Raw genomic sequence first — 57671 nt, forward strand, 5'->3', positions numbered from 1 at the left:
TCAATTTCTATTTCACCTTTTTGAAATATTTTCACATTCTATTGCAATTAATACTCTAATATTTTTGATGATTTTATTGATACTTTGGCAAGAATTGTTGCTTAATTTTGCAATTTTAGAGGCTTTAATATCAAGGCTTCCCCAAAAATTGCAAGTGTAAGGATGCAAAAAATATCTCAAAATCTCTTTAAATTTAGCCTCTGAAATTCTAAAACGATTTATATACTTGTTTTTCACCTTGTAAATCATAACTTGAAGCTACTTTTTAGAGCTTAAGTTGTCTTGAGCCAAAATTTTGATGAGAATTTTGTCCTAAAATTTGCATTTTGATTTTATTTAAATGAAATATAAAAGATGAAACTTAACTGAATTTTCTAGTGTAAATTTGGCTAAATTTAACTTAAGCAGATTTTATCTTATCATTTTTAGCAAGATTTTATACAAATCTTGTCCTTGAATTTTTGTTTTAATTCTATTTCTTTTGGATGAAGCAAGAAATGTTTTAATTCCTTTAAATTTAGCTAAATCAAACTAGCAAGATCCCTAGAAATTCACAATTTCATTGATCTGATTTCGTGCCTTTGCAAACTAGCTTTTATTGTGTTTTACAAGATATTGTGCCTTTTTGTTCTTGCAGCGTGTAAGCTCATTTTTACTGCGTCTTATTTTGCAATGTACCTTTGTTTCTTCTTGAAAAGACACAGGCCAAGCGAGCTAAAAATTCACCAAGCCACAGTAAGTTCCCTAGCCATCCCATAAATCTATCATTCATTAAGTCTTGCAAAGTCCTTTATGGTAAGCAACCATTTTGACAAAACTATGAAAGTTGATAAGATAAAATTCAAGTTTAATTAAGCCAAAGCAAATTCAAAAATTCACTCAAAAACTTGCAAATTTTAAACTTCTTTGCCTAAAAAGGACTAAATAACAACACTTTTTTAAAAAGATCCAGCTAAACTACTAATCATACTCATTGAGCTTATACTTTGTGATTACACTGTGTAAAATTTTGACATACTTGCCCTTTATTTCTGAGTAATTAATTAATGTTTGTATGGAGTTTAGCCCTGTTAGTTTTTTGTTTTTAAGACGGTGTTCTAATCTTAGAGTTCTAAATTCCTCATAGGCTTGATTTCGGTTTAAATTTAGCAAGTAAGACTCAACGCTTTCTTGCAAACTATCAAAGATTCTCACCCTATGAGTCTTGCCCTTTGTTCTTTGCTTTGGGATTAAGCCCTTGGCTGTGTAGGTCCATTCACCAAATAAATTATTTGCCTCTTTTGTGAAACGGCTAGTTCCTGTGGCACTTTCTACCATGGCCTGGGCTATGCCCATTGATTTTGGGATAATGTCGATTTTTTTGCTATAAGCCTTGGCATCAAAAAGAAGCTTTATGCGGTATTTTTGCTGAATTTCAACAAGCCTTTCAAGCCTCTTAGGATCTAATTCTCTATATCCTTTTTTTGCCCCCTCCTCTAAGAAATTCAAGGCAAAATTCCTTTCTTGCAAGATCCTTTCAAAGGCTAGATCAAGCATCTCATCAAGCCTTTTAGCAAAAACCTTGCGTTTTTCATCCATTGAAAGTTCGTAATACTCCTCATCAAAGCCTCCCTCAATGCCTTTCATTAAAAGAGGCACAAAGAAACTAAGAAAAATTATAACTTGCTTCAAAAGAACACCTTACCTCTGCCTTAAAATAAAGCCTCTCGTTTTCATAGCGAAAAGACACCATTTCATCGCTTTTTGGCCACACCTTTGCCTTGCTTTGTAAAAGCTTATTTTTGTGTGCTAGATAAAAGCAAGCTGCCATTCCTGTGCCACAAGCAAGGGTTTCATTTTCCACACCTCGCTCGAAGGTTCTAACCCTCATATGAGTAGGATCTAAGATGAGGGCGTAATTAACATTTGCGTTGAATTTTTGCCTTAAAGTTTTGCAAAGTTTTAAATCAAATTTTTCAAACTCGTGCGAATTTTCGCAAAAATGAACGAGATGCGGCACTCCTGTATCACAACCTTGCCAAGTTTTGTTCTCAAATTCAAAGGGAGCTTTTTCATTTTTTACCCCACTTAAAAGCACCTCAACAGTATTTTTGCTAACCTCTGCTTGAATCACCCCGTCCTCTGTTAAAAAGCAAAGCTTTGAGGGCTTTTTGAGATAATGCACAGCAAAATGAGCAGCAGCCCTTGATCCATTTCCACACATTAAGGGTCTGCTTCCATCGCAGTTGTAAAAATCCCACTCAAAGTCGCACTCATCGCTTGGTAAGATGGCTATAAGCCCGTCAGCTCCTATGCCACTGTGTCTGTCGCAAAGTGCTTTTGCAAGCTCGCTTCTATCCTTTTTGCCCTCATCCTCATAGATAATAAAATCATTGCCATTGGCATTGTATTTATAAAATTTCACTGTTTTCCCCTAAAATTTAGCACTGTTAAGCTAATCATTTTAAACCTGGATAAATTAATTTAAGGACCTAAAAAACTCCTCGCATTTATCCTCAAATTCATCCCAAGAGCCTAAATTTTCAATGACTATATCGGCTAGTTTTCTTTTTTCCTCTATATCCATTTGAGCGTTTAGTCTTTGCAAGGCCTCAGCCTCGCTTAAATTATTTCTTTGCATTAAACGGCTCAAACATAGCTCTTTTGGAGCATAAATGACAATTACCTCGCCTAAATTCTCATAATCTTTTGTCTCAAAAAGCAGGGGCATTTCTACAAAGATGATCCCATTTGATTTTTGAATTTCTTCTACTATGCCAAGTTTTATCTTAGGATGCATAAATTTTTCAAGCTTTTTTCTTAAGGCATCATCATTAAAAACAAGCCTTCCTAGCCTTTTTCTATCTATGATGCCATCTTGTAAAAAGCTTGAATTGTCTAAAATTTTAGCTATTTCATTTGGATAAGAAGCTAGAATGCTATGGGCTATCTTGTCAGCATCAACGCATTTAAAGCCCAAAGTTCTAGCCCTTTGCATAAAGCTTGACTTCCCACTTGCAATAATTCCTGTTACAAAAAACACCCTTTTCATCTCAACCTTTTTTGAAAGAAATTAGGCTATAATAGCAAAAAATTTCTAAGGAAGGCAAATGATAAGCTACGAGGACGCAGGGGTCAGCATAGACACTGGAAACGCCTTTGTCAAGGCTATCTCGCCCATAGTCAGCACCACTTTTACGCCCGCCGTGCTAGGCGGCATAGGCTCGTTTTCAGGGGCGTTTGAGCTGCCTGCTGGCTACGAAAAGCCCGTGCTTTTGGCAGCCACAGACGGAGTAGGAACAAAGCTTCGCCTTGCCATAGACACCGCAAAGTTCGATACCATAGGGCAGGACTTAGTGGCTATGTGCGTAAATGATCTCATTTGCAACTTCGCAAAGCCCTTGTTTTTTTTGGATTACTACGCCACAGCAAAGCTTGATATAAATGTCGCAAAAGCCGTAGTAGAGGGCATTGCAAAGGCTTGCAAAGAGTGTAGCTGTGCTTTAATCGGCGGCGAAACAGCAGAAATGCCCTCAATGTATGCAGATAAAGACTTTGATTTGGCCGGCTTTGCAGTAGGCATAGCTGAAAAGGATGAGATTGACAGAAAAAAATTCGTTAAAAATGGAGATTTACTGCTTGGTTTGGCAAGCTCTGGGCTTCATTCAAATGGCTTTTCCCTTGCTAGAAAGGTGCTTTTTGATGAGATGAAGCTTAAATTTGACGATAAAATCGGACAAAGCTCACTCATCGAAACGCTTTTAACGCCCACTCGCCTTTATGTGAAGGAATTTTTACGGCTCAAACCCTACATAAACGCCCTAGCACACATTACAGGTGGGGGGCTGGTTGAGAATTTACCCCGCATTTTTCCTAGGGGGCTTGGGGCTGTAATAAGAAGGCATCATCTAAAAACCCCTGAAATCTTTTACCGCATAGGCGAATGCGTTAGCGAGGGCGAAATGTATCGTAGCTTTAATATGGGCGTAGGCTTGGTGCTTGTCGTTAGTGCTGAAAATGTGAGTGCGGTGCTTGAAAGCTCGGATGCTTTTATAATAGGAGAAGTGGTTTTAAATGAGGGGGTAAGCTTAGAATGAATTTAAGTTAATTGCTTAAATGTGTGAATTTTTGTATTGAATTTGGTGTGAATTTTTAGCTTTTCTTGTGAATTTTAGCTCTCTTTGTGGGCTTTTAAATTCGGCTTGGTTCGTCTTTCGGCGAAAAATCACTTCTACAAGGCTCGGCAGACCGCTACGCTTTTAGTCTAGCCCACGCCTTGCATAAGCGATTTCTCGCTCGAAATACTGCACCTTGATTTAAATTCACGGAAAATTTAGGTTTTTTTGCAAAACTCTGAATTTTCGCCTTAATTTTACCGTTTTCGGTGTTGAATCTTGTAATTTTTTAAAGCAAAATTCAGACAAAGCGTGAATTTTAGCTCTTGTTTTGGCGTTTTTGGTGTGGAATTTTTCGTTAATTATTTAGCATAAAATTCACGCAAACCTGAATTTTCGCCTTTGTTTAAACATTTTTTGGTGTAGAATTTTGTGAATTTTTTAGGGTAAAATTCACAAATTTTTATAACAAAGGAAAAACTTGGATCTTTCAAAAATCACCGTTTGCATACTTGTTAAAAACGCTCAAAGCACCTTGCAAGAATGCTTACAAAGTCTGTGCGAGTTTGGCGAAATAGTGCTTTTGGATAATGACAGCACCGATGACACCTTAAAAATCGCACAAGAATTCAACGCAACATATAAAAATTTGCGTGTAGAAACAAGCGAATTCATAGGCTTTGGAGCCTTGAAAAATTTAGCTGTAAGCTTTGCAAAAAATGAGTGGATTTTAAGCATTGATTCTGATGAGGTGCTTGAAAATGAGGCTTTGAGCGAAATCAAGGCTTTGAATTTAAGCGAAAATTGCATAGTAGCTTTGCCACGCAAAAACCTTTACGCAAATGAGTGGATCAAAGCTTGTGGCTGGCATCCTGACTTTGTGTGGCGTGTGTTTAATAAAAACTTCACGGGCTTTAATAAAAATTTTGTACACGAAAGTGTCATAATCCCACAAGATGCACAAAAAATTTATCTTAAAAACGCTCTTAGACATTATGCTTTTAATAATATTGAAAGTATTATCACTAAAATGAACCGCTACACGAGCTTTTCAGCACAAGAAAAGTTTGAAATAGGCAAAAAAACAAGCTTTTTTGGGGCTATTTTTCGCTTTTTTCTTACCTTTTTTAGAGATTATTTCTTGCGAAAGGGCATTTTTTACGGCTACAAGGGCTTTGTGGTGGCTTTGCTTAACGCTGAGGGGGCATTTTACCGCTACGCAAAACTTTACGAGCTTAACAAGGCTAGCAAAATCAGCCCCAAAGCCATAGCCTTTGATAGAAGGCTTGGAGTAGGCGACATTATATCAAGCATTCCAGCCTTTTATATGATTAAAAGGCTCTATCCGCAGGCGAAATTCACGCTAATTACAAATAAAATCGGAGCAAGTTTGTGTAAAAATTATGATTTTATCGATGAAATTTTGATTGAAAATGTGAATTTTGAGCTTAAAAATTTGCCAAAAATCCTTGATGAAAAAGGCGTTGAAGTGCTTATTTTAGGGCATAGGACGAGCAAAAACATAAAACTTTTTAAAAAAAGCAAGGTGTTAAAGCTCATCTCGTGGAGGCATTTGCACTCGCTTTTTTCATTTCGTTTTAAGCATCCAAAGCATATAAAAAGGCTGCAAAGGCTTGAGATTTTGCGTTGCTTGGATTTAATTAAAATGATAAATCCTAAAATTTACAGCCAAAACATAGATAAATTCACGCCAAACACTGCTATACTAAACGCCATTAGGCTTAAAACTTGCGAGAAAAATAAAATCTTTGTGGATAATTTTTTAAGGGATATTTTTAATGAAAATTACAAGAATGAAAGCACAAACATTCAAACAAAGCCCTATAAAATCATCGCTTTAAGCCCCTTTGGACTTTCATCAAAAAACTACAATTTAAAGATAAATGACTGGATAGAACTTGCCAAAAATTTAGCTAGCGAGTTTAAAGACAGGCTTTTTGTTTTTATGAATTTCAAGGGTAGTGGGTATGAGTTTGCCCCCTTTAATGAAAAAAACATCAGGGTTTTTGTAAATGATGAGGATTTGCTAAATTTAGTTGAGCTTACAAGCCGCCTAAGCCTTTGCATAAGCCTTTCCACAGGCAATATACACATAGCAGATAATCTTGGCGTTGATACCCTTGGCTTTTTTGCAAAAACAGACGAGATACTTTTTGCTTGCGGGCAGTATGGTGGGTGCTTTGAGGCACTTTTCTTGCCAAAAGAGTGGCAAAAAGATTACGAAATTTATAAAAATGCCTTTTTTGAAAAGGCTAGAAAATGTGTGGCAAGGTGCTGTAAAAAGGAAGCTGAATGAGTTTTGAAAACACAAAAATAAGTTGGGAAAACAAAATGAATGCAAAAAAGTTGGGATGAAAAATAAATTTATGTGTTGCAAAAAAGTGTAAAAATGAGTTTAAAAAAGGCGAAAAATGAATTTTGAAAGCCAAAAGTTGAAAGATAAAAACATAGGACTTATCTGTGGCGTAGGCTCTTTGGGCGATCATATAATCAACCTACAAGCCCTTTACACGCTCAAAACACTTTATCCTAAGTGTAAGCTACATTTTATCTGTATGAAAAAATTCGCACCCTTGTTTGAAAATTTAGACTTCATAGACAAAATTTGCCTTGTTGAAGCCCTAGAAAATGGGGGGGGGGTTAGTAGCCCTTGATATTTTGCTTTTGGGGCGTTCTTATAAACAGCTTCACATTATAAACGCTGCAAAAGTTGCTAAAATCAAGCTTATCATATCTCCCTTTTGGCTTAAAACCCTATTTGACAAGCAAATTCAATCATTTTTTTATTTACAAACGCATAAATGTCTTGAAAATTATAAAATTCTAAAAGCCGTTAGAAGCATTGATAAAAGGCATTTTGATGAAAATTTTAAAAAAATTGATTTTAGCAAGGCAAGGCTTCTTACAAAGGCTAAAAACAAGGCTTTTGTTGATGAGTTTTTAGCTAAATGTGGCTTAAAAAAGTGTTTGCAAGGGGGCGATTTTTCGCAAGAAAACGGCAAAAAGGGCTATCAAAAACTTGTAGGCATAAACGCCTTTGGCATTTCAAACCCAAATTTTAAGTTTGCATTAAAAGAATGGGTAGAATTAGCCAAAATGCTAGCAAATGCCTACCCACAAGTGCTTTTTGTGATGATGAATTTCAAGGGCAGTGGGTATGAATTTGCTCCATTTGAGGCAAAAAATATCAAGGTTTTTGTAAATGATGAGGATTTACTAAATTTAGTAGAATTTACAAGCCGCCTAGACTTGTTAATCATCGTAGATACAGGCAATGTGCATATAGCAGATGTTTTTCAAGTGCCTATTTTAGAGCTTATTAAGAGGGCAAAGGTGTCTTTTCAATGGTGTGGCGGGGCTTGGGGAAATGAATGCGAATGCGTTACCTTGCCAAAGGGCTTTAAAAAACGCTACGATTTTTATAAAAACCGCTTTTTTGATAGGGCAAATTACTTAGTGGCTAGTCTTTTAAGGTGATTTAAGCTCACAAAGAATGTATTTATCTTGTTGATATTTTAATGCTTAAAACGGTTGAATTTAATGTTGTTCTCTTATAGGCTTGATAATGCTTAATAAACCTTGTAGCTTGTATAAATATGCAAAAAATTCAAAGAAAGGGCTTTCTTAGCTTTGTTACAAAGGGTAATTTTGTGGATTTAAGCTATAAAAATTCACAAAATAACCAAGAATGTGCTTAAAAACTTGAATTTTCATAAGCTAAGTTCATATAAAACATAACTTGCAAATTTGGCTTTTGTGAATTTAAGCTATAAAAATTCACAAAAATTCAAGCTTTTTTTAAAAAGTCAAAATGAATTTAGCTGAAAACACAAAAATTTATGAAAAATTTAGCCTGTATTAACTAAATTGAAAATGCTCAAGACAACTTCAGAGGATTTTTCCTTATCAACTTTAATAAATTTTGATGAAAATTTTACCTTAAAATTTTCGTCTAAATTTCCTTTAAGTGAAGGATAAAATTTTCTTTTTTAGTCTTTAAATTTAACTAAACGAAACTTTGCAAACTTCTACTACGCAGTTGCTAGCGAAGCGTTGTAAAAATAACTCTCAGTTATTTCAATCTCGCCTTTTTGAAATTTTTGCACATTCTTTAAGGATTAAAATTCTCATATTTTTGATAATCTTATTGGTGTAAAAATTTTGCTTAATTTTGCAATTTTTATGGCTTTAAATTTAAGGCTTCTTGAAAAGAGATGAGCGTATAGCACGAAGTAAAAAGTGCTGTAAAATTCTTTAAATTTAGCCTCTGAAATTTTTGAACGAATTATATGCTTGTTTTTCACCTTGTAAATTATCACTTAAAACTCATTTATTTGAGTTTAAGTTATTTTGAGCCAATCTTTTTAAAACAGCCTTGCTTCGTTCTTACAATCCTTTTGTAGCAAAGAGGCTTAAAAATTCACGCAAATAAATGAAGTTTTATGATTTATCATTTTTTTAAAAAGATCTAGTTTTTGAAAAATAAATTGTGTCTAAGATCTATACTTTAAAAAAATTTATAAATTTAACTTAGAAGCTAAAATTCACAAAAACAGTTAAATTCTAAGGCTTTAAAAACCTTATCAAGCAAAGAAGCTAGATAAATTTAGCTATAATTTAAGAATTTTTTCAAGGCAGGTTTGGCTAGCATGCAAGGCTTTATCTTACACACTCAAAGGGTAAGGGATGAGGATCTCATAGTCTTTATACTAAGTTTAAAGGGCGTTCATAAGTGTTACCGCTTTTATGGACTTCGACACAGCCTCATTTTAAGCGGCTATAAGATAGACTTTGAGCTAGAATATAGCCTTTCTTTCTTGCCCCGCCTCAAAGATACTATGCATTTAAGCTTTCCTTGGCTACTTGATAGAGACAAGATGCTCATTTGGCAAGACTTCATAAGGCTTGTTTATGCGCATTTAAGGGATGTTGAGGAGTGCGAGAGCTTTTATTTTGAGCTTTTAAGCGAGTGTGTGCGCCGCTTTGAAAAGCAAAATCCCTTGCGTGTCATCGTTGATGCCTATGCTTGTTTGCTTGAATTTGAAGGAAGGCTTCATAAAGACTTTGTTTGCTTTGCTTGTGATGAGCTTATAAGAACTGAGGTAAGCCTTGCAAGAGCCTTTTTGCCAGCACATAGCCGCTGTTTGCCTAGCTTTTGCTTTGATCAAAAAAAATTAGCCCAATTTTATGAAAGCAAGAACTGCTCGGTGCTTGATGATGAGGAGATAAATAATTTATTTAGCCTTATCAAACAAGGGCTTTGAATTTGTGCTATAATGTCGCTTTTGAATTTTTTAAGCTTGATCTTTTTTGTTGCCATTCAAAAAGCACTAAGTTTATAAATGATATTTAAGGCTTTTGTTTAAAAGGTGTTGAGCTTATCACGCCAATTTGTCAAATTATCCTTTAAAAAGAAGATTTCAAGGCTTAGAAGGCTTAAAAAAGCTCTTTTGCAAAGATATGCCTCTTAGTATGAAAAATTGTCATTTTGAGTAGAAAAGTAAGAGGCTAATTTTATATTTTAAGCCTCTTTAATCGCCTAAGTCCCTCAAAAGGACAAAGAGAGCTTTGAGCTTCTTATTGCGACAAATATCAACACCTTTTTACAAAAATAGCTTGTAAAAAAATCATAAAGCCTTGAGGGCTTGAAAATTCATTAAATTTGTGTGAATTTAAAAATATAAAAAATTATGCTAGTTTAAAATTTTAAAGGATGAGTATGCAAAGAATAGTCATAAAGGTAGGATCAACTAGCATTAGCAACAAAGAAAGCTTGAATTTAGACCGCTTAAGAGGGCTTATTTCTTTGATAGTGGATTTAGAAGGTCTTTATGAGGTGATCTTAGTAAGCTCAGCTGCCATCAGCGCTGGCTTTAGCAAACTTCAACTTGATAGGAAAAATCCCCTTAACAGACAGGTGCTTTCAAGCCTAGGACAGCCTTATTTAATGAGGGCTTATAATGAGATTTTAGCTGAATTTAATAGATTTTCAGGGCAAATTCTACTAACTGCTTATGATTTTAGATCAAACATATCCATAAAACACATAAAATTAGTAATAGATGAGCTAATAAAAAAAGGCATTTTGCCCATCATAAATGAAAATGATGCAGTAGCTAGCGAGGAGCTAATCTTTGGGGACAACGACACGCTCTCAGCCAAGGCTACCTTGCACTTTGGGGCTGATTTTCTTGTGATTTTAAGCGATATAGATGGCTTTTATGATAAAAATCCTGCTGAATTTGCAAATGCTAGGAGAATTGAGCGGGTGTCTTTCATTGAAAAAGAGCTTTTAAAGGGAGAGGCAAAGGCTGGTAGCGAACACGGCACAGGAGGCATAGTAACAAAGCTTAGAGCAGCTGATCTGCTTTTAAAAGAAAACAAAAAGATGTTTTTGGCTAGTGGCTTTGATTTGACCGTTGCAAGAGCCTTTTTGCTTGAAAACAAACAGATCGGAGGAACCTTTTTTAGTAGGGATTAAAACTCAAAAATATAAAGTTAATCTTAGATCTTAATTAGCCTTGATGAAGCGAATAAGTAAAGCTGAATTTAGAATTTATGAGATAAAATTTTTCTCAAATCTCACACAAGATGATAAATTTGCAAAATACTACAAACTCCACAGTTAAAGAATGCTAAAAGCTTTTTAAAATGCTTAGGTAGTATTTCTAAATGTAAAATGAAACTCACCTAACTTGCAACTGTGTATTAAATCGTAACTGTGTAAAAGAATACGCAAAAAACAAGAAACAAGCTTGTAATAAAAAACATTTATGTTTTTACTTACTGTCTTTGTAAGCACGAACAAAAAGCACTTTGCGAAACTTAGCGACCTTACTGTCTAAAAGCAAATTTTTTCACTTAAAAAGAATTTAGTTCTAATACTAAAAAGATTTTGGCTCAAGATACTTTAATAGGATTTTCCCTTATCAATTTTAATAAATTTTGATGAGAATTTTGTCCCAAATTTTTTGTGTTATATCTAAATTCCGTTTCTTTTAAGTGAAGGATAAAATTTTCTTTTTTTATGCCACGAAATTTAGCAAGTGTCAACTTAGCAAAGCCCCAAAAGTTCTCTATGCCGTTTATGTGGTTGTGTCCCTTTGCAAACTCGTTTTTAGAGTGTTTTACCCTATAATGTGCCTTTGCTCCTTCTGCTTGCAGTTGCGAGTGAAACGAAACAAAAAATCCACCAAGCCATCGTAGGCTTTGAAGCTCTCCTGAAATTGTGGTATTTTCTACATCTGCAAAGTACCTTATAATCGGTAATAGCTCTTTCGCAGAGCAAGTGTTTTAGCGTATAAACTCGTGCGATTGCGTTTTAGCATTCCTTCTCGTAGAGTTACGAGTGCGTAGCACGAAGTAAAAACACAGGCGTTTTCTTGCCAGCCCCACGCCCACGCTTACCACGCACCCTTTTTGCCCCTTCTGCTTGCAGTTACGAGCCGTAAGGCGAAGTAAAAAATAATTCTCATCAACTTCAACCACTCATTTTGCTAATTTTTTCACATTATTTGGCTATTAAAATGTGAATTTCATGCAAAATTCTATTCACACAAGCACGAGTTATTTTGCAAATTTCAGCATTTTTTTCGCCTCTAAACCAAGGCTTCTTGCAAAGTTGCAAGTGAGTAGCACGAAGCAAAAAAATACTTCGTAATTTCTTAAATTTCTTTTGAGACAATTTGGAAGCAAATCATATACTTGTTTTTCATTTTGCTCTTTATACTTTAAAATGATATTGTATCAAATTCAAGTGTCTTGAGCCAAGATTTTTATCAAATTTTACTCAAAATGATAAGAGAAAAATTCGTTTAGGGTGGCTTAAACAAAAATATTTATAAATTTTTATTATAATTTATCTTTTGATTTTATGCAAAGGTTTGGGATGAGGTTTGCTTTTGTTGATTTGAAGGCACAGTATCAAGCTTACAAGGAAGAAATTGATAGCGAAATATCCAAGGTGCTAGAAAGTGCTTCCTTTATAGGTGGTGCAAAGCTTGATGAATTCGAGGAGAATTTGGCTCGTTATGTAGGCGTAAAGCACGCCATAGGCTGTTCTAGTGGAACCTCATCTTTGATCCTTGCTCTTATGGCACTTGGCATAGGAGAAGGAGATGAGGTTATAGTTCCAAGCTTTACCTTTATCGCCACTGCTGAGATGGTAAGCCTTTTAAAAGCCCGCCCTGTCTTTGCTGATATAAATTTAATTGATTATAATCTCGATCTAGCAAGCGTTGAAAGCCTAGTAACGCCTCGCACAAAGGCAATAATTGCTGTTTCTATATTTGGGCAAATGCCTGATTTATGGGCTTTGAACGAGTTTTGCAAGGGCAAAAATATAGCCCTTATTGAGGACGGCGCACAAAGTTTTGGGGCTACTCAGCTTATAAATGAGGCTTCAAATGGAGTTACCACACAAAAAGAAGGTAACTTTAAGAAATCCTGCTCTATTGCAAAGCTTTCTTGCACAAGTTTTTTCCCCTCAAAGCCCTTGGGAGCTTATGGGGACGCTGGTGCTGTCTTTACAAATGATGATGAGCTAGCAAAAAAGATAAGAATTTACCTAAATCACGGGCAAACAAGCCGTTACAAGCATCAATTCATCGGCATCAACGGACGGCTAGATAGCATTCAAGCGGCGATTTTAGATGTGAAATTAAGGCATTTGGATGACGAGTTGGCACAAAGGAAGCGTGTGGCGAAAATTTATGATGAGGGCTTGAAAAATGCGATTTTGCCTCAGGTTAAAAAGAATTTCACTAGCGTTTATGCACAGTATTCTGTGCGTGTTGAAAATAGAGACAAGCTTGTAAAAAGGCTATCCGCACAGGGCATTCCAAGTGCCATTCACTATCCTTTGGGACTTCACTTGCAAGCTGCCTTTTCAAGCCTTGGCTACAAGCTAGGGGATCTTCCAAATACCGAGCTAGTAAGCGAACAAATTTTATCCTTGCCCATGAGTGCCTTTTTAAGGCAAGAAGATCAAGCAGAGGTTATAAGGGCTTTTGAGTGAGATTTGGCATAGCTGGGGTTGGTAAAATGGGGCAAAATCATCTAAGAGAGCTACAAAAAAACAAAAATGTCGAGCTTGTAGCCCTTTATGATCTGCAAAAAAATGAGGATTTTAAGGAGCCATTTTACACAAGGATCTCTGATTTTTTAAAGCAAAAACTAGACATTGTCATCATAGCAAGTCCTACAAGCTCGCACTTAGAACTAGCAAATGCTATCTTACCAACAGTGCAAACAGTGTTAATCGAAAAGCCCTTGGCTATGAACTTAGAAGAAATAAAACAGATAAAAAAACTAGCCACAAAGCATAAAAACAAAGTAGCAGTAGGCTTTAGCGAGAGGTTTAATCCTGTTGTTTTGTCTCTTAAAAAAGCACTTCAAGGACAAAGAATTTTCTCAATAAACATAAGAAGATATTCTCCCTTTCCTATTCGCATTAGCGATGTGGGAATTTTAAGGGATTTAGGCATACATGATATTGATCTAGTAGGCTTTTTAACAGGGCTTAAATTTGCTAGAAAATCCCTTATAAATATAAAGCAAAATAATCAAGACATTGAAGCTATTATAACGCTTGAAAGCTTGATAGGTTTAGATCTAGCTAAATTTAAAAAAGCACAAGATGTAAGCCTTGATCTTAAAAGCAAACAAGGCTTGACAGAAAAGCAAAATTCAAAAGAACTTGACAGTTTGAAACACTCAAAGCCTTTAGAAACTAAGAATTTACAAGAGGCTGAATTTTCTAGCAAATGCTCTACAAATTCAAGCCACAAAATAATAGCAAGTTTGCATCAAAGCTGGAACTGCTCTCAGGTTTCAAGAAGAATTAGCGTAATAACTGAAAAATCCTTCTTTGAGGCTAATTTGAAGGATTTTAAGCTTTATAAGGACGGTGTGCTTAGCGAGCTAGAAAATAAAAGCCCACTTTCTGGCGAACACAAGGAGCTTTTAGAGCTTGCAAGAAGCGGCAAACAAGGAAGATTGGCTGGCATAGAGGATGCCATCAATGCGCAAGAGTGTTTGGAGTTAGGATGAGGCTTGTTTTGTTTTTGAATATGGGAGGGGCTACTAGCTATGCTGAGTGTGAGCTTTTTTTGAAAAATATGTTTAATGACAAATACATCTTAACCATAAAAAACAAATTTTTACGCTCCTTTTTAGCCTTTTTGATAACCAAGATGAGAGTTAAGGCTATGTGGGAAAATTATCAAAAAATAGGAGGTAAATCCCCCTTAAACGACATAACTGCAAGGCTTTGTGCGAATTTAAATAATGAAGTTAAGAGTAAGACTGTGAATTTACAAGATGATTTAAGCACAAATTCACAAAATTCAAGCAAAAAATTAAATACAAGCCAAGCCCTTAAAGAAGAGCAAAAAACAAACTCACAAATTTTAAACACAAAGAACACGGTAAATTCAAGCTTTAAAAAACCTCAGCATTTAGATCTTCAATTTGATTTCATAAATGTCTATGTCCCACCCTTTGCAAAAGATGTTTTGACTAAGTATGAGCTTAGTAAAGAAGATGAGCTGATCTTATTTCCCCTCTATCCTCACCACTCACAAACCACAGTGCTTTCAGCCCTTGACTGCGTAAAAGATGCTATTTCAAAGATGCAAATTCAAGCCAAGCTAAGAGAACTTGACATTTTTTACACAAATGAGCTTTATAATGAAATGGTGATTAAGGATGTATTAAAAGCAAATGAGGATTTTAAGACAGAGGGTAAAAAAACCCTAATCTTTTCGGCACATTCCTTGCCTGTTTCTACCATAAGGGCTGGGGATCTTTATCAAAGGCATGTTGAGGAACATGTTAGGATCTTAAAAAAGAGCTTGAAGCCTCATTTTGATGAGATCTTACTTGCCTATCAATCAAAGCTTGGTCCTATAAAATGGCTTGAACCTGCCATAGCTGAGGTCTTAGCAGGTCTAAAAAACGAGGCTTTGATCTATCCTCTGTCTTTTTGCATTGATTGTAGTGAAACTGTTTTTGAATTAGAGCTTGAATATAGAAAAATAGCCGCAAAGGATTATAAACTCATCTCTTGCCCCAATGATAGCAAGGACTTTGCAAATTTTATCAAGGCTTATGTAAATTAAGCTTTTTTGCCCTTAAATTTTTTACACACTTTAAATTTACAAAAAATTAGCAACTTTCTTACACAACTTGCAAGATATATACAAATTTTTGCTTATAACAGTTTGCAATCTTTTTCTTTTTTGCAAAAATCAAGCCACAGCTTAGCTTATGCAAAATTTAGCATTTTAAAAGCCTAGCAAAATTTGAAGTAAAATTTGAATTTAGACTTGAATTTTTTATAAAATGCGTTTATTTTTTGTATAAATTTGTTGTTTTAAACTGCCAAGCAAAATGCTTAACTCCTTTGCAAAAATGCCCTTAAAGAAAGCAAATTTATTAAATTTAAATTTTTCTTAAAAGATCATCAAAAAAGCTTTTATCAAAGCTTTCATAAGCAAAAATAAGCTTAAAAATTTGCTAAATTTAAAGATCTTAATGAAACAATAGCTATTTTTTGTTATAATTATGCGAAATTTCAAGGAGCATTTTTTTGGACCCTAGCCAGATACCCCCTGCTATAAATGCAGGATATTCTACACTTATGATCTTCGTTGCCTTTATTTTTGTCTTTTTGAATGGTTTTTTTGTTCTTTCTGAATTTAGCATTGTTAAGGTTCGCCGCTCTAAGCTAGAACAGCTTGTCAAGGAAAAAAAGCCAAATGCAAAGCAGGCTTTAAGGATTAGCTCTGAGCTTGATACCTATCTTAGTGCTTGTCAGCTTGGCATCACCCTAAGCTCACTAGCACTTGGGTGGATAGGAGAACCTGCCATTGCAAAGCTTTTGTCCTTTTGGCTTTCTGGTTTTAATCTTTCAAGCACCCTACTTCACACCCTTTCTTTCATCATAGCCTTTTCTTTGATCACCTTGCTACATGTGGTAATTGGTGAGCTTGTACCAAAAAGCGTTGCCATAGCAATGGCCGATAAGACAGCACTATGGGTGGCAAGACCCTTGCATATCTTTTGGATACTCTTTTTGCCCCTCATTAAAAGCTTTGATTTCTTAGCTAGAATTTCTTTGAAATTAATAGGCGTAAAACCAGCCAAGGAACACGATGAATTGGTGCTTTCTGAGGAAGAAATTAAGATCATAGCAAGTGAGAGTCAAAAGGGTGGAGTTTTAGACGAGTTTGAAACAGAGATCATAAGAAATGCTGTGGATTTTAGCGACATAGTGGCAAAAGAGGTGATGACTCCAAGAAAGGATATGATTTGCCTTAATAAAAACAAATCCTACAAGGAAAATATGAAGATAGTAAGCGAGAGCAAACACACGAGATTTCCTTATATAGACGAATCAAAGGACAATATCCTAGGAATCATTCACATTAGAGATCTAATGCAAAATGAGATCACACAGGGCAAAAAAGACTTAGAGGACTTTGTGCGCCCTATCTTTTTAGTGCCTGAAAATGTCAGCATCTCTCAGGTGTTAATTCGTATGAATAAAGAAAGAACACACACAGCCTTGGTGATGGATGAGTATGGAGGCACAGCAGGGCTTATCACTATGGAAGATATAATGGAAGAAATTGTGGGTGATATAAATGATGAGCACGATGATAAGGGGGAAAATTACAAAAAACTAGCCGAAAATGTCTATGAATTTAAGGGTCGCTGTGATATAGAAACTGTTGAGGATCTGCTTTTAATTAGTTTTGATGATAATTTAGAGCAAAATACCATAGGTGGCTATGTCTTTAATCTCTTGGGTCGTTTGCCTGTTGTTGGCGATAAGATAGAGGATGAGCTTTGCCTTTATGAGGTAAAAAAGATGGATCAAAACTCCATAGATACCATTAAGATCATCAAAAAAACTGAGTGAATTTAAAGCCACGCGAATTCAAAACTCCTTGCTAAATTTTATAATTCTTACTATCTTGTAATGCTTTATAATTGTTTCTTGAAAGCATTTGAAATTTAAACACTTAAACCGTGTTAAACTCTTGTAAGCTCTTTTGAGATCCTTTGTGTCAAAAAGCTTCGGCATAGCTATGGCTTAAATATGGCACTTTAGCCTACAAAACCTTTGCATATCTTTTTAACTCTTTTGCAAAAAAGTATTATCACGCAAACTTGTCATTTTCTTATATTTTGCACACATTTTCTAAGACAAAACGCTTTTTTAAAAACCTTGTTTTTAAAAATGGTAACTTTTAAAGGATTTTTAAAATTGTGTGAAAGATAATGTGCAAGGCTTAGGCAAAGTTAAACTGCTTTAAATCACTCTTTTAAAACCGTGAATTTTTTATAAAATTTAAAAAAACACATACAAAGCTATGCTAAAATACTACAACTTCATACAAAAGGATAAAAAATGAGTTCAGTAGTTCAGTTTAGAATGGACAGCACAGACAAGGCAAATTTTGAGCTAATACTTAAAAATATGGGACTTGACATAGGCACAGCCTTGCGAATGTTTGCCGCAAAGGTCATAAACACAGGTGCCATACCCTTTGAAGTAAGCTCAAATATAGATCCAAGCACCATTATGACGAAAGAAAATCTAAAAGCCTACAAGAGAGCGAAAAAGGATTTAGCGGAGGGCAAGACCATAAGTCTTGAAGAATTAAAGGCAAAGTATGGCGTATAGGCTACAAACGCATAAATCAGTGGATAAATTTCTAGCCAAACACAAGGATATGAGACAAAGAGTCCTTAACAAACTTGAACTTCTAGCCCAAAACCCCTACCAAAACGGCCTTGACATAGCTAGGCTTGAGGGCTATGAGAACCACTACAGATTAAGAATTGGCAAATACCGTTTGCTTTATGAAATCATAGAGTCGCAAATCCTAATCTATGCCTATGACATAGACAGCAGAGGGGGTATTTATAAATGAGTTTCACAAAACTGCTAAAAGCTAAGTGGCAATTCAAGATAAGTAAATTTTTACAAGCTCTTAAAAAATTGCAAACAAAGCCTTAAAAATTGCTAAAATAAAGTCAAAAATTCACATCTTTGTGTGAATTTTTGTGAATTTAAGGCATAAAATCCTTGCTTTGTTGTTTTTTGTTTTATATAAGGTGCTAAAATATTCTTTTTTAAAGAAAAATATCTTAAAATCATCAAGAGTTCTGGCTCTTAAAATAGCAATTAAAAAGGCAAAAAAGCTACAAAGACTCTTTAAGTAATAAGAGTTTAAGGGATAAAAGTTTAAAAGGACAAAAGGCAGATAATGCAAAAAGGGTGTATGAAAAAAGATAGTAGGATCTTTGTAGCAGGACACAGGGGGACGCTGGGTTCGGCACTGCTTGATGAGCTTAAAAAAGATGGCTACACGCAAATTCTCACAAGAACTCGCCAAGAGCTTGATTTGACAAATCAGCAAGCTGTTAGGGACTTTTTTGAAAAGCAAAGACCTGAGTTTGTGTTTTTTGCGGCAGTTCTTCCTTGTGGGGCTTCAAATTTTAGGCAAAGGGCAGATTTTATCTACGAAAACACCGCTATGCAAACAAATATCATTCATTCTTGCTTTAAATTTGGGGTAAAAAAGCTCATTTGCTACGGCTCTGGCTATATGTATCCCTATCTTGCACAAAATCCACTCAAAGAAGAAGTGATGCTAAAAGACGAGATGGAGTATAACGCCACTCCCTTTGGGCTTGCCAAGATAAATCAAGCTCTAATGTGCGAAAGCTTTAACTTGCAGTATAATACAAATTTCATCTGCCTTGCCATTAACAATCTCTACGGCACAAGGGCAAATTTTGATTTTAACAAAAGCAGGGTCTTACCTGCCTTGCTTCGCAAATTTCACCTTGCCAAGCTCTTAGAAAAAGGCGATGAAAAAGGGCTTTTACAGGATTTAAATACACATTTAGTTAGCAAAGAAAACAAATTTAACTCTCTTAAAGACTCAGAAACTTTCCTAAACTCTTGGGGCATTAGCAAGGATAAAGTGGAAATTTGGGGCACAGGCAAGGTTAGGCGGGAGTTTTTACATAGCATTGATGCTGCAAGGGCTAGTATTTTTGTAATGCAAAATGTGGATTTCAAAAACTTGCATAATAACGAAAAAGAGATAAAAAACACCCACATAAATGTAGGCACGGGGGTGGATTATAGCATTAAAGAAGTAGCTTTGATGATAAAAGAAGAGCTTGGCTTTAAGGGCGAGATTTATTTTAACGCAAGCCGCCCTGATAGCTCTATGGACCGCCTTATGGACATTTCAAGGCTAAACTCACTTGGCTTTAAGGCTGAAATTTCATTAAAAGAAGGGATTAAAAAGATGTATGCTTATTATCTAGCCTCTACTGCGGGGGGGGGGGGGTAACCCATCTACTCGCTCTTACAACTACCTTAAAAACTTTCTCTTATTTTCACATTTATCTTATCTTGCTCTTGCAAGTAATTTGCTTTAAAAGGTTGAACTATGAAAAAAGATAGTTTAATCTTCATTGCAGGTCATAAGGGACTTGTGGGATCAGCTCTTGTAAAATTACTTCAAAAAGAAGGCTTTGAAAATCTACTCTTAAAGACCCACGCCGAGCTTGATTTGTGTAATCAAGCAGCCACAGAAAGCTTTTTTGCCACTTATAAGCCTGAGTTTGTCTTTTTTTGTGCGGCAAAGGTTGGGGGTATGCTAGCCCAGCTTGATTTAAAGGCGGATTTTTTATATCAAAATTTACAAATGCAAAGCAATGTCTTGCATTTTGCCTATAAATATGGGGTTAAAAAGCTAGTATTTTTAGCATCCTTTTGCGTATATCCTGAATTTACCCAACTTCCCATCAAAGAACGGTCTATGTTAAGTGGGTATTTACAGCCAAATAACGAGCCTTACGGCATAGCTAAAATCGCAGGCATAAAATCTTGCGAATACTACAACACTCAGTATAAAACCCACTTCATAGCCCTTGCGCCTGTTAGCGTGTATGGGGCAAATGATAATTTTAATCTCAAAAGCTCTCACGTGCAAGCTGCCATTTTTAGAAAGATTTATCTTGCCAAGCTTTTGGCTGAAAATAAAAAAGAGCTTTTAATGGCTGATTTAGGCGCAAAAAGCTACGAAGAAGCCCTAAATTTTATGCAAAAACACAAACTTTTTAAGGATCACATACAAATGCTAGGCACAGGAGCTCCCAAAAGGGAGTTTTTGCACTGCGATGATCTAGCAAGGGCAGCCTTTTTTGTGATGCAAAGGGTTAGCTTTAAGGACGCTTGCGAGTTTGACGCAAGGGGCAAATGCCTATCATCTCATCTTAATGTAGGAAATGGGGTTTTAGTATCTATAAAAGAGCTAGCCTATGCTATAAAGGACATTGTAGGCTATAAGGGTGAGCTGATTTTTGAAAAAAGTTCAAAGCAAGATGGCACAGTAGAAAAGCTAGCTGATCTTAGTAAATTAAATGCACTTGGATTTAGGGCTGAAATTTCATTAAAAGCTGGCTTAAGGGCTATGTATGAAGATTATGCCTTGAAGAATCAAGCCCTTGCTTTAGCCCTTGCAAATGGGGGGGGGGGGGGGTAATACTTCCCTATCTTTATCTTGCCTTAAAATTCACGGCTTTTTGCCTTGCTTGTCGCTTTACTTCAAGCCAAATTCAAATTCTTGTTTTATCTTTTATTTTATCTTTAAAATTCACTCAAATTTACAAAGTTTCTTTGAATTTAAACAAATTCAAGCCTTTTTATATTTTGCTATTTTTACAAACTCAAATAAATTCACGCCTTTTGCACTTTCAAAAGATTTCAAAAGCTCTTGCAAATTTGCAGCTTAAAGGACTTGCAAATGAAAAAAGACGATAAAATTTACCTAGCAGGACACAGCGGAAATGTAGGCTCTTCTTTGCTTAAAGCCTTTAAACAAAAAGGCTTTAATAATTTAATTTTAAAGCCCCACAGTGAGCTTGATTTAAGCAAGCAAGAAGCTGTGAGTGAGTTTTTTGACGAGCAAAAACCCGACTTTGTCGTGCTTTGTGCGGCAAAATCAGCTGGTATGCAAGAAGCAAACGCAAAAAGGGCGGATTTTTTATACGAAAATTTGATGATACAAAACAATGTCATTCACAGTGCCTTTAAAACAGGGGTTAAAAAGCTAATCTTCCTAGCCTCAACCACCATTTATCCAAAGTCTTGCCCCCAGCCCATCAAGGAAAGCTATCTGCTTGATTCCAAGCTAGAATACAACTTCGAAGGCTACGCCATAGCCAAAATCGCAGGGCTAAAACTTTGCGAGGCTTATAATCTACAATATGACACAAATTTCATCACAGTTGCTCCCTCTTCACTCTATGGCACAAAGGACAAGTTTGATTTAAAAAGAGCTCAGGTCCTACCAGCGCTGATGCGAAAGATGCACCTTGCAAAATGCCTAGCAAATAAGGACGAAAAAAGGCTTTTAGCGGATATAAATAATTTTTTGGATGAAAAAATTCACAGTTTAAAAGAAGCAAGGGCTTATTTAAAGTACTTTAATATAAGCGAGAAAGGCGTTGGGGTCTGGGGAAGTGGGAAGGCTAGAAGGGAGTTTTTACACTGCGATGATCTAAGCCTTTCTTTGATAGCCTTGCTTGAAACTGTGAATTTTAAGGACTTAAAGGGGCTTTCTCATTTAAATTTAGGACCTGGCTTTGATATAAGCATAAAAGAGTTAGCCTTTTTAATCAAAGACACCGTGGGCTTTAAGGGCGATTTAATCTTTGATAGCACAAAGGATGAGGGCACTTTAAGAAAGCTAGTGGATATTAGCAAGATGAGTGAGCTTGGCTTAAAGGCAACAATCTCCCTTGAAGATGGGATAAAAAGCCTTTATAAGCATTATTTAAGCACTTATAATGGGGGGGGGGTAATACCCCTTGATCTTGTTTTAGAGTTTATATTTGCTTTAAAGCTCACGCAAATACAAATTCAAGCTTTTGAATTTGCACTTACATTAAAGCTCACGCAAATACAAATTCAAAGCCTATTTTTGAATTTAGCACTTGTTTTAAAACTATTTCAAAATTTAGATTTAGATTTTAAACTAGCCTTAAAACTCAGTTTAAAGCTAATTTTAGGATTCACACTCTATCTTTTCTTTACATTCATACAAAAACTTGTTTTAAAATGGCTTTTTATTAAAAAAGAGTTAGGTTTTCCACACAAGCTTATCAAATTACTCATTTTAAATAAAAGCAAAGAAAGCATTTTTGAGATATTTCGCTTCGCTCAATATGACAAAGATCTATACCTTGTTAAAAAAACGTGTTTATATTTTAAACCCTATCTTGCCTTAAAACCAAGTTTAAATTTTGTTTTAGCACTCACACTTAAATTCACACAAACTCAAGTCCTTGCCTTGCTTTTAAATTCATTCAAAAGCTGGCTTTTATTTTTAAGCACTGAAATAAACTCAGATTTTTCAAGGCTTAACTTCACTCAAAAATTGCTAATTTTATCTTTTTTTATGCACTTTTTCTTTACAAAACAGAGTTTTACAAACAAGCCAAATTACCATTTTTTCATACATTCACACGAAACACTCGCAGCACAAATTCAAAGGATACACAATGAAAGCCTTACAAAAACTCGCACTAAGACAGCACAAATTCACGCCAAAACAGCACAAGAAAGGATGAAATGATGAAAAATGGACAAGAAATTCAAGCCAAACTTAAATATGTCAAAATCCAAACCCTAAAACTTCACAAGATAGAACCCATAGTTCGTGTGGCTTCGTCCTTATCTTGCATTGAGCTTTTAACGACTCTGTATTATGGAGGTTTTATTAGGTTTAATCCAAAAAACCCACTTGATGAGACAAGGGATAGATTTATTATCTCCAAAGGACACGGCTCGATTTGCCTTTATCCTATCTTGGCGGATTTGGGCTTTTTTGACACAAAAGAATTAGAAAAGATAGGGCAAAATGGCTCCTTTCTTGGCACCATACCAGAGCCTACTATACCAGGCTATGAAACCATAAACGGCTCCTTAGGACACGGACTTGGCACTGCTTGTGGGCTTAGCCTTGGGCTAAAAAAGCAAGGCAAAACACAAAATGTGCTTTGTTTGATGGGCGATGGGGAGTTAAATGAGGGTAGCGTTTGGGAGGGCATAATGTTTGCAGCCCAGCACAAACTTGATAATTTAAGCATCATCTTAGACAAAAACGGTGCTTCTATGCTAGGCTTTACAAAGGATATTATTGATTTAGACCCTCTAGCACAAAAATTCAAAGCCTTTAATTTTGATGTTTTTGAGATAAAAGATGGACACAGTCCAAGTGAAATTTATGATGTTTTCAAAAAGGTTTTACCATTAAGGGGGGCTAAGCCAAAGATCATCATAGCTAATACCATCAAAGGCAAGGGGGTTGAGTTTTTAGAAAAGGATCCGCTTTGTCATATCTTGTCTATAAAGTCTGATGAGATTGACGAGCTTATAAAAAGGATAGAAAATGATTAAGACAATGAGAGATGCTTTTTTAGAAGAGCTATTTGAAAAAATGAAACAAAACGAGAAAATCATCATAATCAGCGTGGATTTTGGTGCTCCTGTTTTGGATAAAATTAGAAAGGAATGTCCCAAGCAGGTCATAAATATAGGCATAGCCGAGCAAAATGCCATAAATGTTGGCGTGGGGCTTGCTTTGGAGGGCTTTATAGTTTATATATATGCCATTGCACCCTTTATTTCTATGAGAGCCTTTGAGCAAATTCGCGTAAATATGGCTATTTTGAGTGAATTTAGAAAGATGAGAGTAAATATAATCGCTGTGGCAGTTGGGATGAGCTATTCTACAAGTGGGGCAACCCATCACTGTTTAGAAGATCTATCTATCATTAAAACCCTACCAAACATTGAAATTTTCTCTCCAAGTGATTATTTACTAGCAAGGGGCTATGTTGAAAGAAGTTTGAATAAAAACGGTGCAAAATATATTAGGCTTGACGGCTCAGCAGGTGAAGCCTTGCAAAATGATCTTAGCGAGTTTGACAAGGGCTTTAGGGTGCTACAAGATGGAAACAAGCTTTGCATTATTAGCACCTCATATATGAGTGCAAGCTTAACCAAGCTTGTGGCAAAATATCCAAGCATTAAGCTTATAGACTTATACCTTATAAACGCTTATGATTACAGCTCCTTGAAAAAAGAACTAGAAAATTTTAGCACAGTTATAACAGTAGAAGAAGGCTTTAAAAATGCAGGTGGGCTAGATGCTGAGATAAATTTTAATTTCAAGGATAAAAAAGTGCTAAATATAGGGCTTAAAAAGAAATACTGCCTTGATGTTGGAGGACGCGAGTTTTTACACGAAAAATGCGAAATTGACACAAAAAGTATAGAAAGGGTGATAAAAGAGTGCTTATAACCCACAGCAATCTAATAGTAGAGGTGATGGAGGCAGGTAAAATGCTAGATGCGACCGTTGCTACTATGCCCTTTATCAACTCGCAAGATAAAGATATTTTAGAATTGATTAAGGGCTATGAAGCTGTTTTTGTGATAGAAGAGCATTTTGCTTATGGGGGTTTGGGTGCTTTTTTGAAAGAGGGTTTTGATGAAGATCTAAGTTTAAATTCAAGGGCTGGTTTTGGCACACAAGAAAATGCGAATTTAAATTCAAAGGATGGCTTTAAAGCAGACACAAATTCAAAGTTAAATTCAAAGGACGGTTTTAACACACAAGAAAATTCAAGCTTGAATTTGAATTCACAAGATAATTTTAAAGCGAACTCGAATTTAAATTCAAAAGACGGTTTTAGCATACAAGCAAATTCAAACTTGAATTTAAATCAACAAAAAATTCACCAAATAGCCCTGCCAAATAAATTCATACACAAGGTAGGAAATCAAGGCTTTTTAAGAGAGTATTTTGGTTTAAACGCAAGGGGCATTGTTAAAAGAGTAAAGGATATAAATGCACTATTTCACTCTAAATAACGGCATTAAGATCCCAGCCCTTGGCCTTGGAACCTTTGGCTTAGAAAATGCTCAACAATGCGTAGAAGATGCCCTTGAATTAGGCTACAGACTAATAGACACAGCACAAAAATATGCCAACGAAAAAGACATAGGAAGGGCATTGAAGGTGGCTTTAAATTCAGGGCTTAAAAGAGAAGAGCACTTCATACAAAGCAAGCTTTGGATAAGCCATACCGATAAAAAGGGCGCGCTAAAAGCCTTTGATGAGAGCTTAAAGAATTTGGGGGTGGATTATTTGGATTGCTATATGCTTCATTATCCCTTTAATGATCTTTATGCAGCCTACAAAGAATTAAGCAAACTTTACAAAAAAGGGCTAATAAAAGCACTTGGGGTTAGTAATTTTTACCCTGATAAACTAGCCGATCTTTGTATATTTAACGAAATTAAGCCTTGCTTAAATCAGCTTGAACTTCATCCTTTTTATCAAAGAAAAAAAGAGCTTTCTTTTAATCACAATTTAAATATAGCAGTACAGGCCTGGTGTCCCTTAGCTCAGGGCAAAGACATTTTTACAAACAAAATACTAAGCAAAATAGCCAAAAAACACAGCAAAACCGTAGCACAGATCATTTTGCGTTGGCATATAGAAAATAAGATCATAGTCATACCAAAAAGCACAAACAAGCAAAGATTAAGGGAAAATATTGACATCTTTGATTTTAGCTTGGATGAAAGCGATCTAAGTGAAATTTCAAGGCTTGATACAAATAAAAGCTTGTTTTTAGAGCTTTTTGGCTATGAAAGGATTAAGTGGCTTGAGGGCTTTAAGTCTTTGGCGTCTGTGAATTTTAATGCTGTAAATGCCCTTGCTAGTAAAAATATAGAACTAAACAACACTCAAAGTAAGGGGGGGGGGTGGTAATACTCCCCTTTTTCTATCTTCATCTTGCCTTAAAATTCAAAGCACACTTTGTGCTTTTATCCTTTTTTATACAGTTACTCTTTTTTACACTTTTTACACTTTTTACACTTTTTACACTTTTTACACTTTTTACACTTTTTACACTTTTTGCTATCTCTTTACAAACACTAATTTTCTCACACGGTTTTGTCATTTTAAGCTCACAAAAACAAAGAAAGAAACTTTCAAACAAGCCTTTTGTGCCTTTGTCATCATTGAAAATTTCATTATTTTTCAAGCTCTTCACATTGTTTCAAATTTCAAAACAAGAAGGCAAATTTCAAGCACCAAAACAACAGTTCAAAGTATGTGTGAATTTATGGACACAAATTCACAAACTCATCTTTTTTCAAAGCATTTTACACATTTTCATCTTTTGCAAGCAAACGACTTGTTTAAATTCAAAAAATCTTCTTTTCACTCAAAAACAACTCACGGTTTTCAAACTTTCAAAAAAGGAGCATAAATGAAATTATTTGAATTTTTAGCTGAATTTTATGAAAAAATCAAGCTAAAAGAATTACAAAAACTAGAAAACAAGGTGGTGTTTATCACAGATGCAAACGGACTTGTAGGTGGGAATCTTTTAAGCTATTTGCATTTTTTAAACAAAAAGCAAGGGCTTAAAATGAAGCTTATAGCTCACTCTTTTTCGCCTCCGCTTAAATGGCTACCAGATGGAATTGAGTATTTAAGCGGGGATTTGTGCGAGTTTAAGCCAAATTTTCATTTTGATTTTTTAATCCACGCAGCCACCTACGGACAGCCAAAAAAGGTCTTTGAGTATCAAAATGCCACAGTTAGGCTAAATACCACAGCCTACATAGAGCTTTTAGAACAGGCCAAGCTTTGCAAGGCTACCGTGCTTTTTTTAAGCACTTCTTCAATTTATGGGGAGATTCCACTTGAAAAAAGCCCAGCAAAAGAAGATTTTGTGGGAAGTGTTAATTGCACTAACTTTGCTTCACTTTATGCAGAATCAAAAAGAATGGCTGAGTGCATAAGTAGCATTTATGCTGCAAACGGGCTTGATCTGCGTGTGGCTAGGCTAGCCATAGCTTATGGGGCTGGGGTGAAAATTGATGATAAAAGATTTATAAATGAGTTTATCAAAAAAGCCTTGCAAGGCGAGCTTACTATGATGGATAGTGGGGTGGCTGTAAGGCAGGTGTGCTTCATTAGCGATGCCATTGAAATGCTTTTAAATGTGATGCTCTCAGCCAAAGATAGAGTTTATAATATAAGTGGACTTTTTGATGAAAAGGTTGGCACTGTGGCAAGCATAGCTAAGATCATAGCCAAGCACACGCAAAGTAAGCTAGTTTTTCCAAAAGAAGAAAAGGGAGTTGTGGGTGCTTATAATAGTGTGGTAATAGACATTGGCAAATACTGCAAGGAATTTGACAAAAAGGACTTTGTGAGCCTTGAAACGGGGCTTAAAAAGAACATTGAGTGGATTAAATTTTTAAAAGGAGTGTGAGTTTTTGTGATGTCTTTAAAGTGCTTACCGTCAAAGCCGGCTAGCTTTTTGGTGTTTGGTAAAGTGCAAGGATTTTCAGCATTTGGCAATGCTTCATTTAAAAATGTATCTAAATTTGCGTGAATTTATAGTTTTTTGCCTGAATTTTTTAGAAAATTCACAAAAAATTCACGCAATTTTATGAAGTTGGCTGTGGATACTTCGCCTTTCTATGAAAGGCTCAGTATGACGGATATTTGTCATTCTGAGTGGAGTGCGTAGCACGAAACGAAGAATCCACGATTTAAAGGCGACTTTGATTTTAAAAGGCTTGATTTTAAAAGTCGCCCTTGATTTTTATGGATTCTTCGCATTCGCTCGCAATGACGAAGTTGGCGTGAATTTTTTAGAAAATTCACAAAAAATTCACATCAAATTTTATTAAGTAAGGTATGCCTTTTGTAAAAATTATCTAAGTATTTGCAAGCTTTATCATCAAGCCTAAATATCAAAAATCTAAAAAAGCTAAGAAAGTATGCTATAATGTTGGTAAAATTTTGTGTTATGGTAGCAAGAATATGAACTCAAAAGCAACAATGATCGTTGATTATAGCAAATATAGCTTTGAAAGACTTTTTAAAGAACTTAACAGCACAAGCGAGAAAATTGCTAAGCTAAACAGCCAAAAAAAGACCTTGCAAAACAAAAAGGCCAAAATAAAACATGCATTAAAGAATAAGCCTAAAATCCCCACAGACAAGACGAAAGAAGCCTTACTACACTCTCACACAGTTCTTAAAACACGAAACTACGATGACTTTGAAAGGTTAATTGAAAGCGAATAAAATGCGTGAAATCAGCTTTCAAAATACCTACATACAAGATTTTAAGCTAGTAAAAAAACAGGGCTGGGATTTAGCAAAGATTAAAAGCGCTATAAGCGAGTTGCAAAATTCAGACATTTTAGATAAAAAATTACGAGATCACGCACTTGTAGGAGACTTCAAAGGCTATAGGGAATGCCATGTTTATGGGGATTTAATTATAATATATAAACGAAACAAAGACAGTTTAATACTTTATAGGATAGGCAGACACCAGGATCTGTTTAAGGGATATTAAGAATTTTTTAGCTTGTAAATAATTATTTTGTCATTCAAAATCCTTACTATATAGCTTAAAGCTCATAAATTAAGGGCATTTTCATCACTTCTTGTATTTTGCGATTTAAAATAAGGAATCTTTGTCTAAGATTAATGCTTTTTTGAATAGGAGTCATTTTTTAAAAACTTCACGCAAAGCCTTAAAATTTGCCACTTATAAGCTTTTATTTAAGTTTTTTTATTAAAATTACAAGATCTATCTCACAAAAAAGGACAAGAATGACAAAGATAAACTACTCCCTTGCAAGTAGCACCTGGGATGAAAAAGAATTAAATGCCATAAATGAGGTGATTAAGAGTGATTTTTTCACTATGGGCGAGAAGGTAGCTCAGTTTGAAAAGGACTTTGCGTCCTTTGTAGGCAGCAAGTTTGCTGTGATGACAAGTTCTGGCTCAGCGGCAAATCTCATCGCCACAGCTTCTCTTTTTTACACCAAAAAGCCACTTTTAAAAAGGGGTGATGAGTGTATAGTTCCTGCTGTTTCTTGGAGTACGACATATTTTCCACTTTATCAATATGGGCTTAAATTAAAATTCGTAGATATTGACTTAAAGACGCTAAATTATGACTTAAAAGCCTTAAAAAAAGCCATTTCAAGCAAGACAAAGATGATAATGTGCGTGAATTTGCTAGGAAATCCAAATGATTTTGAGACAATTTTTAAGCTGATTAAGGGGAAAAACATTATCATCTTTGAGGATAATTGCGAAAGCCTTGGTGCTACTTACAAGGGCAAGCAAGCAGGAACCTTTGGGCTTGTGGGAACCTTTTCTACCTTTTACTCTCATCATATGGCTACTATGGAGGGAGGCTTTGTGGCGACAAATAACGAAGAAATTTATCATATCTTGTTGAGTTTAAGGGCACACGGCTGGACTAGAAATTTGCCTAAACATAATCTTGTAAGTGGGGTAAAAAGTGAGGATTATTTTGAGGAAGCCTTTAAATTTGTCCTTCCTGGCTACAATGTCCGCCCCGTTGAAATGAGCGGTGCTATCGGCATAGAACAGCTTAAAAAGCTGCCAAGGTTTTTGCAAAATCGCCGCGAAAATGCAAGGTATTTTGTAGAGCTTTTCAAGGATAGCAAGGATTTTATCATTCAAAAAGAAATTGGCAAATCAAGCTGGTTTGGCTTTTCTTTTATCATCAAAAAGGACTCAAAGCTAAAAAGAAAAGAAGTTCTCAAAGCCTTACAAGAGGCTGGCATAGAATACCGTCCTATCAATGCTGGGGATTTTACTCAAAATGAGGTTATAAAATACCTTGATTATGAAATTGACGGCTCTCTTAAAAACGCAAAATACCTTGATAAAAAGGGCTTTTTCGTTGGTAATCACCAAATTGACATCAAGCCCCAACTTAGTCTGCTAGCTAAAAGCCTTTATGCTTTAAGCAAGCAAAGCGTGAATTTAAGCAAGCTTATTGACAAAACTTCTGCAAGTTGTATAAATTCACGCACTGCAAACGAGAGAGAGAGAGAGAGAGTAAGAACCCTTAATAATGCTTCTTTCAATGTTTCTTTCATAGCCAAAACCACAAACAAAGCCACTTCTTCCTTGGAGGTGGCTTGATGGCTATGGAATTTGATATACAAGAATCAAGCAAGATTAAGGGCGTTTTCATCATCACTCCAAATAAATTCAGCGATCTTCGTGGGGATCTTTGGACTGCTTTTACAGAAGATCATCTAGCAAAGCTCTTGCCAAAAAATCTTCACTTCAAACACGATAAATTCATAAACTCACATTTTAATGTCCTTCGCGGAATTCACGGCGATGTAAAGACCTATAAGCTAGTTACTTGCGTTTATGGGGAGGTGCAACAAGTGGTAGTAGATGCTAGAAAGGAAAGTCCAAGCTACTTGCAATGGGAAAGCTTTAACATAGGACCTAAGAATCAAAAGCTTATCCTAGTGCCACCAAATATGGGAAATTCACATTATGTGCTTTCAAAGGAGGCTGTTTATTATTACAAACTTGCTTATGAGGGCGAGTATTTAGACTATGATGAGCAATTTACTTTGGCTTACAACGATCCTAAAATCAATGTCAAATGGCAGTTAAAGGCTGACAAGCCCATACTTTCAAATAGAGACATTGAGGCAAGTTTAAATAATGGTTAAATTTAGCTAGAAAAAGATGTGAATTTTTTGGCTACAAAAAATGTTAATTTTTACAAAATGCTTTGTCATTTTGAACGCGTGCTAAAAAACCGTATTTATGCAGAAATGCCTTGAATTGACGACTTTTAGCCTACCTTGTAGGCTCAAAATGACAAAGTAAAGACTTTAAAAAAATATTTAAAAATAGCAAAAAATTTACGCAATTTTATGAAGTTGGCTGTGGATACTTTGCTACGCTCAGTATGACGAGTTGGTGGATTGTGAAGGTTTTACTCACTTTTCTCATAAAATCTCGCAATGACTGAGTGTAAGCGTGAATTTTTTATAATTTTTGGCAAAGGCGTGAATTTTTTAAGATTTTTTAAAAAAAATTTACAAAATGTCGTCATTGCGAGACTTTGTAAGCATTAGCGTGCAAAGTCGTGGCAATGCGTAGTCAAAAAGCTGTGAATTTTCCATTTTTAAATCATCTAAAAACCAAAAAAACATAAAAATTTACGCCTTTGGGTGTAGTGGATTACCACGCCCCCCACTTCATCAAATCTCGCAATGACGAAAAATCCGTGAATTTTTTGAGAATTTCACAAAAAAATTCACGGAAATTTCAAAAAAACCCAAATTTAAAGGCTACTAAAATTTGCAAAAATCCCAAAATTCAGCGGTTCAAAGGCACCCTACCCTTTTTTATCTCATCTCGCCAATGATTTAATAAGTCTTTAAACATCTGCTTTGCCGCAATTTCAGGCTTCCAGTCTATGAATTTTTTTATTTTAGTATTATCAAACATTTGATAGTCTGCATCTATAGGACGCAAGCGGTTCTCATCCACTTCTATTTTTATGTCCTTTCTCGTGCTAAAAGAAAGCAAAATTTCTATTACCTCAGGTAGTTTAAAGGCTTCCTCACCTGCTATGTTAAAGCATTCTCCATTTGGAATCTTGCCCTCCTCACAAGCCTTTGATAACAAAAAATAAGCCCTTATCGCATCGCGGCAATCTTGAAAGGTGCGGGTGCTACTAAGATTTCCTACCTTGATGACATTTTCTTGCAAATTTGCCTCGATTAAGGCTATTTGCTTTGCCACCGTGCTTTCAAAGAAAACATCGCTTCTTCTTGGACCTGAGTGAGTTCCCATTCTCGTTACAAAGCTTTTAATTTTATAAGCCTCCCCATAAAAACGCCCCAAATAATCCGTGCCTATCTTGCTTAAACTATAAGGACTTGCTGCGTGAAAGGGGGTGTCCTCATTTAGCAAAATGCCCTTTTTTGCCCGCCCATAAACCTCACTTGATGAGCAAATATGCACAACTGGGTCATAACCCTCCCTTTGCCTTAGAATTCGCACATTTTCAAGCAAATTCGCCGTGCCTATGATATTGGTTTGCAAGGTTTCAAGGGGGATGTCAAAAGATGTTTTAGGAAAGCTTTGAGCTGCTAGGTGAAAGATAAAATCAGGCAATTTGTTCTCAATCAAACGGCTTAAACTAGCAAAATCGTTTAAATCTGCGTAAAAAATCTCTATCCTGTCCTTGCGGTTTATGCGTTCTGTTAGATGATAGATATTGTCCATACTTTCTTGCCAACGCATTAGCCCAACTATATGATAATTTGTGTTTTCAAGCAAGTAATCAGCCATTTGTGAGCCAACCTGACCTGTAAAGCCTGTAATGAGAGCGGTTTTACCCATGAACTTCCTTTTAATGCTAGCCTTTGAAAAATTCAAGCATTTAACTGTGAATTTTTTTGGCATTTTTGAAATTGGCATTTTTGAAATTGGCATTTTTGAAAAATGCGTGAAATTTTTGTTTTGAAAATTAGACTTTTCAAGTGAAATTAAAATTCACAAAGAGCCTTTTTGTAAGGTTTTAATTCATTTTGTGTTTTTTGATCTTTGTAGCTTTTAGTGCGTAAATTTAATGAAAGATTACTTTTTGTGGCTATAATTTTTAATCAAAGTTTTGAAAAGTCTAATTTTCAAACAAAAAATTAAAAAGGACAAAGATGCCACAAAGGGTTTTAATTACCGGAGGTGCTGGCTACATAGGCTCGGTTTTAACGCCTACCCTACTTACCAAAGGCTATGAGGTTACAGTGCTTGATAATCTTATGTTTGATCAAATCTCCCTTCTTTCTTGTGCTTGCTACAAAAACTTTCGCTTTGTAAATGGTAGTGTCTTAGACAAGCCCTTGCTTGAAAAAGAAGCCGCAAAAGTAGATATAATCATCCCCCTAGCCGCCCTTGTAGGTGCTCCACTTTGCAAGCAAAATCCAAAGCTAGCAAAGATGGTAAATTTCGAGCAGATTAAAATTCTAAGCGAGCTAGCCTCCAAAGAACAACTTTTCATCTATCCAAACACAAACTCAGGCTACGGTATAGGCGACAAGGATAGCTTTTGCGATGAAAACTCTGCTTTAAAGCCTATCTCTCAATATGGACAAGACAAGGTCGAGGCTGAGCTTTGCTTACTAGAAAAGGGAAACGCCGTTACTTTTAGGCTAGCCACTGTTTTTGGGGTTTCACCTAGAATGAGGCTTGATTTGCTAGTAAATGATTTTACTTATAGGGCTTATAAAGATGGCTTTTTGGTGCTTTTTGAGGAGCATTTTAGAAGAAATTACATACACGTAAGGGATGTGGTAAAGGGCTTCATACACGGCATAGAAAATTACTCAAAAATGCAAGGAAACGCCTATAATATGGGACAAAGTGCGGCAAATCTCACCAAAAGGCAACTTGCAGAAAAGATTAAAACTCACATCCCCCGCCTTTACATACACTCAGCAAAAATAGGCGAGGATCCTGACAAAAGAGATTACCTAGTAAGCAATGCAAAGCTTGAAGCCACGGGCTGGAGGGCGGATGTAAGCCTTGATGAGGGCATAGAGGAGCTTTTAAGAGCCTTTGAGATGATGAGGGTAAATCGCTTTGCGAATGTGTAGGGCTTTGAATTTGAGTGAATTTTTTGGGATTTTTTGATATTTTTTGTGAATTTTTTATGCTGTCAGCAAGAAAGTGTGAAGTTTTTGGGAGTTTTTATAAAGGGCGTGAATTTTGTGGCAAAAAGGAGTGAATTTTTTAGGATTTTTGTGAATTGTTTCGTCAAATTTTAAAAAAAATTCACGCTTTTTTGTGAATTTTTATAAAAAATTCACGCAAAATTCAACAAAAAGAAAGGATAAAATGCAAGAAAAGAAAAAAGCCTTAATCTACGGCTTAGGGCGAAGGGGTAGGCAAATAGCTGAGCTTATTTGCTTTGATTATGAGCTTTTAGGCTTTGTAGATGAGCTTTACAAAGAAAGCCAAATCACCATAAACAAGCAAGTTTATAGGGTTTTTAACAGCAATGATGAAGCCTTGCTAAATTTGGACTTTGATAAGGTTTTTGTCGGCTTGTTTGAGATGCAAGAGGGGGTTGATAATTTGCAAAAACTTGGCGTAAAGCCTGAAAAAATCGACACTAGCTTGGGGCATTTTGATGCAAGGGTAGATTTTATCCGCTCTTTAAGCATTCACTTTCAAAAGTATAGGATAAAGGGTAGTGTAGCTGAGCTTGGAGTGTTTCAAGGTGATTTTGCAAGATTTATCAATAAATTTTTTAGCTCAAAGTGCTATTTGATTGATACTTTCAGTGGCTTTGATGATAGAGATGTCCAAAAAGAAGGGCAGGAAGGTTGTGTTGATTTTATAGAGGGCGAATTTACAAATACTTCCATAGACTTAGTGAGATCAAAGCTCTCGCGCCCTGAAAGGGTGCAATTTATCAAGGGTTATTTCCCACAAGATGTGCTAGGAAAGATCCCAAATGAGGAGCAATTTTGCTTTGTAAATCTTGATATGGATCTAAAAGAGCCTATTTTAGCTGGGCTTGAATACTTCTACCCAAGGCTAGTGGGGGGGGGGGGGGGGTAATACTCATAGATGATTATTATCACCTACGGTTTAAAGGAGTTATGGAAGCTGTGGATAAATTCGCCTTTGATAAGGGCTTAATGCCTTATCCCATAGGCGATGGCAAAAATGCGTTTTTTATAAAAAGGTAATTTTGTAAAATTATTTGAGTTTTTGTGAGATTTTTGCAGTTTGTTAAAAAATTCACAAATGTTCTAAATTTTGTGTAAATTGTAAAATTTGATTAAAAAATTCACGCAAATTACAAAAGAAAGGAAAAGGGAAAATGAAAAAAGATGATCTTGTGTCCTTGCAAGAGGCTTTAAGTGCTTTGTCGCATCAAATAGAAAATCATCAGCAAAATAAGGCTGTGAATTTAAGGGTTAAAAGCCTTGTAAATGAGCTGAATAATAAATTTACTCAAACTCAAAGCGATCAAATGCAAGAAGCACTGTCCTTGCTAATAGCAGCGATCTGCGATGAAAAAGGACTTGGACGGCTAAATTTAATGCTTTATAATGCAAGGATTCCCCCAAAATACTATGACATTTTCTATCAAATGTTAGCTGAAAATATGGGGGGGGGGGGGGGTAGCCCTTCTGAAAATGTGGGTAGCCTTTCTCAAAGGGGTAGCCCTTCTCAAAATGCTGAGTTTTTTCAAAATAACAATGCTTTTGAAACTTGTAGCACTTCTCAAGCTAAACAGCAACTCAGCGAGAACGAGCCTTTTAAAAACGGTGAGCTTGCAAGTTTAGAGCCTTCTTACAATAATGAAGTTTCAAAGGCTAGGTCTTCCTTGCAAATACAAGAAGATAAAGCACCCATTGTCATTGACTGCGGGGCTCACGCTGGGCTTGTTAGCGATCTTTGTTTGCACTGTGGGGCAACTGTTTATGCCTTTGAGCCAAATATTTACTTGCAATACTTCTTAAAACGCAAATTTGAGGGCAAAAAGGCAAGGCTGTATCAAAAGGCAGTTGGTGTTAAAAACTATAAAACAAGCTTTAAGGTATTTCAAGGAAGGATCTTATCTCAGGGAAACCGCGTAGTTTCAAGCGTGCAAGATAAAGAAACTTCTCAAAGCTATGAGGTAGAGGTCATAGATCTTTGCGAGTTTATAGAAAAAGAATTTATAACACAAAAGAAGCAAATTTATCTTTTAAAGCTTGACATTGAGGGGGCTGAGTTTGAGATTTTAGAAAAACTCATAACCAAAAAGCTTTATAAGCACATAAAATTCATAGCTTGTGAAACCCACGAGTATATGTTTAAGGACGGCAAAGCAAGGCTTGAAAAACTTAAAGCCCAAATATCAAAAGCAAAGATTACAAATATCTTGCTAGATTGGTGTTAAGTTTTAATCTTGCTTTTATGTGTGATTGAAATAAGGCTCAATCCAACTTAAATTGTGTTTTTAGAGCAGGTTTTAAAAAACTGTTGCTAAAAATTCAAGGTTTAAGTTTTGTGAATTTTTGTAAAGGTCGTAAATTTTTTAGAATTTTTGTGAATTAAGAAATTCACAAAAAATTCAAAGAACTTTTACTATAAAGAATTCATTTTGCAAGCTTGTGAATTTTTTGCAGTTTTTAGACTGAGAGCTTTTAAAAAAGGCTTTTTTCAAAAAGGTATTGCTTTGTCATTTTGAGCGAAACGAAGTGAAACGAAGAGAAGTGTGAAGCGAAACGAAGTGAAACGAAAAATCTCTATTTGAATGTTTGTCATTTTGAGCTTTTGCTAGAAAGCAAAAAATCTCTAAGCTTGTCATATTGAGTTTTCGTAGAAAACGAAATATCTCTTTGAATTTTGAGATTCTTCGCTACGCTCAGAATGACAAACAACATTGTCATATTGAGGGAGTGAAACGACCGAAATATCTCTTTGAATTTTGAGATACTTAGCAATGTTTAGAATGACAAAAGTATGGTTGTCATATTGAGGCGTAGCCGAAATATCTCTTTGAATTTTGAGATACTTTGCAATGCTTAGAGTGACAAACAACATTGTCATATTGAGGGAGTGAAACGACCGAAATATCTCTATTTAAATTTAGAGATTTTTAGCACACGCTCAAAATGACAAGTGGATATTTTGAATTTTTGTGAATTTTTTGGAAATTTAATCAAAAAATTCACACAACTTTGTGAATTTTAAATTTTAATCAAAAACTTAACACAAGTTCGCAAAAAATTCACAAAAATTCACGCGTAATTCAACAAAAAGAAAGGAAACAAAAATGCAAGAAAATCTAAATTATGTTAGGCAAAGGCTAGTTGACAGTGGCAGCAAGGACTTTAAGGATGATGAGTACTTTCCACGGTTTATAAACATAGAAACCACAAACAATTGCACAGCAAGATGCGTAATGTGTGGGATAGAAGAGTGGCGTAAAAAGATAAAATCCCCTTATATGCAAGATGAGCTTTTTTACAAGATAGCAGATGAGATAAAGGCTCATAAGGACTATGTTACAAAGATTGCGATGTTTGTAGGAAATGAATGTTTGCTTGATAAAAATTTGCCAGCTCGCATAAGCTACCTAAAACGGGGGGGGGATTAAGGTTAGCACCACAAGCAATGGCTCTTTGATGAGTGCTGATTTAGCCCTTAAAATCCTTGATTCTAAGCTAGATTGGATAAATTTTAGCATAGACGGGCTTGATAAAAATGCCTATGAAAGAATTCGCATAGGGCTTAGCTTTGAAGAGGTTTTAGGAAATGTAATAGCCTTTATAATGCTAAGAAACAAGCTAAATGCCAATACTGGGGTTAGAATTAGCATCATTAAAAACAGCTATTATCTAAAAGATATGGACAAAATAATCGCCTTTTGGGAGAAAATCCTAGACAAAGATAGGGGTGATAGCATAAAAATAGACGAGCTAAACCTTGGCATAACGGATAAAAACAAGGATTTAAGCCAGATAGAGTATGAACGAAATGCCCTGATAGAAAAGCGAAACAAACTGCCTTGCTATGTGCTTTTTAACACCCTAGTTATCAAAGCTGATGGGCAAGTGGCTTTGTGCTGTGTTGATCAGTGTAGAAATCTTAGCCTTGGCAACCTAAATCATCAAAGCATAAAAGAGATTTGGCAAGGATCAAGGGAATTAAAACGAATAAGAGAAATTCACATAGAAAAGGGCAGAGAGGGCATAGGCTTTTGCAAGGGATGTACGGCTTGGATTTAAATTTGTGAATTTTTATGTCCTTGGCAAAAAAACGTGAATTTTTTATGTTGTTAGCAAGAAAGCGTGAATTTTTAGGTTTTTAAGTGTAAATGTGTGAAGTTTTTGGGAGTTTTTATAAAGGACGTGAAATTTGTGCTGAATTTTTGCGAATTTTTCGTCAAATTTTTAAAAAATTCACGGTTTTTTATGAATTTATTTAAAAAATTCACGCAAATTCAAAAAATTGCTTTGAATTTGGCGAATTTTTTGGTCTTTAAATGTAAAAGGCGTGAATTTTGTGGCAAAAGGGCGTGAATTTTTTGTATTGTCGGCAAGATAGAGTGAAGTTTTGCTGAATTTTTGTGAATTTTTCGTCAAATTTTTAAAAAATTCACGGTTTTTTGTGAATCTTCTTAAAAAATTCACAGCAATTTGCGATTTTTGTTTTTTAAAAATAAAAGCTCTGAATTTTTTGGCAAATTTATTGTGAAGTATCTTAAAAAAGGCTTCAAAAAAATACTAATTTGTCATTTTGAGCGAAATGAAATAAAGCGAAGTGTGAAGTGAAGCGAAGTGAGGCAAAAAATCTCTTTTTGAATTTTTGTCGTTTTGAGCTTGTGCTAGAAAGCAAAAAGCTCTAAGCTTGTCATATTGAGTTTTCGTAGAAAACGAAATATCTCTTTGAATTTTAAGATACTTCGCAATGCTTAGAATGACAAAAGTATGGTTGTCATATTGAGACATAGCCGAAATATCTCTTTGAATTTTGAGTTTCTTAGCACACGCTTATAATGACAAGAATTTTGTCATTATAAGCGAAACGCAAAGCACAAAGCGAAAAATCTCTTTTTGGTTTTAAGATACTTCACTCGTGCTACACACTCTCTCAGTATGACAAAAAGTGCCGTTTTGAGTATCTTGTTTAGATACTACGCTTAGAATGACAAGTTTAAATTGTAATTTTTTGCGATTTTTTTGCAGTTTTTAAACTTAGATCTTTTAAAAAATTCACAACTCTTTGTCATTTTGAGCGAAGCAAAAAATCTCTAAACACATAAAGTTAAGACAAAGCACAATCTTTTAATGCCTCAAAATTTTTACGAAAAATTCACGCCCTTTTGTGAATTTTTGCACTGTGTGAAATTCAAGGATCTTTTTTGTGGCGAATTTATAGCTTTGTGAATTTTATGGCTTTGTAAACTTTTTTGCGAAACGGTAATTTTTCATCATTGCGGTGAAAATATTTGAGTGTAGCTTTTTTCAAAAACTTTAAATTCTTGTGAATTTTTGCAGTTTTTAAACTTAGATCTTTTAAAAAATTCACAACTCTTTGTCATTTTAAGCGAAGCGAAAAATCTCTAAACACATAAAGTTAAGACAAAGCACAATCTTTTAATGCCTCAAAATTTTTACGAAAAATTCACGCCATTTTGTGAATTTTGGATAGTTTTTAGATTTAGAGCTTTTAAAAATTCACAAAGTTTAACTTTTTATGAATTTTCAATTTTAATCAAAAACTTCAAGCAAGCTTGAAAATTTAAAGTGTAAAAAATAAAAGAAAGCTACTTTTGCCACTTGCCCCTTAAATTCACAAATGCCAAGCACCCCTATAAATTTACAAAAGCTAAGTTTCATTTATCTTTGCTTATTATAATTAGAACTTAAATTTCTTTAAAGGCAAAAAATGATCATCCGCTCTCAAACCCCTTTAAGATTAGGTCTAGCAGGGGGTGGCACTGACATAGACTTATATAGCAATGCCTACACAGGCTATGTATTAAACGCTACCATCTCACTTTACATACATTGTACCATAATAGAAAGAAATGATAATATAATCAGCTTTGAAAGCCCTGATACACAAATAGATGCTGAGTATCAAAGTGCTTTAAAGCTTGAATTTGACGGAAAATTAGATCTTTTCAAGGCTATTTATAACCGCATAGTTAAGGATTACACCAAAAAGCCTTTAAGCTTTTCACTTTTTACCTACTCAGATGTGCCAAGTGGTAGTGGTTTAGGAGGAAGCTCCACCCTTGTAGTAGGCATTATAAAAGCCTTTACCGAGTGGCTAAACTTGCCTCTTGGTGAGTATGACATAGCAAAGCTAGCTTATGAGATAGAAAGAGAAGATCTAAACATAGCAGGAGGAGCGCAGGATCAATACGCAGCCACCTTTGGAGGCTTTAATTTTATGGAGTTTTATGGAAACAAAAAGGTCATAGTAAATCCCTTACGCATTAAAAACTACATAGCAAGTGAGTTTGAGGCTAGAACTGTTTTGTATTTTACCAACATAAGAAGGGCAGCTAATGTCATAGAGGAGCATAAAAAGCTAAGCCTTAAAGATGAAAAAGCCTTGCAGGCTATGCACTCCATAAAGCAAGATGCCATAGCTATGAAAGAAGCCTTGTTTAAAAATGACTTTGATAAGATAGCCACAATCCTTGGCAAGTCTTGGCAAAGCAAGAAGATCACCTCAAACATAGTAAGCAATGACGAGCTTGAAAGGATTTACGAGCTAGCTATGAAAAATGGGGCATACTCAGGAAAGACAAGCGGGGCTGGGGCTGGGGGCTTTATGTTTTTTATGGTTGATCCTACTAAGAAATATAAACTAATAGAGCTTTTAAACAAAGAACAAGGCTACTGCCAAGCCTTTAATTTCACAAAAGAAGGAAGCAAATCGTGGAAAATTTAAACTCATACATAAAAGAACATATTTCAAAGTCCATTGAGACAAAGAAAAAGCTCTTAGAAGATGAAGCACTTGTAGCTAAAATTCAGCAAGCTAGTTTAAGGGTGCTACAAGCCTATAAAGAGGGCTTTAAAACCCTACTTGCAGGAAATGGAGGCAGTGCAGCCGATGCCCAGCACATAGCAGCTGAATTTGTAAGCCGCTTTTATTTTGATAGGCCAGGCCTTCCCTCACTAGCTCTAACAACAGATACAAGCATACTAACAGCCATAGGCAATGACTACGGCTATGAAAAACTCTTTGCCAGACAGCTTCAGGCACAAGCACAAAAGGGAGATATCTTCATAGGCATTTCAACAAGTGGAAATAGCAAAAATATCCTTGAAGGGCTTAATTTTTGCAAAAAAGAGGGCATTTTTAGCCTAGGGCTTACAGGGCAAAGCGGAGGGGCTATGAAGGATTTATGCGATCTTTGCATACAAGTTCCCTCAAATGAAACGCCTCGCATACAAGAAGCACATATCTTAATAGGGCATATAATTTGCGCAACTGTTGAAGAGGAGCTTTTTGGCAAGGATTTTAGGAAATAACTTGCAAGCGATCATCTTAGCCGGAGGACTTGGCACGAGGTTAGCTAGTGTGTTGGAGGGCAAACCAAAGCCTATGGCACAGATAAATGGCAGACCCTTTTTAGAGCTCTTGCTTGATTTTTTAGGCAAGGAAGGCATCACAAAGGCAATTTTAGCCCTTTCTTACAAGCACGAGCTTATACAAGATTATTTTAAAAAAAGTTACAAAAACATCAGCCTAAGTTACAGCATAGAAAATAGCCCACTAGGCACAGGAGGGGCTTTAAAACAAGCCCTCTCACATTGCAATGAAGAAGAAATTTTCGTATGCAATGGGGATAGCTTTTTTAACTTAGATTTCAAAAAGCTTTTGGCTTTCAAGCGTGAATTTAAAAACAGCAAGATCTGCCTTGGGCTTAAAAAGATGCAAGATTTTGATAGATATGGTAGGGTTGAGCTTGATGAAAAAGGCTTCATAAGGGCTTTTAGGGAAAAAGAATTTTGCAGGGAGGGCTTGATTAATGCAGGAATTTACCTTGTAGATAAGGATTTATTTGAGAACTTTGAGTCTAAGGAGAAGTTTTCCTTTGAGCTTTTTTTGCAAGATCATTTTTTGGCATTAAGGGCAAGAGGATGCGTTTTTGATGGGTATTTCATAGACATAGGAGTGCCACAAGATTATGAGGAGGCAAAGAGGAGTTTGATTTTTTAGGCTTTTAAATTTAGGCTTCTTTCTTAAAATTAGCTCAATTAAACTTAAACCAAAGGGTTTTTAAGCCAAGTCCTATGAAAAACAAAGGTCCGTTCCCAAATTTCGCCAAATGTAATTTAGGGAATTTTTGCATTATTTTTTACTTCGTTAAGCCTCTTGTAACTGCAAGTAAAAGGCTTGTTAAAACACTAGGCTAGCGTTTATACGCTAAAACACTTGCTTTGCCAAAGAGCTACTAGCTATTATAAGGGACTTTGCAGAGCTTAACGAGTGCGAGATTTACAGAAAAGCTTCAAAGCTGATGATGGCTTGGTGGATTTTTTGTTTCGTTTTGTCTTGCAACTTTGTAAGAAGGAGCAAAGGCACATTACAAAGTAAAACACAACAAAAACGAGTTTGCAAAGGGACGAAATCATATCAACGGAATAGAGAACTTTTGGGGCTTTGCAAAGTTTAGATTAGCTAAATTTAAGGGCTAAAAAGAAAATTTTGTGTTTCACTTAAAAGAAACAGAATTTAGATATAATACGAAAAATTTAGAACAAAATCTTTATCAAAATTTATTAAAGTTGATAAGAGAAAATCCTATTAAAGTATCTTGAGCTATTAAATTTTTGGCAAAAATGACATCTAAATAAAACAGTTTAGCCTTGCTGAATTTAAGTGATCTTTGAAAAAATAGCTTGAATTTTTTTAAAGATTAAAATAATAAAGTCAAGCTTTGATCTTAAATTTAAAACTTAAATTCTTGCATTTAATTTAACTTAACTCTTAAAATAAAACACTTAAATTCAAAGCCACAAAGAGCCTTTTAGCTGAGTAATTTACACTAAGTAAAAAATACTTCAAAATTTTCCTAAACTATGTATGTGAAATTTGTGAGCTAACTTTTGTTTTTCATAGGTTTTAACTTAAAAACCTCTTTGGTTTAAGTTTAATTGAGCTAAAAAATTTTATCCCTCATCCAAAAAAGATAAAATTTATATATCATACAAAGATCAAAACATCTATATCAAATTTTACTGAAATTACCAAGATAAGAGCTGCTTAAAATTTGGATTGAGCCTAAATTTTTAGGACAGAATTCTCATCAAAATTTATTTAAGTTGATAAGAGAAAATTCAAGCATCCTAAGCCCTAATTGAAACTAAATAAAAATACATAAAAACACAAAAAATTCGCTATAATTTTACGAAATTTTCTTAGAAAGGACAGTTATGCGTTTTATCCTCTTTCTTTTTGCGATCCTTGGTTTTTCTTTTGCCAACTTTTCAGATCTTCATCACATAAAGATGGGTGATGCTGATATTTACATCATCTCAGTAGCCAAGGTAGATCCGCCCATTGACAAGCTAATTCCAAACAACAATAGCGATAAAAAATTCATAGCCAATGCCAAAAAAGACCTTGCTAAAAACAGCCACAATGTAATGCTAATTAAGCACAAAAAATTCACAGCCCTAGTAGATACAGGCTTTACTCACAGCTTTGATACCCTAAAAGCTAGGCTTGAATCCCTAAAAATTAAGCCAAGCGACATAAGTCATCTCATTATAACCCACGGACATGGAGATCATATAGGTGGGATCTTAAAAGATGGTAAGAATAATTTCCCCAAAGCAAGGCTTTTGATCGATGAAAAAGAGTATGAGTTCTGGCTAAATAGTCAAAACGAGCTTGCCAAAAACTCCTTGCTAGCCTTTAAAAACAAGCAATTTTTAAAGCACGGTGAAGCACTTTTTGATTCCAAGCTTAAAATTACAAGCCTAGCAGCCTACGGACACACCCCAGGACATATAATAATAAACCTTGAAAGCAAGGATGATAGGCTGGTATTTTTCACAGATCTAGTGCATGTCTTTTCAGTTCAAAGCCAAAGACCTGAGATAGCCATAGAATATGATGTGAATAAACAAGAAGCCATTCAAACTAGAAAAAAACTTTTGCAAGAATTAAAAGGCATCAAGCTTGTTGGCTCTCATATGCCCTTTGTTGAGCCTATCACCTTGAAATAAGCATTAAATTAAGCCTTTATGGCTTGATTTGTTAGTATTTTTTTTGTAAAATTCAAGCTTTATTGTTTTGCTTTTAAGCTTAAAGTTTTTCAAGCACAAATCATTTTTTCTTGCAAAGGCTAGTTTATGATAGACATTATGCAAATTCAAGCTATACTGCCACACCGCTACCCCTTTTTACTTGTAGATAAGATCACTGAGTTAGAAATAGGCAACTTTGTTAGAGGCTTTAAAAATATAAGCATTTCAGATCAGGTCTTCATAGGACATTTTCCAAATCACCCCATTTATCCAGGCGTTTTGATCTTAGAGGGTATGGCTCAAACAGGAGGGGTTTTAGCCTTTAAGAGTATGAATGATCAAGTAGATCCCGCCCAAAAGGTGGTTTATTTCACAGGCATAGACAGGGCTAAATTTAGAAATCCTGTGCGAGTAGGCGATAAGCTTGTATATGAAATGACAGTTGTAAAAAACCGTGGGGCTTTGTGGATATTTGAAGGCAAGTCCTTTGTAGATGATGCCCTTGTAGCAGAGGCTGAGCTGAAAGCTATGATAGTGGATAGATGATGAGTAAAATTCATAAAAGTGCTGTGATCGAAGATGGGGCGATCTTAGGCGAAAATGTCATCATCGAGCCTTACTCATATGTAGCTAGTAGTGTAAAAATAGGCGATGGTTGCATCATCAAGCAAGGTGCTCGCATATTGGGTGATACTATCATTGGAGCAAGAAGTAGAATTTTTTCTTATGCCATAGTTGGCGACATACCCCAAGATATTTCCTACAAAGATGATGAGCTTAAATCAGGTGTAATCATAGGCGAAAATTCAACAGTGCGTGAATTTGCCACCATAAATTCAGGCACAGCAAAAGGAGATGGCTTTACTCGCATAGGTGATAATGCCTTTATAATGGCATATTGCCACATAGCACACGACTGTCAGCTTGGAAAGAATGTAATCTTAGCAAACAACGCAACCCTTGCAGGACATATAGAACTTGGAGATTTCGTAGTAGTTGGAGGGCTAACCCCCATTCATCAGTTTGTCAAGGTTGGCGAGGGTGCTATGATAGCTGGTGCTTCGGCATTGAGCCAAGACATAGTGCCTTTTTGTTTGGCTGAGGGAAACCGTGCAAAGATTAGAAGCTTGAATTTAGTAGGCATTCGCCGCCGTTTTGATAAAGACGAGGTTGAAAGAATCAACAAAGCTTATCGCTTTTTATTTAATGGCAAGGATCTAAAAGGCAATGCCTTAACCCTTTTAGATCAAGCACCCGAAAGTGAGAATGTGCAAAAAATGTGTGAATTTATCTTAGATACCAAAAGAGGAATTCCTATTTATAGGGGGAAAAATAATGAGGAAATGTAGTTTTTGTAAAGAAGAAGAAAGCACAAGTAGAAGGATCTTAGAAAATGAGGATTCAAGTTCTTTTATTTGTGAGTATTGCATCAAGGGTGCTTATAAGCTCATAGTTGGAGATGAGGAAACCCTTAGTAAATTTAGCCCTCAAGAAAGGCAAACGGTTGATTTTAAAAGTATCACCCCAAAGGAATTAAAGGCTCATTTGGATAATTATGTCATAGGACAAGATAGGGCTAAGAAGGTGTTTAGTGTAGGGGTTTATAATCACTACAAACGCATTTTCAAGTCAGCACTTCAAAGCGATGACACCGAGCTTTTTAAATCAAATATCTTGCTAGTAGGTCCCACAGGTAGTGGTAAAACGCTTTTAGCACAAACTCTGGCTCGATTTTTAGATGTCCCCATAGCAATTTGCGATGCCACCTCGCTAACAGAGGCAGGCTATGTGGGAGAGGATGTAGAAAACATACTCACAAGGCTCTTGCAAGCAGCAAATGGAGATGTAACAAAGGCTCAAATGGGCATAGTTTTTATAGATGAAATAGACAAAATAGCAAGAATGAGCGAAAACCGCTCCATCACCCGCGATGTCAGTGGCGAGGGCGTTCAGCAAGCCTTGCTTAAAATAATCGAAGGAAGCCTTGTTAATATACCCCCAAAGGGAGGCAGAAAGCATCCTAATCAAGACTTCATTCAAATAGACACCTCAAATATCTTGTTTGTTTGTGGGGGTGCCTTTGACGGCTTGGATCAAATTTTAAAAAGAAAGCTAGGCGATAAGGTAGTAGGCTTTATGGAAGAGGAGGATAAAAATGACAAAAACGAGCTTTTACAAAAGATAGAACCAGATGACTTAGTGCATTTTGGGCTAATACCAGAGCTTATAGGTCGCCTTCACATCATAGCTAGTTTAAATGAGCTAAACGAAGCAGATATGGTTAGAATTCTAACCGAACCTAAAAACGCCATCATAAAGCAGTATCAAAAGCTTTTTGCTATAGACGGTGCAAAATTAAAATTTGAAGATGAGGCCTTGCAAGCCATAGCAAAATTAGCCTTGGAAAGAAAGACAGGCGCAAGAGGACTTCGTAGCATTATAGAGGAGATGATGATGGATCTGATGTTTGAATTACCTGAGTTTAAAAATTATGATATAATCATAACCAAAGAAGTAGTAAGCGAGGGTGCAAAACCCATATTTATAAAAACCAAAAAGGCTGTGTGATGATATTTGATCAGGTTATAGGATTTTTTTCAAGCGATATGGGCATAGACCTAGGCACGGCAAATACCCTAGTTCTTGTAAAGGACAAGGGCATAGTAATAAACGAGCCCTCAGTTGTAGCCGTTGAAAGAGAAAGATATGGAGGCTCAAAGGCTAAAATTTTAGCCGTTGGCAAGGAAGCAAAGGATATGGTAGGAAAAACCCCAGCCAACATAGAAGCCATTCGTCCTATGAAAGATGGCGTTATCGCGGACTTTGATATGACAGAAAAGATAATAAGATATTTCATCGAAAAAACCCACCGCAGAAAAAATTTCTTGCGTCCTCGCATAGTGATTTCTGTTCCTTATGGGCTAACTCAGGTTGAAAGAAAGGCTGTTAAGGAAAGTGCTTTAAGTGCTGGTGCAAGGGAGGTTTTTTTGATTGAAGAGCCTATGGCTGCTGCCATTGGAGCTAGTTTGCCCATACAGGATCCTAAGGGGAATTTAATAGTAGATATAGGAGGAGGCACCACTGAGATAGGCGTTACTTCTCTTGGAGGGCTTGTTATCTCTAAGTCCATACGCGTAGCTGGGGATAAGCTTGATACAAGCATAGTTAATTATGTAAAAACAAAATACGGCATCATCATAGGAGAAAGAACAGCTGAGGACATTAAGATCGAGATAGGCTCAGCCTATCCACTAGAAAAAGAACTTTCTATGGCTGTTAAGGGAAGAAATCAAGGCACAGGCTTACTTGATAGAATAGATCTTTCAAGCGAGGATGTACGCGAGGCTATGCGTGAGAATTTAAAGGAAATTGCAGATTCTTTGAGGATAGTTCTTGAGATGATGCCACCTGATCTAGCTTCTGATATTTTTGAAAACGGTATAGTTGTAAGTGGGGGTGGAGCCTTGATTAGAGGGCTTGATAAATATCTATCGGAAGCTGTTCGTTTGCCAACCTACATAGCAGATGATCCGCTTTTGTGTGTGGCAAGGGGAACTGGTAAGATTTTAGAAGAGATTTCTTTGCTAAAACAGCTAACAAATGAAGAATAAGATTTATCTTGCTCTAATCTTAGGCTTCTTGCTCTTTGTGTCCTTTTATTTTGGACTTAGCATTAAAAACAGTGTCCTCTTGCTTAATGATAGCCTTATAAATGCCTATTATAACAGCAAAAACTATCTTAAAGAGCTAATCAGCGAGCATTTTAACCAAGCAGAACAAATTCGCATTTTAAGAGAACAAAATAGGATCTTAGAAGAAGGAAATGCCCTCGCAAGTACCTTTGCAAGTCAGCTAAATTTGCTCTTAGAGGATAAAAATTCAAGCCAGTATTTTCCGCAACTTTCTTTAATCAAAGCCCTTTCTTATGTGCAAATTAGCGATTATAATAGAATTTGGATAAATGCTCCTACTTTCAGCGATACTAAAAACAAGGGACTTATATATCAAGGCTATACAGCAGGAATAGCCATTACAAGAGAGGGAAGGGCTATGGCTCTTTTGCAAAGCGATGAGAACTGCGTTTTTTCTGTTGTAATTGGCAAGGATAAAATTCCTGGTGTGCTGCAAGGACGAGGGGATAGGGTTGGTATTAAGTTTATACCTAAGTTTAATACTGTTAATATAGGAGATGAGGTTTTAACAAGTGGGCTTGATGGGGTCTTTTTTTCTGGCGTTCCTGTGGGTAAGATAACAAGAGTGATTAACGAGGCTATGTATAACAGTGCTGAGATAGAACCCTTTGCAAAAATAGAGCTACCAAGCTATATGTATGTGATAGATAAATTCTAGCTTTTTCTTAGTTTGCTTGAATTTAATTTCGCTTTAAAAATGAAACCAAAAGATAATCATTTTATAACTTTTATGAAATTTAAGCTTTGCTGTGAATTTTTATAAGGCTTCTTGCTGTGCTACTAAAAAGCTTAAATTTTAGACTAACTCAAAGGCTTAATACTAAATAGAACTTTTTAAAAAATATAGGCTCAAGATATTTTAATTCTATACAAGTTCATTTTAAGCTATGGATAACAAAATGAAAAATTAAGTATAGGCTCAATTAAACTTAAACCAAAGGAATTTTAAGTTACAGCCTATGAAAAACAAGGTTTGTTTCCAAATTTCGCATATATAATTTAAAGAATTTTGAAGTATTTTTTGCTTCATACTCTTGTAACTGCGTAGTAGAAGGAGACAAGATCCTGTTAAGCATTCTAAAAATGAGTTTAGCTAAGAAACACATAAATGAAACTGTGAATTTTTTTGCTACGCGTCTTGACTGCATAGTAGAAGTTTGAAAAGTTTAGACTTGCCAAATTTAATGGCTGAAAATTTTATACCTCATTTAAAGGCGATTGATACTTTTAGCTAAAATGACCTAGGATTTTTCCTAAGCCATTTTAACGAAATTTTATACAAATTTTCGTTTTTAACCTTGACATTGTGTCTAAATTCAATTTCCTTCAAATGCGTAAAAAGAAAAATTCCTTTTTAATGCCGTGAAACTGACTTAATCTAGCCTTTGTAAGGTCCTCAGAAATTCACAACTTCATTGATATGGCTTCGTTCATTTGCGAACTCATTTTTGGAGTGCTTTACTCTGTAACTTTGCTCCTTCTACTACGCAGTTGCAAGACGAAACGAAGCAAAAAATCCACCAAGGCACCGTAGGCTTTAAGCTTATCGCTGTAAATTTCACTTTCTTTAAGCTCTGAAAAGTCCTTTATAATAGGCAGCAACTCTTTGGCAGAGTAAGTGTTTGAGTGTATAGACGCTAGCCTAGCGTTTTAGCATTCCTTCTCGCAGAGGGACAAGAGGGGTAACGAAGTAAAAACACAGGTGTCTTTTTTCCAGCCCTACGCCCACGCTTTCCACGCACACGTCTTGCACCAAAATAACTTTCACCAACTTCAACCACTCATCTTGCTGATTTTTGCGCACTTTTTAAGGGTTAAAAGCTTGCTGCACTATCCTATTCACACAAGGACTAGAAACCTTGCAAAGAGGGCGATTTTGCTCACACAAATATCAGCACAAAAACACTCCAAAATTTGCCTAAATTTACGCTTTCAAATGTAGGGCAAAAATATATACTAAGATCGATTTTACCAAGCTTTGGGCTGTAATTATATCAGCTAAAAGTATCAATCGTCTTTATTTTATACAAGTTTATTTTAAGCTATGGATAACAAAATGAAAAATTAAGTATAGGCTCAATTAAACTTAAACCAAAGGGATTTTAAGTTACAGCCTATGCAAAACAAGGTTTGTTTCCAAATTTCGCATATATAATTTAAAGAATTTTGAAGTATTTTTTGCTTCATACTATTGTAACTGCGTAGTAGAAGGAGACAAGATCCTGTTAAGCATTCTAAAAATGAGTTTAACTAAGAAATACATAAATGAAACTGTGATTTTTTTTGCTACGCGTCTTGTAACTGCGTAGTAGAAGTTTGAAAAGTTTAGACTTACCAAATTTAATGGCTAAAAATTTTATGCCTCATTTAAAGGAAATAAAATTTAAATATAGCACGAAAAATTTAGGGCAAAATTCTCATCAAAATTTATTAAAATTGATAAGAAAAAATACCATTAAAGTATCTTGATCCTAAGAGTTTTTAAACCTAATGTCAAATTTTTAGTGCTTTTGCGTTCATACACTCATCATTAAACTCATCTACTGTCTCAAGATCCTCACTTTGTGCTTCTCTCAGCTCAGTGCTTGATTTTTTCGTTTAATGTTATTTGTGAAGTTAGCTTTAAAACTGTTTTATTGCACTTAAGATTTTATCACAGTCATTTTTCTTAGCCTTTTTGTCAAAAGCACTTAACACAAAAAGCTTAACAAGCCCTACTCAAAATGCCAGCTTTTGCCCTTGAATTTATATTTATCCTCTTGTTTTTTGATGGGCTTTGCCTTGCCAAAAATAGTAAGCCTTATGTCAAATTTTTTAGCATTTTGAAGAATAAACTCTTTGTGTTTTGGTGCAAAGGCAAATAAGATCTCATATTCCTCGCCGCTATTTAGCTCATCCTCGCTTAAATTCACAAGCCATTTTACGCCAAGCTTATTTAAGCTAAGCATCCTAGCTAAATCCTGTCCTAAACCATCAGAAAGATCCATAGCACAACTCACTTTTGAAGCTATCTTGTAAAAAAACTCAGCTCTTAAACTTGGCCTTATGAAGCGGTGAGTTGGCGGTAGTTTGGTGGGATTTTGTGAATTTTTTTTATCTTTTAGATCTATATTTGAGCTTATTTTTGCTTGAATTTTTTTTAAATTCAAGCTAGCTTGTGAATTTTTACTATTTAAATCCTTTAAGCTCATATCATCTTGCAAATTTTCAAGGCTCAAAGCCTTTGAATTCAAGCTATTTTCATTATCTTGTAAAGCATCAAGCCTTAAATCCTTTGAATTTATATTATCTTGTGAATTTTCGTATTCTTGTAAAATTTTAAGCCCCCTTAAACTCTCCCCCAAGCTACCTGTAAAAGCTAGTAGATCGCCTTTTTTCAAGCCTTTGCGGTAAATTGCTTTCTTTCTTATCTTGCTTATTAAAGTAATGCTAAGAGCGATTTTATCAGCACTTATGGTATCTCCACCTATGATTTTAATCTTAAAATCCCTAGCAGTTTTTAAAAAGCCTCTTTGAAGTGCTTTTATATCAGAATTTGAAAGATCTTTTGGCAAGGCAAGCCCAAGCAGTGCGTATTTTGGCACAGCATTCATAACTATGGCATCTGAGATATTTACAAGCAAGGACTTTGTGGCAATTTGCTCATAACTTAGCCACCCCCTTTTAAAATGCACATCCTCAAAAAACAAATCCTTGCTAAAACACCATTTACCAAGCATTTTAAGCACAGCCCCGTCATCACCGTTAAGCTCGTTTAAAAAAGGCTTTATAATTAAATTTTCTTTATCCATAAAGAAATTTTAGCCTAAATTGCTAAATTTAAAAAAACTTAACATTAAGCTTGAATTTATAGTATAATTTTTCAAAAATATGTCGATATTAAATCAAAATTTAATAGGAGTAAGGCTATGAAATGTTTCTTCGTTTTAATTGCTTTCTTTGCCACAGCTACTCTTGCAAATGAGCAAGTTAAGGGCGAAGAGATAGAGGATAGAAGATATGTAGGTTGTGCTGCGTATCCTTCTTGGCATTATAAGGCTTGTCAAACACCAAATCAATCCTTTAACCAGCAATTTGCTTGCAAGTATTGGGGACTTTGTAGGTATTAAAAGGAGAAAAAATGCAAATTTCAAGCAATCTAACACCTATTTTTATCCAAGAAAATTTAAAAAAAGAGGATAACAAGCAAGAACAAGATCCTAAGGTAAATATCAAAAATTTGTCCCAAGAAACAAGCGAACAAGCAAAACAAGCCCAAGATTCACAAGAAAGTAGTAGCGGACAAGATGATGTAGGTATGGCAGCACTTTATAAGCGCTTACAACAAATTTATCAACAACTTGAAAAGCTTCAAGCTGAGCTTCAAGGGCAAAGTGATCCTACTCAAAGAAGTTCCTTATTGGCTCAAATCATGCAGCTTAACGGCCAAGCCCAAGAGATAAACAAGCAAATTCAAAAGGCACTTGAAAAGATGCTTGAAAGCCTTTCAAAGACTGTTTAATAAATCTAGCAATTCATTTTAAGCCTTTAATTTTTGTAAAATCTTAAGGGCTTAAAAAAGCCTTAATCTTTTTAAGAAAGGATTAAGATCTTTGAATTTAATACAAGATCCTTCTAAATATAAAGGGTTTAATTACACTTCAATCAAAGGGTTTTTGGCTTAGAGCCTATGAAAAACAAGCAAAAAATAATCTATTTGCAAATTTATCCAAATATAATTTAAACAAGCTTTGAGGTATTTTTAGCTTTTGTCTTTACAAAAAAGAATAATCTTAGCGAGTAAAATACGGTAAATTCAAGTATTTATTTTATCTTTAAAAAAGCCTCCAAAAGCTATAAGGTATCCTCCTACAAATTTGCACACTCACAAAATCACCTAAGCTTAACTTGTAAATTTATAAAACCTTGCACGATTTAGAGCTTTTAAATTTAAGGGCTGACAATTTTATTCTTCATTTAAGGAAAGGCTCAAGATGCTTGAATTTGAGACAATACCATTTTAAAGTATGTAGAGCAAAATGAAAAACAAGTATATGATACATTCTCGAATTGTCTCAAAAGAAATTTAAGGAATTTGGAAGTATGTTTTTGCTTCGTTAAGCCTCTTGCAACTTTTGGGGAAGCCTTGATTTAGAGGCTAAAAAAATCGCAGAAATTTGCAAAATAACTCCTGCTTGTGTGAATAGAATTTTGAGTGAAATTCGCATTTTTATAGCCAAAGAGTGTGAAAAAATTTCTAAAATGAATGGTAAAATCGAAGTTGATGAGAATTATTTTTTGCTTCGTTACACTCGCAACTGTAAGCAGAAGGTGCAAAGCGTGTTCGTGGAAAAAGGGGGTGTGGGGCTGATGACACCTGTGTTTGGAATGCTAAAGCGAAACGGCTACGTTTATACGCACAAACACTTGCTCTGCCAAAGAATTGCAGTCCACAATAAAGGAATTTTCAGAGTTGGCAGAAAGTGAAATTTACAGCGATGGCTTCAAAGCCTATGATGGCTTGATGGATTTTTTGCTTCGTTTTGTCTTGCAACTTTGCAAGAAGGAGCAAAGGCTCATTATAGGGTAAAGCACTCTAAAAACTAGTTTGCAAAGGGATGAAACCACATAAACGGCATAGAGAATTTCTAGGGCTTTGCAAAGTTGACACTTGCTAAATTTCGTGGAATTAAGAAAGAAAATTTTATCCTTCACTTAAAGGAAACAGAATTTAGATATAATACTAAAAATTTAGGACAAAATCTTTATCAAAATTTATTAAAGTTGATAAGAGAAAATCCTGTTAAAGTATCTTGAGCCAATTTTTATTTTAAAATTCACAAGAATTCAGGCAATTTTATAATTGTGAAAACGTGAAAACTCTGTCAATCCAAAAGCCCCTTGCCTTGCGAGATTATAACCCTTTAAGCACCTTGTCTTGCAAGTGGGCTTTACATTAGCGACAAAGTCCCCTGCTGTGCGGATAGGTTTTGCTTCGGCTACGCCTTGCAACTAGTTGGGTGGGGGGTAGTCAAATACTCATTGCAAGCGAGCAAAGCAGTAGCAAATTCCCTTAAAATAATCTAAACGGCGTAATTTCAAAATGCAAACTACCTGGCATTTGTTTTTCAGGTATTTGCAAAGCGTTTTTTTTGCAGTTCATTTTTGGGTAAAACTATGAGTGCAAAACCGCCTTTTTTGTGCTTGTCCCATATACTGAAAAATTGCCGTTTTGAGCTTAGGTATCTACCCGAACTTGGATCAAACACTTGCAAGAAACCCCCTTCGCTGTTGATGATGATGACGAAGTGTGGAAAGCGTGGGTCGTCCTCTATCTTTACAAGCAAAGGTATGTCAAGCAGTTTGTCAAGGCTTTGACGCGTGATTTGATACGCACTGCTTTCATAGCCCAGCTTATCAAGCACGGCTATCAAGTCCGCAAGGCTCGCCATATCAGTGCGTAGCTCTTTTTCGCTCATCGCTTGCAGGATTTCAAGTTCGCTAAATTTTTGCATATCTATCATATTTAAAAGCGTGGCAAGGCTCGCTGCACCGCAAGATTGCTCATAATTTTGTCTAACAATATCTTTATTTTTAAGCTCTTGGTAGGATTTAACCGCAAATTCAGCCCAAAGCGTTAGGGGGAAAAGGGCTGTTAAAGCTAAAATGTATAAGCGTTTCATTGATTTTAGGCTTTTATATCCACTTTTTGCGTTTCTTGTGCTTTTTTTACTTCTTTTTGATTGTCAAAATGTGTGGCAAAAAGCAGTTCAAGCTGTTTTCGCGCTTGTTCTAACCCATCATCAAAGCCCACACCGCTTTTTTCACTCGCCCTTTCTTGCATTTTCTTGTTTTGATAGGCTTTATACTGCGTTTTAAACTCATCTAAATCCGTGCCTGCAAGCAACTGCATAAAGTCTTTGTCGCCAAAAACGATGACATTTTGTAGTTCGCTTTGTCTGAACCACTTACTTAACGCACTCGTGTCCGTGTGCCTATCAGCGCCCAGCATTTTGCCCATTATAGTCGTCTCGCTTTCGATAAGCGTGGCGTTTGCATTCACAAGTGCCACCAAAAGCCCGCCTGTGTTTATCTCGCCATTTTCGTTTGTGTATTTTGCCATTTCATTTTTGTTGCGGATAACGCCGATTTCATTGTCAAAAAAGCCGTCTAAAAACGCATTTCTCGTTTGCGTTACGCCACTTTCTTCGGCGAGCAGTGAATTTATGGCGTTGTCGCTTTTTGCCTCGTCAAAAGACAGCGTTTTGCCGACTTCAAGTGTGCTTGTGTTATATTGATAGATGAAAGGCAAGTTTTGCAACTCGTCCGTGCTAAATGAGCTTTTTGCGCTCTTATTTGTGAGCTGAGAAAAGATTTTTAGGCATTGCCTATGGTTTGGGCTATGTCTATGTTCGTGCGTAAAGGTATGCCAAAGGGCTTGTAGCTCGTGGCTTGCTCTATCATTTGCTGCATAGTGCTAGAATGTATTTTGTAATCGCTTGGAATTCCCGCTGCTTTGTTGAATTCATCGGTAAAATAGCCATCTTTATCGACTTTATATCCTAAAACTTCGTTTGAGTTTGCTGAAGTTGTGCTTGAATTTATATTTTTATTTTCTGTATTTTTCACGCTCACTTTTAAATTTGCAAGTGGGTTAAATGAGTTTGTGTTGAAATTTATCATATTTTCCTACCCTTGAAAATAATTTTTTGTCCCTTAATTAAAGAGTCAAGGGGAAAACCTACTTTTTATCTCATCAGTTTAGTAGCGAGATAATTTTTTATGGTTTTTTCATACGCAAAACGCATCTCATTGACTATTTTGTTATAGAAGGTATTTGAGCGAACTTTATAAACAGTGCCTGAACTTGTTACACCCAATACCATATTAGTTACGGTATGCGTAATGGTAGGACGATAAGGGTTTGCTGTGCTATAAGTTTGTGTTACACTAAATGCCAAAAATTGATTTTTGGCAGGGTCAGCCACAGAAACTAACTCTTTATAACGCGTGCTTGCTGAATAAGTGGCAGTTGTTTGTCCATAGGCATTTTTAGTTGTGCAAGTGGCAACACCCAAATTACAAACCCCTTTATACAATAGCTCATTATCACTTAAAAGAGCTATTGCACCTACTTCCATTATGGACACATTCCAAAGAGAAGTGTTTCTCAACTCTACAAAATATGCTTCGTAGCCGCCCACAACTTGCTTTGCCTCATCAAGTGTCAATTTTTTAACGCCAGCTGAGTTATCACTCAAAGCACCTTTACTTACTTTGGCAAGAAAATCATCAGCCAAAGAAACGCTTACTGTTAAAGCACTTACAAGAGCTAGTTTGAAAAATGTTCGTAACATTTTTTTACTTCTTAATTGTTAAAAGTAAATACCTTGCAGTTTTAACATAAAATTGCTTAAAGTTAAGACAAAATCGACAAAAATTATCATTTTTTAGGCTTTTATATCGACTTTGCTTAAAGGCTTGATTTGACTTAAATTTAAGTTCATCAAATTTGTATTTAAATCCTTGCCATTTGAGTTACTAAAACCACTACTTGAATTTATGCCAAATAAAATGTTGATTAAATCAAATTTATGTTGATTTTTAAGGACATTTTGTAGGCGAGATAAATCCATATCCTTAAAAATTTCGCTTTTGGCTTGTATAGGGGAATGCGTTTTTGCCACACTTTGTTCGTTTTGTGAATTTTCAGTGGTGTTTGTGTTTTTGCTTGCCGTGCTGTTTGTACTCGTTTTGCTTGCTGAATTTGCACTGCCTTGAATGCCGTTTTCTTTCATAAAATTTTCGATAATCTCCCCAAAGGATTTTAATTCGCTCTCATCAATCTTCGCCGTGCCACTTACTAGCCCAGCCCACTGCGATTTAAATTCATCTACGCTCAAATCAGCATAGAACAAATCAAGCACTTTCATCATTCTCGCAAATTTTTCTTGCGTATTTCCGCTTGAATTTAAAAAGGCATTAGCGCTCACAAATTCGTTTAAATCCTTAATGATTTCTTTACTTAAATTCTTATCAAAGCCCAGCAACTTGCCGCCTATCGTGGTATCGCCAGCGATTACATAGCCGTTGCCGTTTTGTCTTAACTGCGCGTTAGCAAACGCCATAAAAAGCCCGCCTTTTGTTATCTCGCCATTTTCTAGCTCGTACGCATTCTTGCCTAAATCTGCCCCACCTATGCTAAAAATATCATCAGCCCTTTTGGTAAAGTCCCCAGCCAAATTTGAAAACGCAAGTGAAGTCTGTGTAGGGCTTTTGTAGCTATCATTTGCCTGCATAGCCTTTAAAAGCTCATTTTGGCTTGTGTAAATTTGCGTGATTTGAAACGATTTTTTATCATACTCAAAGCCGAGCGGAATTTGCGCGATTTGTTCTTTGTCATAGTTTGACGCGTTTGGCACAAGCTGTGCGAAAAGTGTGTAGGCGTTTTTAAGCGTTTGGACTAAATTAACACTACTAAAATTCTTGTTTTTGCTGAGTTCTTGGGCTAAATTTTCTATACTTTTGGCGTAAATTTTATAGTCCTTGTCAAGCCCCACTGCTTCGTTAAAATCGCTCGTAAAATACCCATCTTTATCCACGCCGTATCCTAGCACTTCGCGCACTGCATTACTTTTATCTTGGACAAAAGTTGAATTTTGGCTAGAATTTGTAACGTTTAAATTTGCCGTGTTTTGTGAATTTGCTTTTGGACTTGAAAAATTTGTATTCGTGTATGTATAATTTGAGTGAGAATTTATAGAATTAAGCATTTTTAGCCTCCGTACAACATTTCGTCAAATATCGACAAATTGAGAAAAAATATAAGAATCTCGCCCAAAAATGAGCGAGATTTGCATTTTTAAGGGTTTAGTCCGCCCAAAGATTTATCAAAAGAATTTTTGTATCTCCAACTTAATTCTTTCACTATGCCGTTATTGTTAAGAAAGAGATTTGACTCTTTCCACATTTTCCCCGTAGCCCTATCCATAACGATAGCCGCATAAGTAAAATAGCTATAACGCTTACCCAATTGCGAAGTCGCCCAAATTTTTTGAGACATAAAGCCTATATGTTTTCTTGTGTTATATGGTTCTTCATCTGTGATGATTGCCCTAAAATCCTTATAGTGAGTTCCCGTGATTGTGT

The 57671-nt window shown here is 35.6% G+C and carries 58 protein-coding genes and 7 pseudogenes (1 of these 65 running past the window's edge); 47 read left to right on the top strand and 18 right to left on the bottom strand.

What is annotated here, in order from left to right; genetic code table 11:
- Window positions 1-18: 18 nt before the first annotated feature.
- The 4 genes and pseudogenes from DMC01_RS14680 to coaE form a co-directional block, all read right to left on the bottom strand.
- Window positions 19-249: pseudogene (locus DMC01_RS14680) on the bottom strand (hypothetical protein); the annotation flags it as partial.
- A gap of 711 nt (window positions 250-960) precedes the next feature.
- Window positions 961-1671: a glucosaminidase domain-containing protein gene (locus tag DMC01_RS01860; protein ID WP_142692601.1), complete on the bottom strand. Its 711-nt coding sequence runs from the start codon at window positions 1669-1671 to the stop codon at window positions 961-963.
- Window positions 1646-2404 carry a diaminopimelate epimerase gene (gene dapF, locus DMC01_RS01865; protein ID WP_142692602.1) on the bottom strand — a complete coding sequence of 253 codons (759 nt, stop codon included), beginning with the start codon at window positions 2402-2404 and terminating at the stop codon, window positions 1646-1648. The genes DMC01_RS01860 and dapF overlap by 26 nt, the downstream gene beginning before the upstream one ends.
- A 54-nt stretch (window positions 2405-2458) precedes the next feature.
- Complete coding sequence (gene coaE, locus DMC01_RS01870) at window positions 2459-3031, bottom strand: dephospho-CoA kinase (protein WP_142692603.1); 573 nt, start codon at window positions 3029-3031, stop codon at window positions 2459-2461.
- Between the two features lie 58 nt (window positions 3032-3089).
- Here coaE and purM point away from each other — a divergent pair, with 58 nt between their 5' ends.
- Entirely contained in the window at window positions 3090-4076 is a 987-nt protein-coding gene (purM, locus tag DMC01_RS01875; RefSeq protein ID WP_142692604.1) for a phosphoribosylformylglycinamidine cyclo-ligase, read from the top strand.
- 380 nt (window positions 4077-4456) lie between these two features.
- Here purM and DMC01_RS15725 read toward each other — a convergent pair whose 3' ends face one another.
- On the bottom strand, window positions 4457-4588 hold the full coding sequence (locus DMC01_RS15725) for a hypothetical protein (RefSeq protein WP_282432223.1): 132 nt from the start codon (window positions 4586-4588) through the stop codon (window positions 4457-4459).
- On the opposite strand from DMC01_RS15725, the gene DMC01_RS01880 reads away from it, so the two are divergent.
- The 5 genes from DMC01_RS01880 to proB all read left to right on the top strand — a co-directional run bounded on the left by DMC01_RS01880 (window position 4576) and on the right by proB (window position 10596).
- The gene (locus tag DMC01_RS01880) at window positions 4576-6411 is read left to right on the top strand and encodes a glycosyltransferase (protein WP_142692605.1); all 1836 of its coding nucleotides are present in this window, start codon (window positions 4576-4578) and stop codon (window positions 6409-6411) included. The two genes, DMC01_RS15725 and DMC01_RS01880, sit on opposite strands and share 13 nt — an antisense overlap.
- Window positions 6412-6526: 115 nt before the next feature.
- Complete coding sequence (locus DMC01_RS01885) at window positions 6527-6769, top strand: glycosyltransferase family 9 protein (RefSeq protein ID WP_142692606.1); 243 nt, start codon at window positions 6527-6529, stop codon at window positions 6767-6769.
- A complete protein-coding gene (locus DMC01_RS01890; protein ID WP_142692607.1) occupies window positions 6744-7592 on the top strand; it encodes a glycosyltransferase family protein in 849 nt (282 codons plus the stop codon). The genes DMC01_RS01885 and DMC01_RS01890 overlap by 26 nt, the downstream gene beginning before the upstream one ends.
- Before the next feature lie 1172 nt (window positions 7593-8764).
- Window positions 8765-9379: a recombination protein RecO gene (recO, locus tag DMC01_RS01895; RefSeq protein WP_142692669.1), complete on the top strand. Its 615-nt coding sequence runs from the start codon at window positions 8765-8767 to the stop codon at window positions 9377-9379.
- 455 nt (window positions 9380-9834) lie between these two features.
- Window positions 9835-10596, top strand: a complete 762-nt coding sequence (gene proB, locus DMC01_RS01900; protein ID WP_142692608.1) for a glutamate 5-kinase — start codon at window positions 9835-9837, stop codon at window positions 10594-10596.
- Between the two features lie 419 nt (window positions 10597-11015).
- On the opposite strand, the pseudogene DMC01_RS16355 reads toward proB, so the two are convergent.
- Window positions 11016-11706 (bottom strand): annotated as a pseudogene (locus DMC01_RS16355) (IS1595 family transposase); the annotation flags it as partial.
- Window positions 11707-12003: 297 nt separating this feature from the next.
- Between DMC01_RS16355 and DMC01_RS01910 the strand changes: the two are divergent.
- The 21 genes and pseudogenes from DMC01_RS01910 (at window position 12004) to DMC01_RS02005 (ending at window position 30780) form a co-directional block, all read left to right on the top strand.
- Window positions 12004-13131 (top strand): DegT/DnrJ/EryC1/StrS family aminotransferase, encoded by a 1128-nt coding sequence (locus tag DMC01_RS01910; RefSeq protein WP_142692610.1) that lies wholly within the window; start codon window positions 12004-12006, stop codon window positions 13129-13131.
- Window positions 13128-14165: a Gfo/Idh/MocA family protein gene (locus DMC01_RS01915; RefSeq protein ID WP_142692611.1), complete on the top strand. Its 1038-nt coding sequence runs from the start codon at window positions 13128-13130 to the stop codon at window positions 14163-14165. Before DMC01_RS01910 ends, DMC01_RS01915 begins: the two co-directional genes overlap by 4 nt.
- Window positions 14162-15235 (top strand): ferrochelatase, encoded by a 1074-nt coding sequence (gene hemH / locus DMC01_RS01920; protein WP_246058946.1) that lies wholly within the window; start codon window positions 14162-14164, stop codon window positions 15233-15235. The genes DMC01_RS01915 and hemH overlap by 4 nt, the downstream gene beginning before the upstream one ends.
- Window positions 15236-15705: 470 nt before the next feature.
- Entirely contained in the window at window positions 15706-17040 is a 1335-nt protein-coding gene (locus DMC01_RS01925) for a hemolysin family protein (RefSeq protein WP_427846087.1), read from the top strand.
- Between the two features lie 492 nt (window positions 17041-17532).
- On the top strand, window positions 17533-17808 hold the full coding sequence (locus tag DMC01_RS01930) for a type II toxin-antitoxin system RelB/DinJ family antitoxin (protein WP_142692612.1): 276 nt from the start codon (window positions 17533-17535) through the stop codon (window positions 17806-17808).
- Window positions 17798-18058, top strand: a complete 261-nt coding sequence (locus DMC01_RS01935) for a type II toxin-antitoxin system RelE family toxin (RefSeq protein WP_142692613.1) — start codon at window positions 17798-17800, stop codon at window positions 18056-18058. The genes DMC01_RS01930 and DMC01_RS01935 overlap by 11 nt, the downstream gene beginning before the upstream one ends.
- 351 nt (window positions 18059-18409) lie before the next feature.
- The gene (locus DMC01_RS01940; protein WP_142692672.1) at window positions 18410-19495 is read left to right on the top strand and encodes an NAD-dependent epimerase/dehydratase family protein; all 1086 of its coding nucleotides are present in this window, start codon (window positions 18410-18412) and stop codon (window positions 19493-19495) included.
- 99 nt (window positions 19496-19594) lie between these two features.
- A complete protein-coding gene (locus DMC01_RS01945; protein WP_142692614.1) occupies window positions 19595-20692 on the top strand; it encodes a GDP-L-fucose synthase family protein in 1098 nt (365 codons plus the stop codon).
- Window positions 20673-20942 carry a hypothetical protein gene (locus DMC01_RS01950; protein ID WP_142692615.1) on the top strand — a complete coding sequence of 90 codons (270 nt, stop codon included), beginning with the start codon at window positions 20673-20675 and terminating at the stop codon, window positions 20940-20942. Before DMC01_RS01945 ends, DMC01_RS01950 begins: the two co-directional genes overlap by 20 nt.
- Before the next feature lie 11 nt (window positions 20943-20953).
- Window positions 20954-22786, top strand: a complete 1833-nt coding sequence (locus DMC01_RS16140; RefSeq protein WP_142692616.1) for a GDP-L-fucose synthase family protein — start codon at window positions 20954-20956, stop codon at window positions 22784-22786.
- Entirely contained in the window at window positions 22786-23610 is an 825-nt protein-coding gene (locus DMC01_RS01960; RefSeq protein WP_221887119.1) for a transketolase, read from the top strand. Before DMC01_RS16140 ends, DMC01_RS01960 begins: the two co-directional genes overlap by 1 nt.
- Window positions 23603-24517 (top strand): transketolase family protein, encoded by a 915-nt coding sequence (locus DMC01_RS01965; protein ID WP_142692618.1) that lies wholly within the window; start codon window positions 23603-23605, stop codon window positions 24515-24517. Before DMC01_RS01960 ends, DMC01_RS01965 begins: the two co-directional genes overlap by 8 nt.
- Window positions 24508-25089 (top strand): transketolase C-terminal domain-containing protein, encoded by a 582-nt coding sequence (locus DMC01_RS01970; RefSeq protein ID WP_142692619.1) that lies wholly within the window; start codon window positions 24508-24510, stop codon window positions 25087-25089. The genes DMC01_RS01965 and DMC01_RS01970 overlap by 10 nt, the downstream gene beginning before the upstream one ends.
- Window positions 25067-25996 (top strand): aldo/keto reductase, encoded by a 930-nt coding sequence (locus DMC01_RS01975; protein WP_142692620.1) that lies wholly within the window; start codon window positions 25067-25069, stop codon window positions 25994-25996. Before DMC01_RS01970 ends, DMC01_RS01975 begins: the two co-directional genes overlap by 23 nt.
- 505 nt (window positions 25997-26501) lie before the next feature.
- Window positions 26502-27515 (top strand): NAD-dependent epimerase/dehydratase family protein, encoded by a 1014-nt coding sequence (locus tag DMC01_RS01985; RefSeq protein WP_142692622.1) that lies wholly within the window; start codon window positions 26502-26504, stop codon window positions 27513-27515.
- Window positions 27516-27650: 135 nt separating this feature from the next.
- Window positions 27651-27776: a hypothetical protein gene (locus DMC01_RS15730; RefSeq protein WP_282432224.1), complete on the top strand. Its 126-nt coding sequence runs from the start codon at window positions 27651-27653 to the stop codon at window positions 27774-27776.
- A 34-nt stretch (window positions 27777-27810) separates the two neighbouring features.
- Complete coding sequence (locus DMC01_RS15735) at window positions 27811-27939, top strand: hypothetical protein (RefSeq protein WP_282432225.1); 129 nt, start codon at window positions 27811-27813, stop codon at window positions 27937-27939.
- Window positions 27940-28090: 151 nt separating this feature from the next.
- Window positions 28091-28339, top strand: a complete 249-nt coding sequence (locus DMC01_RS01990) for a hypothetical protein (protein ID WP_142692623.1) — start codon at window positions 28091-28093, stop codon at window positions 28337-28339.
- A 1-nt stretch (window position 28340) separates the two neighbouring features.
- On the top strand, window positions 28341-28616 hold the full coding sequence (locus tag DMC01_RS01995; protein ID WP_142692624.1) for a type II toxin-antitoxin system RelE/ParE family toxin: 276 nt from the start codon (window positions 28341-28343) through the stop codon (window positions 28614-28616).
- A 260-nt stretch (window positions 28617-28876) separates the two neighbouring features.
- Window positions 28877-30040, top strand: a pseudogene (locus DMC01_RS02000) (DegT/DnrJ/EryC1/StrS family aminotransferase); the annotation flags it as partial.
- Between the two features lie 188 nt (window positions 30041-30228).
- Window positions 30229-30780 (top strand): dTDP-4-dehydrorhamnose 3,5-epimerase family protein, encoded by a 552-nt coding sequence (locus tag DMC01_RS02005; protein WP_142692626.1) that lies wholly within the window; start codon window positions 30229-30231, stop codon window positions 30778-30780.
- Window positions 30781-31435: 655 nt separating this feature from the next.
- Here DMC01_RS02005 and DMC01_RS02010 read toward each other — a convergent pair.
- On the bottom strand, window positions 31436-32467 hold the full coding sequence (locus tag DMC01_RS02010; protein WP_142692627.1) for a GDP-mannose 4,6-dehydratase: 1032 nt from the start codon (window positions 32465-32467) through the stop codon (window positions 31436-31438).
- Here DMC01_RS02010 and DMC01_RS13085 point away from each other — a divergent pair.
- The 4 genes from DMC01_RS13085 to DMC01_RS02025 all read left to right on the top strand — a co-directional run bounded on the left by DMC01_RS13085 (window position 32448) and on the right by DMC01_RS02025 (window position 36023).
- Window positions 32448-32591, top strand: a complete 144-nt coding sequence (locus DMC01_RS13085; RefSeq protein ID WP_185908599.1) for a hypothetical protein — start codon at window positions 32448-32450, stop codon at window positions 32589-32591. The two genes, DMC01_RS02010 and DMC01_RS13085, sit on opposite strands and share 20 nt — an antisense overlap.
- A 190-nt stretch (window positions 32592-32781) precedes the next feature.
- Window positions 32782-33720, top strand: coding sequence for an NAD-dependent epimerase/dehydratase family protein (locus tag DMC01_RS02015; RefSeq protein WP_142692628.1), 939 nt, complete (start codon window positions 32782-32784; stop codon window positions 33718-33720).
- A 190-nt stretch (window positions 33721-33910) separates the two neighbouring features.
- Complete coding sequence (locus DMC01_RS02020; protein ID WP_142692629.1) at window positions 33911-34690, top strand: TylF/MycF/NovP-related O-methyltransferase; 780 nt, start codon at window positions 33911-33913, stop codon at window positions 34688-34690.
- Between the two features lie 265 nt (window positions 34691-34955).
- A complete protein-coding gene (locus DMC01_RS02025) occupies window positions 34956-36023 on the top strand; it encodes an FkbM family methyltransferase (RefSeq protein ID WP_246058944.1) in 1068 nt (355 codons plus the stop codon).
- A gap of 407 nt (window positions 36024-36430) precedes the next feature.
- Here DMC01_RS02025 and DMC01_RS02030 read toward each other — a convergent pair whose 3' ends face one another.
- Window positions 36431-36667: a hypothetical protein gene (locus DMC01_RS02030; RefSeq protein WP_142692630.1), complete on the bottom strand. Its 237-nt coding sequence runs from the start codon at window positions 36665-36667 to the stop codon at window positions 36431-36433.
- A 235-nt stretch (window positions 36668-36902) separates the two neighbouring features.
- On the opposite strand from DMC01_RS02030, the gene DMC01_RS02035 reads away from it, so the two are divergent.
- The 3 genes from DMC01_RS02035 to DMC01_RS13090 all read left to right on the top strand — a co-directional run bounded on the left by DMC01_RS02035 (window position 36903) and on the right by DMC01_RS13090 (window position 38151).
- Window positions 36903-37226, top strand: coding sequence for a radical SAM family protein (locus DMC01_RS02035; protein WP_142692631.1), 324 nt, complete (start codon window positions 36903-36905; stop codon window positions 37224-37226).
- A 28-nt stretch (window positions 37227-37254) separates the two neighbouring features.
- Window positions 37255-37857 (top strand): SPASM domain-containing protein, encoded by a 603-nt coding sequence (locus tag DMC01_RS02040; RefSeq protein WP_142692632.1) that lies wholly within the window; start codon window positions 37255-37257, stop codon window positions 37855-37857.
- Window positions 37858-37989: 132 nt separating this feature from the next.
- Window positions 37990-38151 carry a hypothetical protein gene (locus DMC01_RS13090; protein ID WP_185908601.1) on the top strand — a complete coding sequence of 54 codons (162 nt, stop codon included), beginning with the start codon at window positions 37990-37992 and terminating at the stop codon, window positions 38149-38151.
- Window positions 38152-38355: 204 nt separating this feature from the next.
- Here the strand turns inward: DMC01_RS13090 and DMC01_RS02045 are convergent, their stop codons facing one another.
- Window positions 38356-38580, bottom strand: coding sequence for a hypothetical protein (locus DMC01_RS02045; RefSeq protein WP_142692633.1), 225 nt, complete (start codon window positions 38578-38580; stop codon window positions 38356-38358).
- Window positions 38581-39520: 940 nt separating this feature from the next.
- Between DMC01_RS02045 and hddA the strand changes: the two genes are divergently transcribed.
- From hddA to mreC, 10 genes and pseudogenes are all read left to right on the top strand, one after another.
- Window positions 39521-40537 carry a D-glycero-D-manno-heptose 7-phosphate kinase gene (gene hddA / locus DMC01_RS02050; protein ID WP_142692634.1) on the top strand — a complete coding sequence of 339 codons (1017 nt, stop codon included), beginning with the start codon at window positions 39521-39523 and terminating at the stop codon, window positions 40535-40537.
- Entirely contained in the window at window positions 40525-41124 is a 600-nt protein-coding gene (gene gmhA2, locus DMC01_RS02055) for a D-sedoheptulose 7-phosphate isomerase (RefSeq protein WP_142692635.1), read from the top strand. The genes hddA and gmhA2 overlap by 13 nt, the downstream gene beginning before the upstream one ends.
- A gap of 1 nt (window position 41125) precedes the next feature.
- Window positions 41126-41815, top strand: coding sequence for a D-glycero-D-manno-heptose 1-phosphate guanosyltransferase (gene hddC / locus DMC01_RS02060; protein WP_142692674.1), 690 nt, complete (start codon window positions 41126-41128; stop codon window positions 41813-41815).
- 353 nt (window positions 41816-42168) lie between these two features.
- A pseudogene (locus DMC01_RS14695) lies at window positions 42169-42417 on the top strand (IS1595 family transposase); the annotation flags it as partial.
- A 615-nt stretch (window positions 42418-43032) separates the two neighbouring features.
- Entirely contained in the window at window positions 43033-43830 is a 798-nt protein-coding gene (locus DMC01_RS02070; protein WP_142692636.1) for an MBL fold metallo-hydrolase, read from the top strand.
- Window positions 43831-43956: 126 nt separating this feature from the next.
- Window positions 43957-44397 (top strand): 3-hydroxyacyl-ACP dehydratase FabZ, encoded by a 441-nt coding sequence (gene fabZ, locus DMC01_RS02075; protein WP_142692637.1) that lies wholly within the window; start codon window positions 43957-43959, stop codon window positions 44395-44397.
- The gene (gene lpxA, locus DMC01_RS02080) at window positions 44397-45200 is read left to right on the top strand and encodes an acyl-ACP--UDP-N-acetylglucosamine O-acyltransferase (RefSeq protein ID WP_142692638.1); all 804 of its coding nucleotides are present in this window, start codon (window positions 44397-44399) and stop codon (window positions 45198-45200) included. Before fabZ ends, lpxA begins: the two co-directional genes overlap by 1 nt.
- On the top strand, window positions 45184-46419 hold the full coding sequence (clpX, locus tag DMC01_RS02085; protein WP_185908612.1) for an ATP-dependent Clp protease ATP-binding subunit ClpX: 1236 nt from the start codon (window positions 45184-45186) through the stop codon (window positions 46417-46419). Before lpxA ends, clpX begins: the two co-directional genes overlap by 17 nt.
- Window positions 46419-47462, top strand: coding sequence for a rod shape-determining protein (locus DMC01_RS02090; protein ID WP_142692640.1), 1044 nt, complete (start codon window positions 46419-46421; stop codon window positions 47460-47462). Before clpX ends, DMC01_RS02090 begins: the two co-directional genes overlap by 1 nt.
- Window positions 47452-48201 carry a rod shape-determining protein MreC gene (mreC, locus tag DMC01_RS02095; RefSeq protein ID WP_142692641.1) on the top strand — a complete coding sequence of 250 codons (750 nt, stop codon included), beginning with the start codon at window positions 47452-47454 and terminating at the stop codon, window positions 48199-48201. The genes DMC01_RS02090 and mreC overlap by 11 nt, the downstream gene beginning before the upstream one ends.
- Window positions 48202-49001: 800 nt before the next feature.
- Here mreC and DMC01_RS13095 read toward each other — a convergent pair.
- The 3 genes and pseudogenes from DMC01_RS13095 to DMC01_RS15740 form a co-directional block, all read right to left on the bottom strand.
- A complete protein-coding gene (locus DMC01_RS13095; RefSeq protein WP_185908603.1) occupies window positions 49002-49145 on the bottom strand; it encodes a hypothetical protein in 144 nt (47 codons plus the stop codon).
- 92 nt (window positions 49146-49237) lie between these two features.
- Window positions 49238-49324, bottom strand: a pseudogene (locus tag DMC01_RS02100) (IS1595 family transposase); the annotation flags it as partial.
- A gap of 933 nt (window positions 49325-50257) precedes the next feature.
- The gene (locus tag DMC01_RS15740) at window positions 50258-51334 is read right to left on the bottom strand and encodes a thiamine-phosphate kinase (protein WP_282432226.1); all 1077 of its coding nucleotides are present in this window, start codon (window positions 51332-51334) and stop codon (window positions 50258-50260) included.
- 117 nt (window positions 51335-51451) lie between these two features.
- Here DMC01_RS15740 and DMC01_RS02110 point away from each other — a divergent pair, with 117 nt between their 5' ends.
- The 3 genes and pseudogenes from DMC01_RS02110 to DMC01_RS02120 all read left to right on the top strand — a co-directional run bounded on the left by DMC01_RS02110 (window position 51452) and on the right by DMC01_RS02120 (window position 53339).
- A complete protein-coding gene (locus DMC01_RS02110) occupies window positions 51452-51652 on the top strand; it encodes a hypothetical protein (RefSeq protein WP_142692642.1) in 201 nt (66 codons plus the stop codon).
- A gap of 11 nt (window positions 51653-51663) precedes the next feature.
- Entirely contained in the window at window positions 51664-52044 is a 381-nt protein-coding gene (locus tag DMC01_RS02115; RefSeq protein ID WP_142692643.1) for a hypothetical protein, read from the top strand.
- 517 nt (window positions 52045-52561) lie between these two features.
- A pseudogene (locus DMC01_RS02120) lies at window positions 52562-53339 on the top strand (IS1595 family transposase).
- A gap of 256 nt (window positions 53340-53595) precedes the next feature.
- On the opposite strand, the pseudogene DMC01_RS02125 reads toward DMC01_RS02120, so the two are convergent.
- The 6 genes and pseudogenes from DMC01_RS02125 to DMC01_RS02150 all read right to left on the bottom strand — a co-directional run.
- A pseudogene (locus tag DMC01_RS02125) lies at window positions 53596-54205 on the bottom strand (C39 family peptidase).
- Between the two features lie 5 nt (window positions 54206-54210).
- On the bottom strand, window positions 54211-54843 hold the full coding sequence (locus DMC01_RS02130) for a hypothetical protein (protein ID WP_142692645.1): 633 nt from the start codon (window positions 54841-54843) through the stop codon (window positions 54211-54213).
- A 56-nt stretch (window positions 54844-54899) separates the two neighbouring features.
- A complete protein-coding gene (locus DMC01_RS02135) occupies window positions 54900-55205 on the bottom strand; it encodes a Cj0814 family flagellar-dependent secreted protein (RefSeq protein ID WP_142692646.1) in 306 nt (101 codons plus the stop codon).
- A gap of 65 nt (window positions 55206-55270) precedes the next feature.
- Window positions 55271-55879, bottom strand: coding sequence for a hypothetical protein (locus DMC01_RS02140; RefSeq protein WP_142692647.1), 609 nt, complete (start codon window positions 55877-55879; stop codon window positions 55271-55273).
- 93 nt (window positions 55880-55972) lie between these two features.
- On the bottom strand, window positions 55973-57295 hold the full coding sequence (locus DMC01_RS02145) for a Cj0814 family flagellar-dependent secreted protein (protein WP_142692648.1): 1323 nt from the start codon (window positions 57293-57295) through the stop codon (window positions 55973-55975).
- A gap of 89 nt (window positions 57296-57384) precedes the next feature.
- On the bottom strand, window positions 57385-57671 hold the 3' portion of the coding sequence (locus tag DMC01_RS02150) for a hypothetical protein (protein WP_185908605.1). 220 nt of this gene lie beyond the right edge of the window; only the last 287 of its 507 coding nucleotides appear in the window; its start codon lies off the right edge, out of view; the stop codon is at window positions 57385-57387.

This window comes from Campylobacter troglodytis (assembly GCF_006864425.1).
Lineage (GTDB): Bacteria > Campylobacterota > Campylobacteria > Campylobacterales > Campylobacteraceae > Campylobacter_D > Campylobacter_D troglodytis.

Excerpts from the sequence above, each read along its gene's own strand:
- coaE (WP_142692603.1), bottom strand. The coding sequence starts at position 3,031 with ATGAAAAGGGTGTTTTTTGTAACAGGAATTATTGCAAGTGGGAAGTCA.
- purM (WP_142692604.1), top strand. The coding sequence starts at position 3,090 with ATGATAAGCTACGAGGACGCAGGGGTCAGCATAGACACTGGAAACGCC.
- DMC01_RS01885 (WP_142692606.1), top strand. The coding sequence starts at position 6,527 with ATGAATTTTGAAAGCCAAAAGTTGAAAGATAAAAACATAGGACTTATC.
- DMC01_RS01890 (WP_142692607.1), top strand. The coding sequence starts at position 6,744 with ATGGGGGGGGGGTTAGTAGCCCTTGATATTTTGCTTTTGGGGCGTTCT.
- recO (WP_142692669.1), top strand. The coding sequence starts at position 8,765 with ATGCAAGGCTTTATCTTACACACTCAAAGGGTAAGGGATGAGGATCTC.
- proB (WP_142692608.1), top strand. The coding sequence starts at position 9,835 with ATGCAAAGAATAGTCATAAAGGTAGGATCAACTAGCATTAGCAACAAA.
- DMC01_RS01910 (WP_142692610.1), top strand. The coding sequence starts at position 12,004 with ATGAGGTTTGCTTTTGTTGATTTGAAGGCACAGTATCAAGCTTACAAG.
- hemH (WP_246058946.1), top strand. The coding sequence starts at position 14,162 with ATGAGGCTTGTTTTGTTTTTGAATATGGGAGGGGCTACTAGCTATGCT.
- DMC01_RS01930 (WP_142692612.1), top strand. The coding sequence starts at position 17,533 with ATGAGTTCAGTAGTTCAGTTTAGAATGGACAGCACAGACAAGGCAAAT.
- DMC01_RS01935 (WP_142692613.1), top strand. The coding sequence starts at position 17,798 with ATGGCGTATAGGCTACAAACGCATAAATCAGTGGATAAATTTCTAGCC.
- DMC01_RS01940 (WP_142692672.1), top strand. The coding sequence starts at position 18,410 with ATGAAAAAAGATAGTAGGATCTTTGTAGCAGGACACAGGGGGACGCTG.
- DMC01_RS01945 (WP_142692614.1), top strand. The coding sequence starts at position 19,595 with ATGAAAAAAGATAGTTTAATCTTCATTGCAGGTCATAAGGGACTTGTG.
- DMC01_RS01950 (WP_142692615.1), top strand. The coding sequence starts at position 20,673 with ATGGGGGGGGGGGGGGGTAATACTTCCCTATCTTTATCTTGCCTTAAA.
- DMC01_RS16140 (WP_142692616.1), top strand. The coding sequence starts at position 20,954 with ATGAAAAAAGACGATAAAATTTACCTAGCAGGACACAGCGGAAATGTA.
- DMC01_RS01960 (WP_221887119.1), top strand. The coding sequence starts at position 22,786 with ATGAAAAATGGACAAGAAATTCAAGCCAAACTTAAATATGTCAAAATC.
- DMC01_RS01965 (WP_142692618.1), top strand. The coding sequence starts at position 23,603 with ATGATTAAGACAATGAGAGATGCTTTTTTAGAAGAGCTATTTGAAAAA.
- DMC01_RS01975 (WP_142692620.1), top strand. The coding sequence starts at position 25,067 with ATGCACTATTTCACTCTAAATAACGGCATTAAGATCCCAGCCCTTGGC.
- DMC01_RS01985 (WP_142692622.1), top strand. The coding sequence starts at position 26,502 with ATGAAATTATTTGAATTTTTAGCTGAATTTTATGAAAAAATCAAGCTA.
- DMC01_RS01990 (WP_142692623.1), top strand. The coding sequence starts at position 28,091 with ATGATCGTTGATTATAGCAAATATAGCTTTGAAAGACTTTTTAAAGAA.
- DMC01_RS01995 (WP_142692624.1), top strand. The coding sequence starts at position 28,341 with ATGCGTGAAATCAGCTTTCAAAATACCTACATACAAGATTTTAAGCTA.
- DMC01_RS02005 (WP_142692626.1), top strand. The coding sequence starts at position 30,229 with ATGGCTATGGAATTTGATATACAAGAATCAAGCAAGATTAAGGGCGTT.
- DMC01_RS13085 (WP_185908599.1), top strand. The coding sequence starts at position 32,448 with ATGAGAGCGGTTTTACCCATGAACTTCCTTTTAATGCTAGCCTTTGAA.
- DMC01_RS02010 (WP_142692627.1), bottom strand. The coding sequence starts at position 32,467 with ATGGGTAAAACCGCTCTCATTACAGGCTTTACAGGTCAGGTTGGCTCA.
- DMC01_RS02015 (WP_142692628.1), top strand. The coding sequence starts at position 32,782 with ATGCCACAAAGGGTTTTAATTACCGGAGGTGCTGGCTACATAGGCTCG.
- DMC01_RS02025 (WP_246058944.1), top strand. The coding sequence starts at position 34,956 with ATGAAAAAAGATGATCTTGTGTCCTTGCAAGAGGCTTTAAGTGCTTTG.
- DMC01_RS02035 (WP_142692631.1), top strand. The coding sequence starts at position 36,903 with ATGCAAGAAAATCTAAATTATGTTAGGCAAAGGCTAGTTGACAGTGGC.
- DMC01_RS02040 (WP_142692632.1), top strand. The coding sequence starts at position 37,255 with ATGAGTGCTGATTTAGCCCTTAAAATCCTTGATTCTAAGCTAGATTGG.
- DMC01_RS02045 (WP_142692633.1), bottom strand. The coding sequence starts at position 38,580 with ATGTCTCAATATGACAACCATACTTTTGTCATTCTAAGCATTGCGAAG.
- hddA (WP_142692634.1), top strand. The coding sequence starts at position 39,521 with ATGATCATCCGCTCTCAAACCCCTTTAAGATTAGGTCTAGCAGGGGGT.
- DMC01_RS02070 (WP_142692636.1), top strand. The coding sequence starts at position 43,033 with ATGCGTTTTATCCTCTTTCTTTTTGCGATCCTTGGTTTTTCTTTTGCC.
- fabZ (WP_142692637.1), top strand. The coding sequence starts at position 43,957 with ATGATAGACATTATGCAAATTCAAGCTATACTGCCACACCGCTACCCC.
- lpxA (WP_142692638.1), top strand. The coding sequence starts at position 44,397 with ATGAGTAAAATTCATAAAAGTGCTGTGATCGAAGATGGGGCGATCTTA.
- DMC01_RS02090 (WP_142692640.1), top strand. The coding sequence starts at position 46,419 with ATGATATTTGATCAGGTTATAGGATTTTTTTCAAGCGATATGGGCATA.
- mreC (WP_142692641.1), top strand. The coding sequence starts at position 47,452 with ATGAAGAATAAGATTTATCTTGCTCTAATCTTAGGCTTCTTGCTCTTT.
- DMC01_RS15740 (WP_282432226.1), bottom strand. The coding sequence starts at position 51,334 with ATGGATAAAGAAAATTTAATTATAAAGCCTTTTTTAAACGAGCTTAAC.
- DMC01_RS02110 (WP_142692642.1), top strand. The coding sequence starts at position 51,452 with ATGAAATGTTTCTTCGTTTTAATTGCTTTCTTTGCCACAGCTACTCTT.
- DMC01_RS02115 (WP_142692643.1), top strand. The coding sequence starts at position 51,664 with ATGCAAATTTCAAGCAATCTAACACCTATTTTTATCCAAGAAAATTTA.
- DMC01_RS02135 (WP_142692646.1), bottom strand. The coding sequence starts at position 55,205 with ATGATAAATTTCAACACAAACTCATTTAACCCACTTGCAAATTTAAAA.
- DMC01_RS02140 (WP_142692647.1), bottom strand. The coding sequence starts at position 55,879 with ATGTTACGAACATTTTTCAAACTAGCTCTTGTAAGTGCTTTAACAGTA.
- DMC01_RS02145 (WP_142692648.1), bottom strand. The coding sequence starts at position 57,295 with ATGCTTAATTCTATAAATTCTCACTCAAATTATACATACACGAATACA.